Source organism: Streptomyces sp. NPDC001502 (assembly GCF_042894785.1).
Classification (GTDB): Bacteria; Actinomycetota; Actinomycetes; order Streptomycetales; family Streptomycetaceae; genus Streptomyces; species Streptomyces kutzneri.
In genome coordinates, this window is the sequence record NZ_JBIAVW010000004.1 from 1 (window position 1) to 56,522 (window position 56,522).

General features: G+C 71.3%; 52 protein-coding genes (1 of these 52 running past the window's edge). 34 read left to right on the forward strand and 18 right to left on the reverse strand.

From position 1 onward, the window contains the following. Positions 1–110: 110 nt before the first annotated feature. The 4 genes from ACFY0D_RS07220 to ACFY0D_RS07235 all read right to left on the reverse strand — a co-directional run bounded on the left by ACFY0D_RS07220 (position 111) and on the right by ACFY0D_RS07235 (position 3,824). Complete coding sequence (locus ACFY0D_RS07220; protein ID WP_301366916.1) at positions 111–704, reverse strand: malonic semialdehyde reductase; 594 nt, start codon at positions 702–704, stop codon at positions 111–113. A 120-nt stretch (positions 705–824) separates the two neighbouring features. Beyond that, positions 825–1,055, reverse strand: coding sequence for an exodeoxyribonuclease VII small subunit (locus ACFY0D_RS07225; RefSeq protein ID WP_390797423.1), 231 nt, complete (start codon positions 1,053–1,055; stop codon positions 825–827). A gap of 42 nt (positions 1,056–1,097) precedes the next feature. After that, a complete protein-coding gene (gene xseA / locus ACFY0D_RS07230) occupies positions 1,098–2,411 on the reverse strand; it encodes an exodeoxyribonuclease VII large subunit (protein WP_390797424.1) in 1,314 nt (437 codons plus the stop codon). 33 nt (positions 2,412–2,444) lie between these two features. After that, positions 2,445–3,824 (reverse strand): APC family permease, encoded by a 1,380-nt coding sequence (locus tag ACFY0D_RS07235; RefSeq protein WP_390797425.1) that lies wholly within the window; start codon positions 3,822–3,824, stop codon positions 2,445–2,447. 105 nt (positions 3,825–3,929) lie between these two features. Between ACFY0D_RS07235 and ACFY0D_RS07240 the strand changes: the two genes are divergently transcribed. Both ACFY0D_RS07240 and ppgK read left to right on the forward strand, forming a co-directional pair. Beyond that, positions 3,930–4,934: a 4-hydroxy-3-methylbut-2-enyl diphosphate reductase gene (locus ACFY0D_RS07240; RefSeq protein ID WP_030712035.1), complete on the forward strand. Its 1,005-nt coding sequence runs from the start codon at positions 3,930–3,932 to the stop codon at positions 4,932–4,934. Positions 4,935–4,955: 21 nt separating this feature from the next. Beyond that, positions 4,956–5,720 (forward strand): polyphosphate--glucose phosphotransferase, encoded by a 765-nt coding sequence (gene ppgK / locus ACFY0D_RS07245; RefSeq protein WP_390797426.1) that lies wholly within the window; start codon positions 4,956–4,958, stop codon positions 5,718–5,720. A 9-nt stretch (positions 5,721–5,729) separates the two neighbouring features. Here ppgK and ACFY0D_RS07250 read toward each other — a convergent pair whose 3' ends face one another. Further along, entirely contained in the window at positions 5,730–6,251 is a 522-nt protein-coding gene (locus ACFY0D_RS07250) for a DUF6542 domain-containing protein (protein ID WP_390797427.1), read from the reverse strand. A 135-nt stretch (positions 6,252–6,386) separates the two neighbouring features. Between ACFY0D_RS07250 and ychF the strand changes: the two genes are divergently transcribed. Next, complete coding sequence (ychF, locus tag ACFY0D_RS07255) at positions 6,387–7,475, forward strand: redox-regulated ATPase YchF (protein ID WP_390797428.1); 1,089 nt, start codon at positions 6,387–6,389, stop codon at positions 7,473–7,475. 133 nt (positions 7,476–7,608) lie between these two features. On the opposite strand, the gene ACFY0D_RS07260 is transcribed toward ychF, so the two are convergent. Both ACFY0D_RS07260 and ACFY0D_RS07265 read right to left on the reverse strand, forming a co-directional pair. Beyond that, entirely contained in the window at positions 7,609–7,872 is a 264-nt protein-coding gene (locus ACFY0D_RS07260) for a type II toxin-antitoxin system RelE/ParE family toxin (RefSeq protein WP_390797429.1), read from the reverse strand. Continuing rightward, a complete protein-coding gene (locus ACFY0D_RS07265) occupies positions 7,865–8,134 on the reverse strand; it encodes a type II toxin-antitoxin system Phd/YefM family antitoxin (protein WP_114053981.1) in 270 nt (89 codons plus the stop codon). Before ACFY0D_RS07265 ends, ACFY0D_RS07260 begins: the two co-directional genes overlap by 8 nt. Before the next feature lie 381 nt (positions 8,135–8,515). Between ACFY0D_RS07265 and ACFY0D_RS07270 the strand changes: the two genes are divergently transcribed. Together ACFY0D_RS07270 and ACFY0D_RS07275 are read left to right on the forward strand one after the other, a co-directional pair. Then, positions 8,516–8,797 (forward strand): type II toxin-antitoxin system Phd/YefM family antitoxin, encoded by a 282-nt coding sequence (locus ACFY0D_RS07270; RefSeq protein ID WP_267032894.1) that lies wholly within the window; start codon positions 8,516–8,518, stop codon positions 8,795–8,797. Beyond that, entirely contained in the window at positions 8,794–9,048 is a 255-nt protein-coding gene (locus tag ACFY0D_RS07275) for a Txe/YoeB family addiction module toxin (protein WP_382542228.1), read from the forward strand. The genes ACFY0D_RS07270 and ACFY0D_RS07275 overlap by 4 nt, the downstream gene beginning before the upstream one ends. 194 nt (positions 9,049–9,242) lie before the next feature. On the opposite strand, the gene ACFY0D_RS07280 is transcribed toward ACFY0D_RS07275, so the two are convergent. Further along, positions 9,243–9,824, reverse strand: coding sequence for a Uma2 family endonuclease (locus ACFY0D_RS07280; RefSeq protein WP_390797430.1), 582 nt, complete (start codon positions 9,822–9,824; stop codon positions 9,243–9,245). A gap of 292 nt (positions 9,825–10,116) precedes the next feature. Between ACFY0D_RS07280 and ACFY0D_RS07285 the strand changes: the two genes are divergently transcribed. Then, a complete protein-coding gene (locus ACFY0D_RS07285) occupies positions 10,117–10,821 on the forward strand; it encodes a Crp/Fnr family transcriptional regulator (RefSeq protein ID WP_390797431.1) in 705 nt (234 codons plus the stop codon). Here the strand turns inward: ACFY0D_RS07285 and ACFY0D_RS07290 are convergent. Beyond that, complete coding sequence (locus ACFY0D_RS07290) at positions 10,801–11,337, reverse strand: hypothetical protein (RefSeq protein WP_390797432.1); 537 nt, start codon at positions 11,335–11,337, stop codon at positions 10,801–10,803. The two genes, ACFY0D_RS07285 and ACFY0D_RS07290, sit on opposite strands and share 21 nt — an antisense overlap. A 391-nt stretch (positions 11,338–11,728) precedes the next feature. Here ACFY0D_RS07290 and ACFY0D_RS07295 point away from each other — a divergent pair, with 391 nt between their 5' ends. The 11 genes from ACFY0D_RS07295 to ACFY0D_RS07345 all read left to right on the forward strand — a co-directional run bounded on the left by ACFY0D_RS07295 (position 11,729) and on the right by ACFY0D_RS07345 (position 25,311). After that, positions 11,729–12,481, forward strand: a complete 753-nt coding sequence (locus tag ACFY0D_RS07295; RefSeq protein WP_390797433.1) for a hypothetical protein — start codon at positions 11,729–11,731, stop codon at positions 12,479–12,481. A 225-nt stretch (positions 12,482–12,706) separates the two neighbouring features. After that, positions 12,707–14,881 (forward strand): hypothetical protein, encoded by a 2,175-nt coding sequence (locus ACFY0D_RS07300; protein ID WP_390797434.1) that lies wholly within the window; start codon positions 12,707–12,709, stop codon positions 14,879–14,881. Beyond that, positions 14,878–16,617 carry a hypothetical protein gene (locus tag ACFY0D_RS07305; RefSeq protein WP_390797435.1) on the forward strand — a complete coding sequence of 580 codons (1,740 nt, stop codon included), beginning with the start codon at positions 14,878–14,880 and terminating at the stop codon, positions 16,615–16,617. The genes ACFY0D_RS07300 and ACFY0D_RS07305 overlap by 4 nt, the downstream gene beginning before the upstream one ends. Further along, on the forward strand, positions 16,607–17,965 hold the full coding sequence (locus tag ACFY0D_RS07310) for a DUF4407 domain-containing protein (RefSeq protein ID WP_390797436.1): 1,359 nt from the start codon (positions 16,607–16,609) through the stop codon (positions 17,963–17,965). The genes ACFY0D_RS07305 and ACFY0D_RS07310 overlap by 11 nt, the downstream gene beginning before the upstream one ends. 143 nt (positions 17,966–18,108) lie before the next feature. Next, a complete protein-coding gene (locus tag ACFY0D_RS07315; RefSeq protein WP_390797437.1) occupies positions 18,109–20,280 on the forward strand; it encodes a DEAD/DEAH box helicase in 2,172 nt (723 codons plus the stop codon). 52 nt (positions 20,281–20,332) lie between these two features. Continuing rightward, positions 20,333–20,713: a PadR family transcriptional regulator gene (locus ACFY0D_RS07320; RefSeq protein WP_390797438.1), complete on the forward strand. Its 381-nt coding sequence runs from the start codon at positions 20,333–20,335 to the stop codon at positions 20,711–20,713. Then, on the forward strand, positions 20,710–21,285 hold the full coding sequence (locus ACFY0D_RS07325; protein ID WP_390797439.1) for a hypothetical protein: 576 nt from the start codon (positions 20,710–20,712) through the stop codon (positions 21,283–21,285). Before ACFY0D_RS07320 ends, ACFY0D_RS07325 begins: the two co-directional genes overlap by 4 nt. Before the next feature lie 458 nt (positions 21,286–21,743). Next, positions 21,744–21,911 (forward strand): hypothetical protein, encoded by a 168-nt coding sequence (locus ACFY0D_RS07330; protein ID WP_390797440.1) that lies wholly within the window; start codon positions 21,744–21,746, stop codon positions 21,909–21,911. 136 nt (positions 21,912–22,047) lie between these two features. Then, positions 22,048–23,277 (forward strand): alpha/beta hydrolase-fold protein, encoded by a 1,230-nt coding sequence (locus tag ACFY0D_RS07335; RefSeq protein WP_390797441.1) that lies wholly within the window; start codon positions 22,048–22,050, stop codon positions 23,275–23,277. 232 nt (positions 23,278–23,509) lie between these two features. Next, positions 23,510–24,523: an alpha/beta hydrolase gene (locus tag ACFY0D_RS07340; protein WP_390797442.1), complete on the forward strand. Its 1,014-nt coding sequence runs from the start codon at positions 23,510–23,512 to the stop codon at positions 24,521–24,523. After that, on the forward strand, positions 24,520–25,311 hold the full coding sequence (locus ACFY0D_RS07345) for a trypsin-like serine peptidase (RefSeq protein WP_390797443.1): 792 nt from the start codon (positions 24,520–24,522) through the stop codon (positions 25,309–25,311). The genes ACFY0D_RS07340 and ACFY0D_RS07345 overlap by 4 nt, the downstream gene beginning before the upstream one ends. A 24-nt stretch (positions 25,312–25,335) precedes the next feature. Here ACFY0D_RS07345 and ACFY0D_RS07350 read toward each other — a convergent pair whose 3' ends face one another. The 3 genes from ACFY0D_RS07350 to ACFY0D_RS07360 form a co-directional block, all read right to left on the reverse strand. Continuing rightward, positions 25,336–26,280 carry an EamA family transporter gene (locus tag ACFY0D_RS07350; RefSeq protein WP_390797444.1) on the reverse strand — a complete coding sequence of 315 codons (945 nt, stop codon included), beginning with the start codon at positions 26,278–26,280 and terminating at the stop codon, positions 25,336–25,338. Between the two features lie 44 nt (positions 26,281–26,324). Beyond that, positions 26,325–27,146, reverse strand: a complete 822-nt coding sequence (locus ACFY0D_RS07355; protein ID WP_390797445.1) for an isocitrate lyase/phosphoenolpyruvate mutase family protein — start codon at positions 27,144–27,146, stop codon at positions 26,325–26,327. Between the two features lie 142 nt (positions 27,147–27,288). Next, positions 27,289–28,383, reverse strand: coding sequence for a pyridoxal-phosphate dependent enzyme (locus ACFY0D_RS07360; protein ID WP_390797446.1), 1,095 nt, complete (start codon positions 28,381–28,383; stop codon positions 27,289–27,291). Positions 28,384–28,633: 250 nt separating this feature from the next. On the opposite strand from ACFY0D_RS07360, the gene ACFY0D_RS07365 reads away from it, so the two are divergent. From ACFY0D_RS07365 to ACFY0D_RS07395, 7 genes are all read left to right on the forward strand, one after another. Further along, positions 28,634–29,809: a DUF4190 domain-containing protein gene (locus ACFY0D_RS07365; RefSeq protein WP_390797447.1), complete on the forward strand. Its 1,176-nt coding sequence runs from the start codon at positions 28,634–28,636 to the stop codon at positions 29,807–29,809. 137 nt (positions 29,810–29,946) lie between these two features. Then, on the forward strand, positions 29,947–30,699 hold the full coding sequence (locus ACFY0D_RS07370; protein WP_390797448.1) for a GntR family transcriptional regulator: 753 nt from the start codon (positions 29,947–29,949) through the stop codon (positions 30,697–30,699). 442 nt (positions 30,700–31,141) lie between these two features. Beyond that, positions 31,142–31,327 (forward strand): SPOR domain-containing protein, encoded by a 186-nt coding sequence (locus ACFY0D_RS07375; protein ID WP_030012541.1) that lies wholly within the window; start codon positions 31,142–31,144, stop codon positions 31,325–31,327. A 39-nt stretch (positions 31,328–31,366) separates the two neighbouring features. Next, complete coding sequence (locus ACFY0D_RS07380) at positions 31,367–31,777, forward strand: (deoxy)nucleoside triphosphate pyrophosphohydrolase (RefSeq protein ID WP_390797449.1); 411 nt, start codon at positions 31,367–31,369, stop codon at positions 31,775–31,777. A 153-nt stretch (positions 31,778–31,930) separates the two neighbouring features. Further along, the gene (locus ACFY0D_RS07385) at positions 31,931–32,359 is read left to right on the forward strand and encodes an ATP-binding protein (RefSeq protein WP_390797450.1); all 429 of its coding nucleotides are present in this window, start codon (positions 31,931–31,933) and stop codon (positions 32,357–32,359) included. A 209-nt stretch (positions 32,360–32,568) separates the two neighbouring features. After that, entirely contained in the window at positions 32,569–35,178 is a 2,610-nt protein-coding gene (locus ACFY0D_RS07390) for a SpoIIE family protein phosphatase (RefSeq protein WP_390797753.1), read from the forward strand. Positions 35,179–35,279: 101 nt separating this feature from the next. Continuing rightward, the gene (locus tag ACFY0D_RS07395; RefSeq protein WP_390797451.1) at positions 35,280–36,527 is read left to right on the forward strand and encodes a hypothetical protein; all 1,248 of its coding nucleotides are present in this window, start codon (positions 35,280–35,282) and stop codon (positions 36,525–36,527) included. On the opposite strand, the gene ACFY0D_RS07400 is transcribed toward ACFY0D_RS07395, so the two are convergent. Then, complete coding sequence (locus ACFY0D_RS07400; protein WP_390797452.1) at positions 36,524–37,243, reverse strand: PspA/IM30 family protein; 720 nt, start codon at positions 37,241–37,243, stop codon at positions 36,524–36,526. The two genes, ACFY0D_RS07395 and ACFY0D_RS07400, sit on opposite strands and share 4 nt — an antisense overlap. A gap of 37 nt (positions 37,244–37,280) precedes the next feature. Next, the gene (locus ACFY0D_RS07405) at positions 37,281–39,407 is read right to left on the reverse strand and encodes a TPM domain-containing protein (protein ID WP_390797453.1); all 2,127 of its coding nucleotides are present in this window, start codon (positions 39,405–39,407) and stop codon (positions 37,281–37,283) included. A gap of 84 nt (positions 39,408–39,491) precedes the next feature. On the opposite strand from ACFY0D_RS07405, the gene ACFY0D_RS07410 reads away from it, so the two are divergent. Further along, positions 39,492–39,731: a hypothetical protein gene (locus ACFY0D_RS07410; protein ID WP_390797454.1), complete on the forward strand. Its 240-nt coding sequence runs from the start codon at positions 39,492–39,494 to the stop codon at positions 39,729–39,731. A gap of 57 nt (positions 39,732–39,788) precedes the next feature. Here ACFY0D_RS07410 and ACFY0D_RS07415 read toward each other — a convergent pair whose 3' ends face one another. From ACFY0D_RS07415 to ACFY0D_RS07430, 4 genes are all read right to left on the reverse strand, one after another. Next, positions 39,789–40,559 (reverse strand): succinate dehydrogenase/fumarate reductase iron-sulfur subunit, encoded by a 771-nt coding sequence (locus ACFY0D_RS07415; protein ID WP_390797455.1) that lies wholly within the window; start codon positions 40,557–40,559, stop codon positions 39,789–39,791. Beyond that, positions 40,556–42,457 carry a fumarate reductase/succinate dehydrogenase flavoprotein subunit gene (locus ACFY0D_RS07420; RefSeq protein WP_390797456.1) on the reverse strand — a complete coding sequence of 634 codons (1,902 nt, stop codon included), beginning with the start codon at positions 42,455–42,457 and terminating at the stop codon, positions 40,556–40,558. Before ACFY0D_RS07420 ends, ACFY0D_RS07415 begins: the two co-directional genes overlap by 4 nt. Position 42,458: 1 nt before the next feature. Beyond that, positions 42,459–43,283 carry a hypothetical protein gene (locus tag ACFY0D_RS07425; RefSeq protein WP_390797457.1) on the reverse strand — a complete coding sequence of 275 codons (825 nt, stop codon included), beginning with the start codon at positions 43,281–43,283 and terminating at the stop codon, positions 42,459–42,461. A gap of 102 nt (positions 43,284–43,385) precedes the next feature. Next, positions 43,386–43,610 carry a hypothetical protein gene (locus ACFY0D_RS07430; protein ID WP_030385851.1) on the reverse strand — a complete coding sequence of 75 codons (225 nt, stop codon included), beginning with the start codon at positions 43,608–43,610 and terminating at the stop codon, positions 43,386–43,388. 346 nt (positions 43,611–43,956) lie between these two features. On the opposite strand from ACFY0D_RS07430, the gene ACFY0D_RS07435 reads away from it, so the two are divergent. From ACFY0D_RS07435 to ACFY0D_RS07475, 9 genes are all read left to right on the forward strand, one after another. Next, positions 43,957–46,278: an ABC transporter family substrate-binding protein gene (locus ACFY0D_RS07435; RefSeq protein WP_390797458.1), complete on the forward strand. Its 2,322-nt coding sequence runs from the start codon at positions 43,957–43,959 to the stop codon at positions 46,276–46,278. A gap of 335 nt (positions 46,279–46,613) precedes the next feature. Beyond that, entirely contained in the window at positions 46,614–48,518 is a 1,905-nt protein-coding gene (gene typA / locus ACFY0D_RS07440) for a translational GTPase TypA (protein ID WP_390797459.1), read from the forward strand. 471 nt (positions 48,519–48,989) lie between these two features. After that, on the forward strand, positions 48,990–50,642 hold the full coding sequence (locus tag ACFY0D_RS07445; RefSeq protein ID WP_390797460.1) for an ABC transporter substrate-binding protein: 1,653 nt from the start codon (positions 48,990–48,992) through the stop codon (positions 50,640–50,642). A 198-nt stretch (positions 50,643–50,840) separates the two neighbouring features. Then, on the forward strand, positions 50,841–51,767 hold the full coding sequence (locus tag ACFY0D_RS07450; RefSeq protein WP_390797461.1) for an ABC transporter permease: 927 nt from the start codon (positions 50,841–50,843) through the stop codon (positions 51,765–51,767). Positions 51,768–51,790: 23 nt separating this feature from the next. Continuing rightward, positions 51,791–52,714 (forward strand): ABC transporter permease, encoded by a 924-nt coding sequence (locus ACFY0D_RS07455; RefSeq protein WP_390797462.1) that lies wholly within the window; start codon positions 51,791–51,793, stop codon positions 52,712–52,714. 9 nt (positions 52,715–52,723) lie between these two features. Continuing rightward, the gene (locus ACFY0D_RS07460) at positions 52,724–53,815 is read left to right on the forward strand and encodes an ABC transporter ATP-binding protein (protein ID WP_390797463.1); all 1,092 of its coding nucleotides are present in this window, start codon (positions 52,724–52,726) and stop codon (positions 53,813–53,815) included. After that, positions 53,808–54,860 carry an ABC transporter ATP-binding protein gene (locus ACFY0D_RS07465; protein WP_382542129.1) on the forward strand — a complete coding sequence of 351 codons (1,053 nt, stop codon included), beginning with the start codon at positions 53,808–53,810 and terminating at the stop codon, positions 54,858–54,860. The genes ACFY0D_RS07460 and ACFY0D_RS07465 overlap by 8 nt, the downstream gene beginning before the upstream one ends. A 151-nt stretch (positions 54,861–55,011) precedes the next feature. Next, positions 55,012–55,938, forward strand: coding sequence for a GNAT family N-acetyltransferase (locus ACFY0D_RS07470; protein ID WP_390797464.1), 927 nt, complete (start codon positions 55,012–55,014; stop codon positions 55,936–55,938). Positions 55,939–56,045: 107 nt separating this feature from the next. Next, positions 56,046–56,522: the 5' end (the start) of an ABC transporter substrate-binding protein gene (locus tag ACFY0D_RS07475; RefSeq protein ID WP_390797465.1), read on the forward strand. The gene runs 1,152 nt beyond the window's last position; the window shows 477 of its 1,629 coding nt (coding positions 1–477); its start codon is at positions 56,046–56,048; the stop codon falls past the right edge of the window.

Below are 56,522 nucleotides of genomic sequence, written 5' to 3' on the forward strand. Positions count from 1 at the left end.
GGCCGACGGGATGTCGAGGGTCCGGACACACACGCCGAAGCGCCGGGAAGGCGCGGCGCCGCGCCCCGAACGATGGCTTCGCGGCCTGTGTGCTGCGGCTGCGGCGCCGGTCAGACGGTCGTGATGACCTCGTCGATGGACAGGCGCGGGGAGCGGTCGAACCAGGCACCCTCGGCGGCCGGCTTGCCGATGTTGATGACCATGATCGGGGTGTGGTCGGCGTCCAGGAATTCCTTCTGGATGCCGGCGAAGTCGGCACCGGTCATCGGGCCCGCGGCCAGGCCGGCGGCGCGGATGCCGATGATGAAGTACGCGGCCTGCAGCGCGGAGTTCAGCAGCGCGGACTGCTCGCGGACCGGGCGCTCGGAGAAGAACGCGTCCTTGGCCTGCGGGAAGTGCGGCAGCAGCTGCGGGAGCTCCTCGTGGAACTCGTTGTCCGCGGAGAGGATCGCGACCAGCGGGGCGGTGGCGGTCTTGGCGTCGTTGCCCTTGGCCATGTGCTGCACGAGGCGCTCGCGGGCCTCGGGGGAGCGGACCAGGGTGATGCGCAGCGGGGTCTGGTTGAAGGCGGTGGGACCGAACTTCACCAGGTCGTATATCGCCTGGACCTGCTCCTCGGTGACCGGCTCGTCGGTGAACGAGTTGGCCGTGCGGGCCTCGCGGAACAGCAGGTCCTGCGCGGCGGAGTCAAGAACGAGAGACATCGGAAAGCCTTCTTCCATACGGAGGTGAAGCGATGTCCCAGACTCTACGGCGGAGGTAGATGAATTTTCAACTAAATCCGCCTCCGGGTGACCGGGATCACTCGCCGGTCGCCCTCCCCGTCACTCCTCCTCGGCCGGCTGGCGCGCCGCCAGCGCCGAGTCCAGCCGGGCCCGGGCCCCCTCCAGCCAGTGCCGGCACACCTTCGCCAGCTCCTCGCCGCGCTCCCAGAGCGCGAGGGAGTCCTCCAGCGAGGTCCCGCCGGCCTCCAGCTTGCGGACGACCTCGATGAGTTCGTCGCGGGCCTGCTCGTACCCCAGCGCCGTTCCGGCCTCTGCCATTCCCGTATCCATCCTCTGTGTGTCGTGCGACCACGTGATTGCGGCCGTGTGTCGCTATTCCGAAGCGGCCGTTGCGGCCGTTGCGGCCGGGGCCTCCGGGGCCTCCGGGGCCTCCGGGGCCTCCGGGGAGCCGGGGGAGTGCGGGGCCTCCGGGGTCTCCAGCGAGGAGACCTCCACGGCGAACGTGCCCTCCGCCACCCGCGCGCGCAGCACATCGTGGGGAGCCACGTCCCCCGGCGAGCGCACCACATGGCCGTCCGCCCGCTGCAGCACGGCGTACCCCCGCTCCAGGGTCGCCGCCGGCGACAGCGCCACGACCCGGGCGAGGGTGTGCGCGAGTTCCGAGTCGGCCCGGTCCAGCAGGTGTCCCAGCGTGCGCCGGGCACGGGCCAGCAGGGCGTCCAGCTCGTCCTCGCGGATCTCCACCATCCGCTGGGGGTGGACGAAGACCGGCCGGGCCAGCGCGTGCGCGAGGCCCCGTTCCTCCCGGTCGAGCAGCCCGCTGACCGCGCGCAGCCCCCGTGCCTGCAGCTGGCGTACGCGCTCCAGCTCCTCGCCGACGTCCGGTACCACCTTCTTCGCCGCGTCCGTGGGCGTGGAGGCCCGTACGTCCGCGACCAGGTCCAGCAGCGGGGAGTCCGGCTCGTGGCCGATCGCCGAGACCACCGGGGTACGGGCCGCCGCGACCGTCCGCACCACCTCCTCGTCGGAGAAGGGCAGCAGGTCCTCCACGCTGCCGCCGCCGCGCGCCACGATGATCACGTCGACCTCGTCGATGGCGTCGAGCTCCTTGACCGCCTCGACGACCTGGGGCACCGCGTGCACCCCCTGGACGGCGACGTTGCGCACCTCGAAACGGACCGCCGGCCAGCGCCGCCGGGCGTTCTCCAGGACATCGCGCTCGGCCGCCGAGGCCCGCCCGACCACCAGCCCGATCAGCTGCGGCAGGAACGGCAGCGGCTTCTTGCGCTCCAGCGCGAAGAGCCCCTCGGAGGCCAGGGATCGCTTGAGGCGCTCCAGCCGGGCAAGGAGCTCCCCGATGCCGACCGGCCGTATCTCCGTGGCCCGCAGGGACAGCTGCCCGCGCGGGGCGTACCACTCGGGCTTGGCCAGCAGGACGACCCGGGCCCCCTCGGAGACCACGTCCGCGACCTCGTCGAAGACCTGGCGGAAGCAGGTCACGCTGACGGAGATGTCGTGCGAGGGGTCGCGCAGCGTCAGGAAGACCACCCCCGCTCCCGGCCGCCGCGAGAGCTGCGTGATCTGCCCCTCCACCCACACCTGGCCGAGCCGCTCGATCCAGCCCCCGATGAGCCGGGACACCTGGCCTACCGGCAGCGGCGCCTCGGCCGACGTATTCAGACCCATGCACGCAGGCTATCCGGCGCCGCCGACAGTGCGTCAGGCTCCGGTGCCGGTGTCGCCGGGCAGGTCCCGGCGGCCGCGCTGGACGAGCAGCACGACCAGGCCCAGCGCCAGCCACACGGCCCCCACCAGTTGCGCCGTCCAGGAGGCCTCGAAGATCACCGCGACGGTCACGGCCGCGCCCAGCACCGGCATCACCAGGTGCTCGAACCAGTTCGGCGGGCCCTCGCGCCGCTTGACCACGAACCAGCCCACCACCGAGGCGTGCAGCAGGGTGAAGGCCACCAGCGCCCCGACGTCCACCACCGACACCAGCTGGTCGAGCCCGTCGTCGCGCCGGGCCGCCCACACGGCCGCGACCAGCGTGATGGCGGCCGCCACCAGCAGCGCGGGCCGCGGGGTGCCGTCCGAGGTCCGGGCGAGCACCCGGGGCAGCCGTCGCTCCCGGGCCATCGCGAACACCAGCCGGCCGGCCGCCGCCTGCCCGGCCAGCGCCGCGAAGGCCGCCCCGATCGCCTTGCTGACCGCCACCAGGTCGTGCAGCCAGGAGCCGGCCGCGGACTCCACCGCGTCGTAGAAGGCCGGTCCCTGCAGCGCCGGCTCGGCCGCCAGCTCCGCCGCGGACACGGGCATGAGCAGTGCCGCCAGATAGCTCTGGGCGATGAACAGCACCCCGGCCAGCGCCAGGCAGAACAGCACCGCCCGCGCCACCCGCTCCGATCCGCCCGTCACCTCCTCGGCGAAGGAGGCGATGGCGTCGAAGCCGAGGTAGGACAGGACCGCCACCGACACCGCGCCCAGCACCGCGGCCGTACTGAAGCCGAGCGAGCCGTCGCCCGTCAGCGGGGACAGCCAGCCGCGCCGCGCCCCGCCCTGGACCAGCACGGTCACCGCGGCGACCACGAAGACCAGCAGCACCACGAGCTCCATGGCCAGCACGGCGAAACCCACGCGCGCGGCCGCCCGTACGCCCCACAGGTTCAGCAGGGTGGTGATCACCACGGCCAGGGCCGTCCACACCCACCGGGAGACCTCCGGGACCAGCGCGTTCATCGCGATCCCCGAGAAGAGGTACGCGACCGCCGGGATCAGCAGGTAGTCGAGCATCGCCATCCACCCGGCGATCAGCCCCGGGCCCTCGCCGAGACCCTTTCGGGCGTACGTGAAGACCGAGCCGGCCTGCGGGGCGACGCGCACCATCTGCGCGTAGGAGAAGGCCGTGAAGGCCATCGCCACGGTCGCGCAGAGGTAGACGAGGGCGACGGCGCCGTGCGACTTCGCGTCGAGCGTGCCGAAGACCCCGACCGGTGCCATGGGGGCGATGAACAGCAGCCCGTAGACGACCAGATCCCGGAAGCCGAGGCTGCGCCGCAGCGCCGTGGGCGCGGCCGCACTGGAATCCGTAACGGAAGCCATCCGTCCTCCGGGGTAGGGGCAGGGGTGCGCGGTATGCGCGGTATGGGCTTTCGGGCAAGTGTGTGCCGTACGGGGGACGCCCGGCCTCCTGGAGACCCCCGTACGATGGAGCACATGACTGCTCCCGCCCCCGCTCCTGCTTCCCGCCGTGTCCTGCTCGCCGCGCCCCGCGGCTACTGCGCGGGCGTGGACCGAGCCGTGATCGCCGTCGAGAAAGCCCTTGAGCAGTACGGTGCGCCGGTGTACGTCCGCCACGAGATCGTGCACAACAAGTACGTCGTCCAGACCCTGGAGAAGAAGGGAGCCATCTTCGTCGAGCGGACGGAGGAGGTGCCCGAGGGCTCCATCGTGATGTTCTCCGCGCACGGTGTGGCGCCGGTGGTGCACGAGGAGGCGGCGCGCGGCAAGCTCGCGACGATCGACGCGACCTGCCCGCTGGTCACCAAGGTGCACAAGGAAGCCATCCGGTACGCGAACGAGGACTTCGACATCCTCCTCATCGGCCACGAGGGCCACGAGGAGGTCATCGGCACCTCCGGCGAGGCCCCGGACCACATCACGATCGTCGACGGCCCGCACGACGTGGAGAAGGTCACCGTCCGTGACGAGTCCAAGGTCGTCTGGCTCTCCCAGACCACCCTCTCGGTCGACGAGACCATGGAGACGGTCGACGCGCTGAAGACCAAGTTCCCGCTGCTGGTCTCGCCGCCGAGCGATGACATCTGCTACGCCACCTCGAACCGGCAGGCGGCCGTCAAGGTGATGGGCGCCGACTCCGACCTGGTCATCGTCGTCGGCTCGAAGAACTCCTCGAACTCGATCCGGCTCGTCGAGGTCGCCCTGGACGCCGGCGCCAAGGCCGCGTACCTGGTCGACTTCGCGAGCGAGATCGACGAGGCCTGGCTGGAGGGCGTCACCACGGTCGGCCTCACCTCGGGCGCCTCGGTGCCGGAGGTCCTGGTCGAGGAGGTCCTGGAGTGGCTGACGGTGCGCGGCTACGCGGACGTGGAGATCGTCAAGACCGCCGAGGAGTCGATCGTCTTCTCGCTGCCGAAGGAACTCCGCCGCGACCTGCGCGCCGAGGCTGCCGAACTGGTCGCCGACAAGTAACTCGTTTCGTACGGTATGTCCATGCAGATCTTCGGCGTGGACATCGGCGGAACCGGGATCAAGGGCGCTCCCGTGGACCTGGAGCGGGGCGACCTGGCTCAGGAGCGCCACAAAGTACTGACACCGCATCCGGCCACCCCCGAGGGGGTGGCCGGATGCGTCGGCGAGGTGGTGCGCCACTTCGAGTGGGACGGACCGCTCGGAGTCACCTTCCCGGGCGTGGTCACGGGCGGCGTCATCCGTACGGCGGCCAACATGGACAAGTCCTGGATCGGCGTCGACGCGGCGACGCTGATCGCGCGCGAGCTGGGCGGCATGCCGGTCACCGTGCTGAACGACGCGGACGCGGCGGGCATCGCCGAGATGACGTACGGGGCCGGGCGCGGGCGGGGCGGCACCGTCCTCCTGCTCACCCTGGGAACGGGCATCGGGAGCGCCCTGTTCACGGACGGGCGGCTGGTCCCGAACTCGGAACTCGGACACCTGGAGCTGAAGGGCCACGACGCGGAGACACGGGCGTCGGTGAAGGCCAAGGAGGACCACGACCTCACGTGGGAGCGCTGGGCGCACCGCGTGGAGAGGTACCTCCAGCACGTGGAGATGCTGTTCTCGCCGGACCTCTTCATCATCGGCGGCGGGGTCAGCCGCAAGCCGGAGAAGTTCCTGCCGCTGATCGAGGGCGTGCGGGCCGAGATCGTCCCGGCGAAGCTGCAGAACAACGCCGGGATCGTGGGAGCGGCGATGGCGGCCAAGGCGGCCAAGGCGGCGAAATCGGCCAAGAAGTAGGGTCGGCGCTCACTGGGCGATGCGCCGGGGCATCCGCCGCCTGCCGATCAGCACGGCCTTGCGGACGACGGCGATCAGCGCGGCGACCAGCGTCCCGGCGTAGAGCCAGCCGGCGTGCAGGGACAGCGCGGACACCAGCCCCATCAGCTGCCCGCCGATGCCGCCGGAGCCGCCCGAGATGGGCCACACTCCGGCGGCGAAGGCGATGGGCACGCCGATGGGCGCGGTGATCAGGTCGGCGGGCCGTACCCAGAGCGCGGTGGCGGCCGCGACGGGCAGGAAGAGCAGCCCGTAGACGAAGAGCGAGGAACCGAACAGCAGCCAGCAGATCCCGCCCACCAGCACCATGGCGGCGCACGCGAACAGCCCGCCTCCGAGCCCGGTCAGCCGGGGCCGGGGCATCCGCCGCGCGAGCGCGGACCGCCGCGGACCGCCGCCGGCCTGGGCGGGCACCGCGGCGGGCCGGGGTCCCTGGCGCTGGGCCGGTGGTCGCTGCTGGTGAGGGGCCGATCGCGTCCTGTGTTGCTCCACCCCACCAAACTAGGCGGGGAGCGGGGCGGATCGGGCCCCGGACACGCGTACATCCACCGCCACTCATCGGAAAGTAAACTGTCCGGTGGCCCACTCCCGGGCCGCCGCCCCCTCCAGCTACGGGAAGTCGCCAACGTGTCGCTCACGATCGGAATCGTCGGCCTGCCGAATGTCGGCAAGTCGACCCTGTTCAACGCCCTGACCAAGAACGACGTGCTGGCGGCCAACTACCCGTTCGCCACCATCGAGCCGAACGTCGGCGTCGTCGGTGTCCCGGACCAGCGTCTGGCCGTCCTCGCGGGCATCTTCGGATCGCAGCGCGTCCTGCCGGCGACGGTCGACTTCGTCGACATCGCGGGCATCGTGCGCGGCGCCTCGGAGGGTGAGGGCCTGGGCAACAAGTTCCTGGCGAACATCCGCGAGTCGGACGCCATCTGCCAGGTCATCCGCGCCTTCAAGGACGAGAACGTCGTCCACGTCGACGGCAAGGTCTCGCCGAAGGACGACATCGAGACGATCAACACCGAGCTGATCCTCGCTGACCTCCAGTCCATCGAGAAGGCCGAACCGCGCCTGACGAAGGAGTCCCGCCTCCAGAAGGAGAAGGTCGCGGTCCTCGCGGCCGTCGTCGAGGCCAAGAAGATCCTCGAAGCGGGCGACACCCTCTTCTCCAAGGGCATCACCAAGGGCACGGAGCAGGGCGACCTCCTGCACGAGCTCCACCTGCTCACCACGAAGCCCTTCCTCTACGTCTTCAACGTGGACGAGGACGAGCTGACGGACGACGCCTTCAAGGCCGAGCAGAGCGCGCTCGTCGCCCCGGCCGAGGCGATCTTCCTCAACGCCAAGCTGGAGCAGGACCTCTCCGAGCTGGACGACGAGGAAGCCCTGGAGCTCCTCCAGTCGGTCGGCCAGGAGGAGCCGGGCCTGGCCACCCTCGGCCGCGTCGGCTTCGCCACCCTGGGCCTGCAGACCTACCTGACGGCCGGCCCGAAGGAAACCCGCGCCTGGACCATCAAGCAGGGCGCCACGGCCCCCGAGGCGGCCGGCGTGATCCACACCGACTTCCAGCGCGGCTTCATCAAGGCCGAGGTCATCTCCTTCGCGGACCTGGTCGCCTGCGGCTCGGTCGCCGAGGCCCGCGCCAAGGGCAAGGCCCGCATGGAGGGCAAGGAGTACGTCATGCAGGACGGCGACGTGGTCGAGTTCCGCTTCAACGTGTAGTCGTGCACACACCGCACGTTAGCTTCTGAGTCAAACGTGCAGGTCGGAAGGGGTCGGACTCTGTCGAGTCCGACCCCTTCGCCATCGCCGTGCTGGATGGGTGCCGGATATTCTGACGTGTAGTCAGGGGCAATCAGGTGTCGTAAACGGTGGACCGGTGTCCCACGTGAACGACCCAGACCACCAGTTCCCCGTTGTCGATTGTGTAGACGACGCGGTAGTCGCCGACTCGCAGTCGCCGGCGGTCTGGCTGGGACACGAGTGCGGTGGTGTTGAAGCCGAGGGGGTCGGCCTCCAACTCGGTCAGCTTGGCCAGGATGCGCAGCGCCATGCCGCGGGGGATCTTCCGAAGCTCCGCCTGCGCCTCGGGGCGGACGACGGTTCGGTACTCACTCACCGCGTGCCAGCGTCTCCCTCATGATGTCCTCGATGGGGATGCCGGGCGCGGGGTTGGCCATGCGCTCGTCGATGATGCGGTTGATCTCGCGCTCTTCCCACTCCTGGTACCTGCGCAGCACCTCGATGGAGACGACGGCGGCGACTTCCTTGCCCCGACGTGTGATCACTGTGGGCACGTCGTCGCGATCGGCGCGCTCCACGACCTCGGCGAGGTGGGCACGCACATCGCGGATGGACTCTATGGGCAACGGCTGCGTCATGCGCCCAAGCGTACCGAGTGACTCATGTGTACACAATGCCGCGCCGGCGCCGGCGCGGGCGACGGGCTTCGTCGCGGTCGCGCGTGCTGGATGTGCTGGATCGGTGCTGGATAAGGGCTCCGAAAGCCGCGTTTTCGCAGGTCGGAGCGCTGTGCTGAACGTTCCGCTTCAACGCCTGAGCGCGGGAATTGGCACCACGTTGCCCACCGGGCGAACCAAACCCGCAGGTCAGGCCGGCCCACCTCCTCGGAGGTGGGCCCTTGGCTTTTTCCCGTGCCGGGATGGTGCCGGCATAGCTGACGGCCGTCAGGCGCTTCTCCCTCCTGGGCGACAGCGAGAGTGGTACGTTATTAGGTACCACTTGAGGGAAGAGGTCAGGTCATGTCCATAACCGCGAGCGAAGCCCGCAAGGAACTCTTTCCGCTGATCAAGAAGGTCAACGAGAACCACGAGGCCATCGAGATCGTCTCGAAGCACGGCAACGCCGTGCTCGTCTCGGCCGAGGACTACGCGGCGCTGCGCGAGGGCTCGTACCTGCTGCGTTCTCCGGCGAACGCCCGCCGGCTGCTCAAGGCGTACGAGAACGCCCTGGCCCACATCAACGTGTCGGAGCGCGAGCTGATCGATCCCGACTCGGCGGACGCGGGTGCGGGTGCCGCGTGAGGCTTGTCTTCGAGGATCAGGGCTGGGAGGACTACACGTCCTGGCTCAAGAACGACCGCAAGATGCTCGCCCGGATCAACAAGCTCATCGAGGACGTCAGGCGTGACCCCTTCTCAGGGATCGGCAAGCCCGAACCTTTGAAGTACCACCTGCCTGGCGTGTGGTCGCGGCGGATCGATGACGAGCACCGCCTCGTCTACCTGGTGACCGACAAGGAGATCGTCATTCTCGCGGCTCGATACCACTACTGACCACCCGTGCCGGGATGGTGCTGGGAGAAGCGCGTCCGAAACGACGTTTCCGCAGGTCGCGGATCTGTGCTCGGCGTTCCGCCTCAACGTGTAGTCGTCTTGTTGCTGCACGTGAGATGGGTGCGTTGAATGTGCAGGTCAGAAGGGGTCGGACTCTGGCGAGTCCGACCCCTTCTGTATTCCGTGCCGGCTTTTCAGCTGCTTCGGGGCGGTGTGAGCTTGTGGAGGTCCAGGCTGACCTCGAAGGGCACCGGGCGCTGGAGGGTGCCCCGGAAGATCCCGGCGGGCGCGTAAGCGCCGGTGGGTTCGTCGAGCTCGTAGACGTGGACGACAGGTGCCCCGTCCTCGTCCTCGATGCACCAGTAGTGCGGGATGCCGGCCTCCGCGTACTTGCGGAGCTTTACTGTGCGATCGCGATGGGCGGACTCGGGCGAGACAGCCTCCACGACGAGCTTCACGTCCTCCGGGGCGTACCAGGTGCGGTCGGGGTCATAGGGCAGGTTCGTCAGCAAGAGGTCCGGCTCGGGGCGGTTGCGGGCGTCGAGGCGGATCGTCATCTCGCGCTCGACCTCGAAGCCGGCCGGCGCCTGCGCCATGAGCGTGGTGGTCAGGGCGGTGACGAGGCGGCCGCGCCAGGACCGCTGGGGCGACATCATGAAGACGAGGGCTCCGTCGATCAGCTCGGTGTGGCGGGGTGCCTCGGGGAGCCGGTCGAGGTCCTCCGCGAACCAGCCTTCCGCGCGCGGCGGGCGCATCCAGTCGGGCAGTGCGGTCATGGCTTCACGGTAGCGGCTATGGCCACCTCAGGTGAGGTGCTCTTGGGCGATGGATTCTCACGCTCTGCCGTCTGCCGCAGAAGCCGTTGGTGCGGGGATGGGGCTCCGGCTGGGTTCGCGTCATGGACGCTGTTGAGCAGGCAAGGCGTGAAGATGCCCCAGCGCGCGGGTGGGGGCATTCGGCTGGGGGAGGGCCTAGCCTGGGCGGGCGCGGGGTGTGGGTGCGGAGGGCAGGGTGGTGGGCGTGGGGCCGGGTGGGCAGTGGGAATGGCCGGGTCGGAGTCTGCTCGGGGTGTTGTCCGCTCCCGCGCGGGCCGAATTACTCGGTCTGGGTTCGGAGTTGACGCTCGACTCGGGTGGCGTGCTGCTCACCGAGGGCGCCACCGACCGGCATCTGTACGTGATTCTCGGCGGGTGCGCCAAGGTCACCGCGACCGTCGAGAACGGGCAGGAGTCACTGCTCGCCGTTCGGGTCGGCGGGGACAGTGTGGGCGAGATGGCCGCCCTCGACGGTGCGCCGCGGTCGGCCGGGGTGGTGGCCTGTGGGCCGTTGCGGGCGCGGGTGATCGGGCCCGGGGCCCTGCACGGGCTCATGCTGCGGCGGCCCGAGGTGGCGATGGCGCTGACCCGGATCGTGGCCGACCGGCTGCGCTGGGCCAACCGGCGGCGGCTCGAATTCCGCGGGTACCCGGTCAAGGTGCGCCTCGCGCGGCTTCTGGTCGAGCTCGCCGTGGCGTACGGGCGGCCCGAGGCGGGTGGTGGTCATGTGATCGGCTTCCAGCTCACCCAGCCCGAACTCGCCGCGCTCACCGGCGCCGCGGAGACCACCGTGCACAAGGGACTGCGTGAGCTCCGGGACGAGGGGCTGCTCGGCACCGGATACCGGACGACCACCGTGCACGACCTCGCCCGGCTCGCCCGGGTGGCCGAACTCGCCGAGCCCGTGGCACCGCCCGCCCCGCGCCGACCTCGGGGATCAGCCGAGCAGCGGCCGTAGCAGCAGGCAGAGGCCGGCGGTGGTGCCCATCACCGCGGTGCACACCACGGCGGCCGTGACGCAGCGGTACTTCCTCAGGGCCACGTCGGAGAGGAAGCCGATCACCGCGTGCAGCTGCCGCTCGTCCTCGGCGGTGACGGGCGGCGACGGGTCCGAGGCGGCGGCCGGCCGGACGAAGCTGTAGTCGTTGGGGCCGGCGGGCCGCCAGACGCGCGGCCGGAGTGCCAGCGCGAGCGAGGCCGCGCCGCCGAAGAGGCCGCAGACGAAGAGGGCCAGCAGCACCCCCGCCAGCCAGCCGAGCGCGCCGCCGCGCCGCAGGCCGTCGAGCGCCGCCTCGCTCCACGCGCCCGCCGTCCCCACGAGCCCCGCCTGCACGGCGGAAAGGATGCCGGCCTTGGCGTCGGCGTGCTGGTGCGTCGTCTGCAGGACGGTCAGCATCGTGCGCGCGGCGGAGCCGGGCGCGCCCACGGCGCATGCGGGTGCCGCCGTGGGCGCGGTGGGCGGGGTGGATGTCACGGAACCTCCAACGCGGCTCGGATGGACCTCCATTGAGCCGCCCGCCCGCCGGGCGGACCAGGCACTTCTACGGGATCGGACGACTGCGCGAGATCCCGTATTTCCACGGGGTGCGAGTGGCCGGTTCCGGTGTACGACTGGCAGGGCGACCGGCGCTCCACGGGGGTGGGCAACGGTCCGGGAGCGGCCTGCCGCAACGCTCTGAATCTCGTAACCCTTCTGATTCGCAAGCGAGTTGGAGGTGCGGCATGCTGTGCTTCCCGATGTCACGGACGAGGAGGACGGGATGTCCGTAGGTGCGATGGGTATGTTCGGCAGGCGGCTTCTGCTCGCTGTCGACGCGCGAGGCTACGGCAGCGCGGACACCGCGCGACAGCGCGATATTCAGACAGTGTTGCCCCGGCTTCTCTCCGAGTCCGCCGAGGCGGCCGGGCTCGACCGGGCCTCCTGGGTACGGCAGGCCGCCGGGGATTCCGAGTTCGCCGTGCTCCCGGCCGGTTCCGGCGAGCAGGCGCTCGTCGAGCCGTTCATGCGCCGGCTGGACGCCGGGCTGCGGGCCCACAACCGCGACCGGGTGCCCGCCGCGCGGCTCGCGCTGCGCGCCGCCGTGCACTTCGGTCCGGCGTCCGAGGCCCCCAACGGCTTCGTGGGCCCGGGCCCCGTCGAGGTCTCCCGCGTCCTGGAGAGCGACCCCCTGCGCCGGGCCCTCGCCGCGGCCCCGGACGCCGCGCTCGCCGTCGCGCTGACCGCGCCGGTCTTCACGGAGATGGTCGCCCAGGGGTACACCAACTTCCGGCCGGAGGAGTTCCGCGAGGTCGTCGTCGAGAAGAAGGAGTACCGGGGCCGGGCCTGGCTGTGGGTGTCGGGGTACGACGTCCACACGCTGGACTTCGGTGAGCCGGGCCTCGGCCCTGGCCCCGGTCCTAGCCCCGGTCCGGGTTCCGATTCCGATTCCGGTTCCGGTTCCGGTTCCAACTTCGGTTCTGGCTCCCGATCCGGCACAGGCTCCCGTCCTGGATCCGCTGCGGACTCCGGTCCGGGTTCCGGTTCTGCGGCGGCCGCCGCCGGCGGAGGGGACTCGGCCACCAACAACCTGTACGGAACCGTCATCAACGGGAACGTCGTCTTCGGCATCTCCAAGTGAGTCGAGCGGACGGGGAGACGGGGTGCACACGTGAGATCCACGGATCGGCCCACGGAGGATCACGGCAGTGGTGGGGAAGGAGACGGCGTGTCCGGCGAACCCCGGCAGTTAACCGACGAGGCGAACGGCACCGCCGATCCCCGCCCCGCCCCCGAGTCGCCCACGACTCCGACCCCGCCGCCGACCCCGAACCCGTCCACACCCGCGTCCCCATCACCCTCCCGAGTGAATTCCGGAACCAATTCCGGAGCGGATTCCGCAGCTGATTCCTCCGACGGCGACTACCGCGTCTACAACAACTTCTACGGCCCGCAGTACCACGGCCGCGCCCACTTCGGCATCGCCACCGCCGCCGAGCGGCCCGGGCGGGCCCGCGCCACCGGCCTGCTCGACGCCGACGAGATCGACGCGCTGCTGCGCTCCTACATCCGGCCCGACTGCTTCGACGAAGCGGCCCACGAGCTCTCCCGCACCGGCATCGTCGTCCTCACCGGCCCCCAGGGCACGGGCAAGCGCTCCGGCGCGGTCGCCCTGCTCCGGGAGACCGTCGGACCCTCCGCCGACTACGTGGTGCTCTCGCCCGACATCGGACTCGACCAGCTCGCGGAGCGCACCTTCGACGCGGGCGTCGGCTACGTCGTCCTCGACCGCACCGGAACCGCGGGAGCCGCCGACACGGCCGGGACCACCGCGGACGACGCCGGTCCGTCCTCCGACTTCGACTGGCGCCGCGTGCGCGACCAGCTGCGCCGCCACCGCGCCCATCTGGTGATCACCACCGTGCACGGCGTGGCCGGCCGTTCCCCCAAGGCCGTACGCCATCTGCCGTGGCGGCCCCCGCTCCTGGACAAGGTGGTACGGGCCCGGCTGGTCCAGGCCCGTATCCCGCGGGAGACCGTCGACCGGGCCGTGGCCGGCATACCGCCCCGCTGCCCCCTCGCGGTCGTCGCCGACGCGGCACAGCGGATCGCGGCGGGCGCCGACCCCGACCAGGCGTGGAAGGAGCACAGCGGCAGCGCGCCGCAGGCGGTCCAGGAGTGGTTCGGCGCCGAGGAGGAGCGGAGCCTGCGCGAGATCGCCGAGGTCACCACCCTCGCCTTCGCCCCGGGCATCGGACGGCGCGCCTTCGAATCGCTCCAGGACCTCCTCGAACGGCTCCTCGGACCGGTCTACTTCACGCCGGAGGCCGCGGCCGCAGCCGGGACCGGGGCCGGGACCCGGGCCGCCGCCGACGGGGCGTCGGCCCCCGACGCCACGGGACAGACCGCCGCCCCCGACGGCCAGGACCCGCAGCAGCGCCGCCGCGCCCGCCCGGTGGACCGGCGCCGCTCGCTCTCCCGCAATGCCCTGATCACCACCGAGATGCAGATCTACGGCGCGACCACCCGCGAGGTCATGGTCTTCGCCGATGCCGAGCTGCGCCGCTGGGTGCTGCAGGCGCTGTGGCGCGACCACCCCACCGAGTACTGGGACGCGGTCCGCCACTGGCTGGACGCGCTCGTCGACGCCGACCCCGACCCCGCCCTCCAGCTGTCCATCGCCTCCGGACTCACGCTGCTCGGGCACATCGCCTTCGACGAGGTCGTGCAGAGCTACCTCGACCCGTGGGCGCGCGGGGAGAGCGGCGAGACCGGGCAGACCCTCGCCGTGTACGTGCTCTGGTACATGTGCCTGGAGGAGACCCAGGCGGCGGCCGCGCTCACACTGGCCCGCACCTGGGCCCAGTCCACCCACCCCACCCTGCGGGGCACCGCGCTCCTCGCCTTCAGCGGCCAGCTCGGCGTCACCTTCCCCACCGACGCGGTGAAGTGGCTCTGGGCCGTGCTGCGCACCAGCGCCCTCGAAAAGCAGCAGGAACGCGAACACGGGCTGCGGGCCTGGGCACAGCTGTTCCTGACGCTCGTCGACTGCCAGGAGGACGCCGGCATCGTGCTCGACGCCCTGGCGCACCGGATCAGGAAGGAACAGCGCACCCGGTCCGCCGCCTACTCGGCGACCGGCCTGCTCGTCCTCGAAACCACCCTCTGGATCTTCACCGCCACCGAGCGGCTCTCGGGCCGCCCCGCCGTCGCACGCTACGTCACCGACCGGCCCGAAGAGGCCGACGTCGTCGCCGAGTTGTGGGCGGCGATCCTCTGCTACCGGCCGCTGCGCCGCAACGCCCTGTCCGCTCTGCTCGTCACGGTCCGTGGCCTGCACGCCGTGACCTCCGACCCCACCGCTGCGGCCGCGCGACTCGGTCACGCCCTCGCCGCCGCGCTTCCGCAGGTCGAACACCCCTTGCTGACAAGTGAGCTGGGCCGACTCGCGGACTCCCGTCCCACTCGCGCCCCAGGTCCCGACTGCGTCGCGACCCTGCTCGGCGCCTTGAACCGTGTGAAGGACACCCACCCACGATGACCACGATCCGCAGGACCTATCCCCTGGTCGAGGAGCGGGTGCTGGCTCCCGCGCCCCGCACCGGTCGCCGCTTCTGGAACCAGCCGACCCGCTCGCACGACGAACTGCCCCGCGTCTCCGCCCACCAGGTCCTCGTCTACCGCACCGGTGACCAGTACCTCACCGACCACGGCGTCCGCGGTCCCGGTGACGAGACCGTCCTGAACGCCGGCTCGGTCACGGTCGTCGACTGCCGCACCGCCGTGCCCGTCACCGTCGGCACCGACGTACCGTCCGCCGAGACCGACGGCTTCACCGTCCAGGTCGCCTTCCACTGCACGGTCACCGACCCCGTGGCCGTCGTCCGCGAGGGCGTCGTCGACGTGGAGTCCCGGCTGCTCGGGTATCTCCGGGCGCTGCCCGGACTCACCGACGTCACCCAGGAATGGCCGCTCGAAGCGGGCAAGGAGGTGTCCCGGCGGCTGACCGCGCGCCTGATCTCGTACCTGGAGATGGAGCCGCCGCGGATCGCCGGGCTTTCCGTCGGCGACCCGTACCTGACGGTGCTCACCCCGCAGGAGTTCGCCGACCAGCAGCGCGAGCGCGAGCACGACCGCGTGAAGGAGGCGGTACGCCGCGAGCGCGAGCAGATGCAGCACGAGCGCGAGCAGATGGAACACGAGCGCGAGAAGGAACGCAAGGCGATGGAAGCCGAGCGCAACTCGCTCGAAATGCGGCACCAGCAGGAACTGGAGGACCTGCGGCGGTCGTACACCCAGCGGACCGACGCCGAGGACCAGCACTACACCCACAACATCAAGCGCAAGGACTTCGAGTTCGAGCGCACCGAGGCACTCAAGGACCTTGAGGACTTCGGCACCGACCCGGCCAACACCGACGTCCTCGCCCAGCGCCGGGGCGAGATCGGGTACTCCGAGCTGGCCGAGCGGCAGCGCGAGACCGACCGGCTGCGGCGCGAGCGGCAGCGCGAGGACGAGGAGCGCCACTGGGAGAACGCCGAACGCCGGCGCCACGCCGAACGGGACGACCTCCGCTACAGCCTGGAGCGCGAGGACCGCCACCGTGACGTCGACCGCCAGGATCAGCGCGCCGCGCTCGACGCCGCCCGGGAGGAGCAGCGCGAGAAGCGGGCCGCGGACCGCGACGACCGGCTGCGGCAGCGGGCGGACCAGCGCGAGGACGTGCTGGCCGACCGGGCCGAGCGGCGGCACCGGGCCGACCGGCGCGACAACATCAACCAGGAGCTGAGCCGCCAGCTGATCAACCGCGGCCTCCTCGACAACGCGCCGCTCGACGCGCGTGCCTTCGTCGAGCGCCTCAGCACCGGGCAGAGCCTTCTCGACCAGGACCAGCCGCCGGCCGCGCAGGTGGCCGGCGCCGCCGACACCCCGCAGCTGAAGGAGGGCACCGGCGCGCCGACCGGGGACCGCTCCGACGGGCCCCGCCGGTCGTACGACGAGGAGGACCCGTACGGGAAGCAGAAGTACGGCCGGGAGTACGGACAGGAGTACGGCCGACGCGACGATCCGCACGGGAACGACCGGTACGGCGACGACCGGTACACGGACGAGCGGTACCGCGACGGGGGCGAGCGCACCGGCCGGTCCGCCCGCGACGGCGCCGGCGACCGGAACCGCGACGGCGCAGGCGACGACGACGGCGCCCGCTCCGCGCGCCGCCCCCTGATCGCCGACGACGACCTCGGTGAAGCGGGGAGGGAGGAGCGTGGCCGCTGACACCCCCGTACGCCCGCCCGAGGAGGAGTACGACGCATGGGCGGCCGAGGCCCGGCCCGCCCACCGCATCCACCGGGCCTGGGGCGGCCGCGGCCCCGCCGTGCTCCTGCGCCGTCTGATCGGCATCCGCGAGGAGATCCTCGACCGCGAGAGCGCCGAGCGCGCCCGCTACACGTGGTACGGAGCCATCGTCCTCAACACCGCGCTGCTCGGCGGCGCCTCCATGGCCATGGCCATCTGCACGATCCGCGAGGGCACACCGGTCGCGGTGGCCGTCGTCGTCGGCATGGTGTGGGCGTGGATCGTGCTGGCCCTGGACAGCTGGCTGGTCTCCAGCACCCACGGTTACACCGGCGGCCGGGCGGTCCGCATGCTGGTGCCCCGCCTGTTCCTCTCCGTGGTGCTCGGGCTCACCATCGCCGAACCGCTCCTGTTCCAGATCTTCGACCGGGAAATACGCCAGGAGATGGCGGTCGGCAGGGAGCGCGACCTCGCCGACTTCCGGGGTGACCTGACCGCCTGCAACCCCCTCGACGGCCAGGACACGACGACCCGCGACGAGTGCGGCGACTTCCATCTGACGGTGCCGGGCGCGCCGGCCTCGATCAAGGAGGACATCGCCGACAACACGGCAGCCACCGCCCGCCTCGACGAGCAGATCAAGACCTACAACGACACCCTCGGCGGGAAACTGGAGACCGAACGCCGCGAGTGCGCCAAGGACCGCTGGATCTGGCGCGGCAACGGCTGGGACACCACCGAGACCTGTGAGCGAGCCCGCGCCGACACCGGCACGTACAAGGACACGGGCAAGATCGCAGAGTACGAGGCGAAGCGCGCCGAGCTCGTCGGCAAGGGCAACGTCCTGTCCGAGGAGCTGATCAGGACCGGCACCTCCTACCGCACGGACGTCAAGGAGGCGATCGACGCCAAGGTCGCCGACCGGCAGAAGTCGCAGCAGAACGACGGACTGCTGCTGCGCGCCGACGCGCTGTCCACGGTGGCCTGGTCCGACGGATTCGCGCTCTTCATGATGTTCCTGCTGCACGCCGTGCTGCTGCTGGTCGACGCCATGCCGGTGCTCGCCAAGCTGATGAGCGGCCCGTCCGAGTACGACCGCAGGCTCGCCGAGCGGCGCGAGGCCAACAAGCGCATGCACCTGGAGGACCAGGAGGCGCAGCGCCGCGTCGACGCCATCGACCACGAGGTCCGGCAGTACGCGGCGGAGGTGTGGGCCGAGGAGGACAAGGCCCGGCTGGGGCACGACCACTACAAGGCGCGCACCGAGCACGCCCGCATGGTCCGCGAGGAGCTCGACGCCCGCACCGCCCGGCTCCTGGGCGAGTGACGTCCGACGGTGACCGGTTGCTCCGACCCTCTTGGTGGTCGCGGGCGACCGGTCACCGTCGCATCCGGCCGCTGCCGGCGCTTTCGGCGTTGGGGGACTGCGGTGGGAGGATGCGGGGACACGGAGAGAGAGGCCGGGGCCGGATGGGGCGCAGGGAGCGGGACGCGGTCGCCGGGGGAGAGCGGCTGTACGAGGCCGCGCAGGCGGTGGTCGGTGACCACCGGCAGGCCGTCGACGCCGTTCGGGAGGCCCTGAAGCCGATCCACGACGCGGCGGCGGAACAGGCCCTGGAGGCCATCCCCGTGGCCCGGCTGAAAGAGGTCACCGAGGGCCGGCTGAGGCTCGGGGAGGTCGAGCGGAGCGGGCTGCGCTCGGTCGGGCAGGTGCTCGACGCCGGGTCGTACCGGCTGCGCCAGATCCCCGGCGTGGGGCAGCGGACCGCCGATCAGGTCATCGCGGCGGCACGCCAGATCTCCGACGCCGTCCGGGAGACCATCGCCGTCCACATCGACGTGGACCGGCCGGAACCGCGGACCACCGCGCTCGTCATGGCCCTGCACGTACTGGTGGAGGCGGGCCCCGACGCGCAGCGCGCCCTCGACGCGGCGGCGGTGCTCGCGGAGCGGCTCGGCCCGCTGCTCGCCGAGGCCAGGCCGGCCGCCGGGCGGCTGCGGATGCTGCTGGCGGGGCAGGCCAAGCGGGACCGGGCGCTCGGCGCCGTCGCCGAGGTCCGCGGCCTGACCGAGGAAGCGGCGCAGGGCGCGGTGCCCGAGCTGCTCGCGCAGGCCTCGGTGGATCTGCTGCGCGGCCCCTCGACCGAGGTGGCGGCGTGGGTGGACTTCGAGCTGCGGTCCGCCGAGTACTACAGCCTGCTCGCGGAGATCTCCGGCCGCAGCCCCGACGCGGCCGCCGCCGAAGGGTTCCTGCCCGACGAGGTCGCCGAGCGGGTCCGCCGCCAGCAGCTCGACGACACGCACCGCAGGGTGTCGCTGCGCGGCTACCAGTCCTTCGGGGCGCGGTTCGCGCTGGCGCAGCGCAAGGTGATCCTCGGGGACGAGATGGGGCTCGGGAAGACCATCCAGGCCATCGCCGCCCTGTCCCACCTCGCTGCCGAAGGCCAGAGCCACTTCATGGTCGTCTGCCCTGCCAGCGTCCTGATCAACTGGACGCGTGAGATCGAGGCCCGCAGCAAGCTGCGCGTGATGTGCCTGCACGGTCCCGACCGGCAGGAGGCGTTCGCCGACTGGAAGGGCCGGGGCGGGGTCGCCGTGACCACCTTCGACGCCCTGCGCGGATTTCCCACGCCCGGAGGCGGCGAGATCGGGATGCTGGTCGTGGACGAGGCGCACTACGTGAAGAATCCGAAGACCCGGCGCGCGCAGGCCGTGACCGAGTGGTCCGGGCGCTGCGACCGCGTTCTGTTCATGACCGGGACACCCATGGAGAACCGGGTCTCCGAGTTCCGCAGTCTGGTGCACATCCTCCAGCCCGACCTGGCCGCGGCCGTCGGTGACCGGGACGGCGTGGCCGGCTCCAAGGCCTTCCGGAAGGCCGTCGCCCCGGTCTATCTGCGCCGCAACCAGCAGGACGTCCTGACCGAACTGCCCGCGCTCCAGCACACGGACGAGTGGGAGGAGCTGAGCGCCTCCGACGAGGCCGCCTACCGCGAGGCCGTGCGCTCCGGCAACTTCATGGCGATGCGCAGGGCGGCGTACGCACACCCCGAGCAGTCGGCGAAGCTGAACCGGCTGCGCGAGATCGTCGAGGACGCCGCCGAGAACGGGCTGAAGGTGGTGGTGTTCTCCAACTTCAGGGACGTCCTGGGGGTGGTGAAGGACTCCCTGGAGGCCGCGCCGGGTCCCGGCGGCGGCCGGGTGCTCGGTCCGCTCTCGGGGAACGTGCCGCCCGCCCGCCGCCAGCAGGTGGTGGACGAGTTCGCCGCCTCGCCGGGGCACGCGGTGCTGGTGGCGCAGATCGAGGCGGCGGGGGTGGGGCTCAACATGCAGGCCGCCTCCGTCGTGATCATCTGTGAGCCCCAGGTCAAGCCGACCATCGAGAACCAGGCGGTGGCGCGGGCCCACCGGATGGGTCAGGTGCGTCCGGTCCGGGTGCACCGGCTGCTCGCCCCGCGCGGCGTGGACGAGCGGATGGTGCGGATCCTGAAGAACAAGAGCCGCCTGTTCGACGCGTACGCACGGCGCAGCGCCGTCGCCGAGTCCACCCCGGACGCGGTCGACGTGTCGGACGTCGCGATGGCCCGCCGGATCGTCGAGGAGGAGCAGGCGCGGCTGGGAACGGTCCGCGGGTCTTCCTAGCACGACCTGATTGTCTTGCGGTGCAAGAGAGTCGGTGACTATCTTGTACCGCATGACAGAGAAGCCGGCCGCGACCGCCGACCAACGGCGCAGTCAGCTCCTGCGCGGAGTGCTCGACCTCTGTCTGCTGTCCCTCATCGCCGAACGGCCCCGCTACGGCTTCGAGTTCGCCGAGGCCCTCGCCGAAGGCGGGCTCGACCTCGTCAGTGACGGCAGCATCTATCCGCTGCTCGCACGGATGGAGCGGGCGGGTCTCATCTCCTCGTACCGTGCCCCGTCCCCCAGCGGCGGTGCCCCGCGCAAGTACTACCGACCGACCGAGGCCGGGCGCGCCGAGCTGACCGGGGGGCGGGCCGACTGGCAGGCCTTCGCCGGCCCCGTCGGCCGGATCCTGAGCGCCGGTACGCAACCCACGGGGGAAGACGCACCATGACGAACGAGCAGATACTCGCCGCCTGCCGCAGCAACTGGGAGTACCGCGGCGTCGGCGACGCGGCCATGCGGGAGATGCTCGACGAGCTCTCCGCACACCTGGAGGACGCGGAGGCCGCCGGGCGCACCGCGCAGGACGTCGTCGGCCCGGACGTACGGGCCTTCGCCGCGGCCTGGGCGCGCGAGCGTGCCCCGTTCGGCCGGCGAGCCCTGCGCACGCTGGCCATGGCCTGCTTCGTCCTCGGCTTCCTGCCGCTCTTCTACTTCCTGACCCGGTGGACCACCCAACTGGCGGTGACCGCCGACTACGTCGTCTTCTGGGCGGCCATCGGCGCGGTCACGGTCGTCTGGGAGCTACGGCGGGGCAGCCTGCGCCTGCACCACCGGTTGCTGCTCTCCCTCGCCGTCGGCCTGCCCGTGATGATCGTCGCCAGGCGGCTGACCGGGGACGGGGTGCTGTTCACGCTCCCGCTGTGGGTCGCGCCGCTCCTGCTGCTGCCCGCGGTGCCGTACACACTCGCCGAGTCGCGGGCCCGCCGGAAGTCCGAGACAGGTGCAACTCAGCCTTGCTGAACATCATGTGACGGTACGTCTGGTCCGCGCGCCGCAGGGTGGTGCGATCCGGTGACCACATGCCCTGCCTGCGACGCAACGAGAGTGGTCGTTGACGAAGCGGGCGGGGGCTCCGGCTCCCCCTGGCGACCTCGAACCGGGTCAGGCGGGTCCCGCTGGTGGTGTCGCAGACCGCCACGCCCGCGGTGGAGCCGGTGACCCACAGACGGCCGAGGGCGTCGACGCGCAGGCCGTTCGCCGTGCGGCGGCCGTCGGTGCCGGAAGGCAGGAACACCTCGGCCTCGGGCCGGCCGGGACGGGCCCGGTAGATGGTGCCGTCCGCGTACGAGCCGACGCGGACGGTGTGGGTACGGGGGGTCGGTCGCGATGCCCTCCGGGTAGACCTTCCCGAAGGGCAGGGCGAAGGCCGTAGATATCCGGGCGTCGCCCGCCGGGGTGCGGCCCCGGCGGGGGCCAACGTGCTGGAGACCCGGCTCACGGACGAGGGGCGCACGGTGACGGAGCGGGCGGACTCCGGCGCGGTGCAGGTGGAGCGGGCGCTCGCCGCCGCATTCACCCGCGAGGAACGGGAGTTGCTGATCCTGCTGCTCGGGCGGTGCGCGGCGGCCCTCGACGCCCGGCGCTGAGACGGCCGGGCCGGCCGAGATCCCTGGCATGATTTTGCTCTGTTTTGGAACTGTGCGGGGGTTTCGCACATCAGAACTAGGGGATGCCCAGCCGTTCTGCCCTCGGGGGCAGCCATGACCGTTCGGAGCGAAGTTCGTGCACCAGTACCCGCAGCGCCCGCGGCCTGATGAGCAGCCGTCGTACCAGGAGTATCCGCCCCAGGAGCAGTACCAGGGGCACCGGGACTTCCCCGGGTACCCGGGCCCGCCGCAGCAGCACCAGCCCCACGGCGAGCAGCCCGCCCCCGTCCGGACCCCGGAGCCGAAGCGCTCCCGGCGCCGAATATGGATCAGCGCGACGGTCGCCCTCGCGCTCCTGCTCGGCGGCGGCGGGTTCGCCGCCTGGAAGCTCGACTGGTTCTCCGGCAACGGCGAGGACGTGAGCTTCGGGAAGAAGACCCCGCCCCCGGCCACGGGCAAGGCGGACCCCACTGTCCCGGCGACCGCCGCCACGCCCTCCGGCGACCCGGACGTGCTGATGCCGGCCGGCCCCAAGTCCGGCTTCAAGCAGACCACCAAGCTCGACGACGGCACGATCATCGCCAAGACCCGCCTCGCGGGAGCGAAGTCCGGCTTCACGGGTGACGTATGGGTGTGGGCGCCCAAGGAGTACGACGACCCCAAGTACGCCAAGAGCGGCTTCCCGGTCCTCATCGCGCTCCCCGGCGGCAACGGCTACCCGGACAACTACTGGGCCGACCGCAGCCTCGGCCTCCAGAAGGCCATCAGCGACGGTGCCAAGGCCGGTACCAGCCTGCCGTTCGTCGTGATCATGCCGGTGCTCAACCCGGACGCCAAGTACTACTACGACGGCTCCGACATCCCCGGCCAGGCCAAGATGGGCACGTGGATCGCCGAGGACATCCCGGACTTCGCCAAGGCCAACTTCCGTACGTACAAGTCCCGTGACGGCTGGGCCTTCATGGGCTCCTCCTCCGGAGCCTTCGTCGGCATGAAGACCGTCCTGCAGTACCCGGACCGGTTCAAGGCCGTGATCGCCAGCGGCGGCGAGATCGTCCCGGACTCCCCGCTCTGGAAGGGCCACCAGGCCGAGATGGACGCGAACAACCCGGAGAAGCTCGCCCAGAAGCTGATCGACACCAAGGGTCCCGAGGTCTACATCAACTTCCAGATCGGCACCAAGGAGAGCGGGAAGGAGCGGATGACGAAGTTCCAGCAGCAGTACGGCAAGGGACCGGTCAAGATGACCATCCGCGACATCCAGAACGGTGAGCACAACGGCTGGCACTACGTCCGGGGCATGAAGGAAGGCTCCCTGGAGTGGGTCAGCAAGGTCCTGAAGGGGCCCAAGCCCGAAGCCGGCTGACCGGGCCGGCCGCGCGTCCCGGCCGGCCGCGTGGTGCTCGCCACGTCACCCCCGTCCCAGGCAACCCATCCCGTCGTTCATACCTCTGTAAAGGGTGTAAGGGGGACCGATCGGTCCGACCCGCGCTCCTGGTGGGCGCCGGAGAAGGAACGGGACAAAAACCGTGCAGCAAGACCAGCAAGGCGACGGCAGCCCTGTGACCGAGGGCGGCCGTCGCCCCCATCGCCTGCGCATGATCCTGATCAGCAGCGGGCTCGCGCTCACCCTCGCCGGGGGCGGAACGGCAGCGTACAAATACGGCCTCTTCTCGGACATAGGGGATCCGGTCTCCTTCGGCCAGGCCCAGGAGAAGGCCGGCGCGGCCGCCCAGCTGCCGCCCGAGGTGCAGATGCCGACCGGGCCGAAGGCCTCGTTCGTCCGTACCTCCCGGCTGCCGGACGGCACCCAGATCGGCCGCACCACCCTCACCGGCAAGAAGTCCGGCTTCACGGGTGACGTGTGGGTGTGGGTGCCCAAGGAGTACGACGACCCGAGGTACGCCAAGAGCGGCTTCCCGGTCCTGATCTCCCTGCCCGGCGGCCGCGGCTACCCCACCAACTACTGGGGTACGGGTCCCGGCCTCGGCCTCCAGAAGGCCGTGAGCGACGGAGCCAAGGCCGGCACCAGCCTGCCCTTCATCCTGATCATGCCGGTGCACAACGCCGACACCAAGCACCACTTCGACGCCTCGGACATCCCCGGCCAGCCCAGGATGGGCACCTGGATGGTCGAAGACATCCCGGATTTCACGAAGGCCAATTTCCGCACCTTCACCTCCCGCGACGGCTGGGCCTTCATGGGCTCCTCCGCGGGCGGATTCGGCGCCTTCAAGCACGTCCTCAAGCACCCCGACCGGTTCAAGGCGGCCATCGCCAGCGGCGTCGACATCGTCCCCGACTCCCCGCTCTGGCAGGGAAACAAGCAGGCCATGGACGCCGACGACCCGGAGAAACTCGCCGCGAAGCTGATCGCGGCGGGCGGTCCGGACGTCTACGTCAACTTCCAGATCGGCACCGCGGAGACCGGCCGCGACAAGGCCGAGAAGTTCATGAACGACTTCGGGAAGGGCCCCGTGCACACCTCGCTGCAGGTGATCCAGGATGGTGAGCACAACGGAAAGTCGTACGTGCGCGGCATGAGGGAGGGCTCCCTGGAGTGGATCAGCAAGGTGATGAAGGGACCGACACCCGACCCCGGCGTGCGATGAGCACGGTGGTGAAGGGGGCGTCGGCGGCCGCCGCGGCGGGGATCGCGGCGGTGTTCGCCGTCGCGTTCCTCAAAGTGCCCGGCGAGCGTCCGGTGCTCCCCTTCCCCACCGTCGGCGTACTCATGGCGGGCGGCGAGCACTGGTGCACGGCGAGCGTCGTCGACAGCCCCGAGGGCAACGTCGTCGCCACCGCCGCGCACTGCGTGGCCCCCGCGGGCGAGGACGGGCAGCGGGGCGAGGTGGCCCACGACGGGCTGGCCATCGGCGAGCTCTCCTTCGCCCCGGCCTTCTCCGGCGAGGGCGCCGGCACCCAGCCGCTGGGGGTGTGGAAGGTCAGGTCGATCCACGTGGACGACCGCTGGACGAAATGGGGCGAGGACACCGCCGACTTCGCCTTCCTCACCATCGAGCCGGACGAGGACGGGCGCAGCATCCAGGACGCGGTCGGCGGCGGCGCCGAGGCCCCGAAGCCCGAGTGGACCTCGGGATACGAGCGGGACGTGACCGTCGTCGGCTACCCGGAGTCCGAGCACAACCCGCAGAACAAGCCCGTCTCCTGCACCACCCAGACCCGCCACGACGACGACGACCCCGACATGCTCTACATGAGCTGCGCCGGGTTCTGGACGGGGACCAGTGGCAGCCCCTGGATCGCGGACCGGGGCGGGCCGGACCGGGCCGGGCACCTGATCGGGGTGCTGAGCGGCGGGGACACGGACGTGGACTCCACGGCCGCGCTCTTCGACGAGCACGCGAAAGCCCTGTACGAGCGGGCCGCCCGGGGCTGAGCGAGCGCCCCCGCGCCGCCGCTGCTACTTCCTTCGCTCGGTACTGACGATCACGCCCACCGCCGCCACGACGATCGCCCCGCCGACCAGGATCGGCCAGGTCAGGGCCTCGTCGAGGATCAGCGTGCCGAGCGCCACGGCCACGACCGGATTGACGTACGCGTACGTGGACACCAGCGACAGCGGCGCGGCCTGGAGCAGCCACACGTACGCCGTGAAACCGACGAGCGAGCCGACGATCGTCAGATAGCCGAGGGCCAGCCAGGAGGCGGTGGAGAACGCCGCCGGGTCCAGGCCGCGGTGCTCGCCGCGCAGCAGGCCCACGACCACGGCGGCGACCCCGCCCGCGACCATCTGGTAGGCGCTGCCCGTGAAGGGGTTGGCCGGAAGCCTCAGCCGCGGCGCCGAGAACGAGCCCAGCGACCACAGCACCGAAGCCGCCACGACCAGCAGCACCCCCGACAGCCGCACCTCGCCGCTGAGCCCCGGGCCGGTCAGCACCGCGAGCCCGGCGAGACCCACCAGCACCCCGGCCAGGGTGCGCAGCGGGGGCCGGTCCCCGCTGCTCGTCCGGAGCACCACCACCCACATCGGCACCGCCGCCACCAGCAGCGCGGCGAGGCCCGACGGCACCGAGGTCTCGGCGAGGACCACCAGGCCGTTCCCGCCGAGGATCAGCAGCAGCCCGACCAGGGCCGCCGAGCCGAGCTGCGCGCGGGTGGCCCGCAGCGCGGCCGGACCGTAGCGCCAGGCGACGACGGCGGACAGCAGCAGGCCGGCGGTGATGAACCGGGCTCCGGCGGAGAGGAAGGGCGGCATGGTCTCGACGACGATCCGGATGCCGAGGTAGGTCGAGCCCCAGACGACGTAGACGACGGCGAGGGCGGCCCAGACCGCGCCCGGGATCCTGCCGCGGGCGGTGGTGGCCGGCCCGGAGGCCTTGCCGTCGACCGGCGTTGAGGTGCTCATGCTCGGATCCTAAGGTCGTTGGCCCATGCACGCTTCCGGCTGTCTCAACCCTTGAGCAGGTCGTTCAGCTCGCCGTAGGGGAGGGAGTGCGCGAGCGCCCCGTAGGTGCCCTCCGAGAGCAGCTCCTCGGCGGCGCGGCGGACCACGGCGTACGCGGCTTCGGCGACCCAGGAGCCGAGGCTGACACGGGAGACGCCGAGGGCGCCGAATGCGGCGACGGTCGGGGCGTCCGGGCCGAGCAGGATGTTGAGGGGCGCGTCGATGCCCTTGGCGAGCTCGGCGACGGTGGCCGCGTCGAGGACACCGGGCACGAAGACGCCGGTGGCTCCGGCCCGCAGGTACGCGGCGGCGCGGGCGAGGGTGTCGTCCAGGCGGGTGGCGTCCTCGCCGAAGCCCCGGAGGTAGGTGTCGATGCGGGCGTTGATGTAGAGCGGGACCCCGGCGGCGTCGGCCGCGGCGCGGGCCGCGGCCAGGCGCTCGATCTGCTCGGCGGGGTCGCGGTGCCCGTCCTCGATGTTGATGCCGACCGCGCCGGCGTCGAGGACCCCGGTCACGGTCTCGCCCACGGCGGCCGGGTCGGCGCCGAAGCCGCCCTCGATGTCGGCGGTGACGGGCACGGCGGGGACGGCGGCGACCACGCGGGCGACGAGGTCGAGGGCCCGGTCCCGGGCGAGCGCGTCGCCGTCGGGGGAGCCGAGGGACCAGGCGACGCCGGCGCTGGTGGTGGCGACGGCCGGGGCGCCGGCGGCCGCGACGATGCGGGCGCTTGCCACGTCCCAGGCGTTGGCGAGGGCGAGCGGGGCGGCGGGGGTGTGCAGGGCCGCGAACGCGGCGGCCTTGGCGGCGAGATCAACATGGGTGGTCATGGGGTCAGTTCACCAGACCGGGTGCGTCCGGTCTCGCGGAATTCCGACATGGAGGTGGGACGGGGCGCGGGCGCGGCGCCGCCCGTCCGGCCGCCTCCGCGTGCTTCCGCCCACGTCCGCTCGTCGGCTGTCCGCACGTCGGCTATCCGCCCGCGCCGCACAGGGGGATCACGGCGGTGCGGCCCTGCAGGGGATCCCCGGGCGCCGACGGACCCACCGCGGCCCAGCAGGCCGCCGCCGTCGGCTCCACGGAGAGGCCGCGGTGGGCCAGGTCCCGCTGGGCCTCCTGCAGCCGGTCGTCCGGGACGGTCAGGACGGTGCCGCCGGACTTGCGGACCGCTGCCAGGATCTGGCGGGCGCGGGGCGGCGCCGGGATCGCGATCCCCTCGGCCAGGGTCGGCCGCTGTTCCACCGGGGCGGCTTCCTCGGCGCCCGCCGCGAAGGCCTGCGCCAGCGGGGACACCGCCTCCGCCTGGACCGCGATCAGCGCCGGCGGCCTGACCCCGCGCCGGGCCAGTTCCTCCACGGCCAGGGCGGCCCCGAGCAGCAGGGTGCCGTTGCCCACGGGGACCACCAGGGTCTCCGGCAGCCGGCCGCCCAGCTCCTCCCACACCTCGTACACGTACGTCTTGGTCCCGTGCAGGAAGTACGGGTTGAACACGTGGCTCGCGTAGAAGACCCCGGGCGCGTCCGCCGCGGCCCGCGCTGCCTCCGAGGCGGCCTCGCGGCCACCGGGGACCACCCGCACGTCCGCGCCGTGCGACCGCATCCGGGCCGTCTTCTTCTCCGACGTCCCCTCGGGTACGAAGATCTCGCAGGCCAGTCCGGCCCGCGCGCAGTACGCGGCCACCGCCGTCCCGGCGTTGCCGCTGCTGTCCGCCACGACCCGCTGCGGTGCGAGCCGCCGGGCGAGCTCCACGAGCATCACCGCGCCCCGGTCCTTGAAGGACCGCGTGGGCATCAGGAAGTCGAGCTTGGCGTGGATCCGCTCCGCCAGCGGGACCAGCGGGGTGTGCCCCTCGGCCAGCGACACGGAGAACGCCCCGGGCAGCGGCAGCACGGCCCCGTACCGCCACAGCGAGTTCGGCCCCGCGGCCGGTTCCAGTGCCGCGGCCGGGTCCGGTGTGAAATCGAGGTCCCAGGGCCCGCCGCAGACCGGGCACGCCCACGGCGCCGTCCGGACGTCCGCGCGGGTGCCGTCCTCGGAACAGATGTAGCCGGGGAGTGCGTGCGTCATGTGTGGAACACCTCTGCTCGGTCATGGCCGGTGTACGGCACGGATGTTACGCGCCGGTGATCGTTACCGGGGTGGGCTCACACACCACGGCGCGGGAGCCGCGGGCGCCGGCCGGGCCGGGCGCGGGGGCGGGGGCGACCGACCTGCCGGGCGCCCCGGCTGCGTACTATTTCGCGCATTCGTTCGCGCCTTCCGCGGCGCGCCCGTCGATGCCGCCCCGCGATGCCGCCCTGCGATGGAGTCCGCCCCCGTGAGCACCCCGCCGAGTCCTCCTCCCGGACCGGGCCACCCCTGGCCCCCGCCGTCCCCGCAGCAGGGCTGGGGCTGGGGTCCGCCGCCCGGTCACGGACAGCAGCCGCCGGCGCTCAACGGCTTCGCACTCGCCTCGCTGCTGTCCGGGCTGCTGTGCCTCCCGCCGCTCGGCATCGCCTTCGGCATCGCGGCCCTCGTGCAGATCGCGAAGCGGGGGGACCGGGGCAAGGCCCTGGCGATCGTGGGCCTGGTGGTGTCCGTGGTGATGACCGGCGCGCTGGTCTTCACCGCCGAGCGGGTTCTGAGCGCCGCCGACGACGGGTTCGAGTCGCTGAGCGAGTTCTCCGGCGTCGAGGGCGAGCTCACGGACCTCGACGACCTCCGGGCGGGCGACTGCTTCAACGTTCCCGGCGGGGACCTGGTCGACGAGCGGCCGGTGACGTACCGCGTCGACTGCGCGCAGGTGCACCACGGTGAGGTCACCGCGTCCAAGGCGCTGGAGGCATCGGACGACCCCGGGTCGCGTGAGGCCGGCCGCGCGTCCGAGGACGCGTGCTGGAAGGCCCAGGACGAATACGCGATGGACACGTGGGCGCTGCCCGAGTACGCGGAGATGTTCTACTACGCGCCCTCGGGCCGGTCCTGGAGCGAGGGGGACCGGACGCTGCTCTGCGTGATCGGTACCACCGACGAGGACTGGCGGGGCAGCCTGCGCAAGGACGCCGGAATGCTGAAACCCGAGCAGTCGGCCTTCCTGCGGGCCGCCAACACCGTCGAGTTCGTCATGAGCCGGCCTCCCGAGGACGACGTGGAGGACGCGCTGCCCGCGTACCAGGCATGGGCGCGCGAGGTGCACGCCGTGCTGGGTGCCGAGGCGAAGCTCCTCCAGGGGGAGGCGGCCAGGGCGGGGCTGGAGAAGGCCGTTCCGGCGCAGCTGGGGGAGATCGAGGCGGCGCGTGCACAGTGGCAGCGAGCCTCGCAGGCCAGGACGCCGGCGGAGTTCGACACGCAGTGGGACCGGGCGCTGGCCGCGATGTCCATGGAGACGGAGCAGACGCTGCGCGGTGCGTACGGGCTTTCGACGGTGATTCCGCAGTGGCTGTCGGACAGCCAGGAGGACCTGGAGGACCTGGACGACGGGACCGGCGGGGGGCCCTCGGCCGAGTCGGCGTGACGTCCTCCCGGTAACGCAGGGTAACGAGTTTGAGTGACCTGGCTTCATCACTTCGAGTGAAACTCTGGCCCTTGCTTGCGGTCTTCAACCGTCGGTTGCCAGGGTGTAGCTGTCTGTCAACCTGATGGGAGTGGCCAGTGACTTTCGGTGAGCAGCCGGCCTATCTGCGCGTGGCCGGGGATCTGCGACGGAAGATCGTCGACGGTTCTCTGCCCCCGCACGCCCGGCTCCCCTCTCAGGCACGCATCCGCGAGGAGTACGGAGTCTCCGACACCGTGGCCCTGGAGGCGCGCAAGGTCCTCATGGCGGAGGGGCTGGTCGAGGGCCGGTCCGGATCCGGCACGTACGTACGGGAACAGCCGGTCCCGCGGCGGGTCGCCCGCGCCGGCTATCGCACGGGCGGCGCCTCGACGCCGTTCCGGCAGGAGCAGGCCGATGCCGCCGCGCGCGGCACCTGGGAGTCGAGCAGCGAGCAGACGGGCGCGCCCGCGGAGATCGCGAAGAGGCTCGGCATCGATCCGGGCGAGCGCGTGATGCGGACGCGGTACGTCTTCCGCGACGCGGGGGAGGCGATGATGCTGTCGACCTCCTGGGAGCCGCTGGCCGTGACCGGCCGGACCCCGGTGATGCTGCCGGAGGAAGGGCCGCTGGGCGGCTCCGGAGTGGTCGACCGGATGGCCGCGATCGACGTCGTCGTGGACAACGTGGTCGAGGAGGTCGGCGCACGGCCCGGTCTGGCGGAGGAGAACATGCTCCTCGGCGGGGTACCGGGGCACGTGGTGCTGGTGATCGGCCGCACCTACTACGCCTCGGGCCGCGCCGTGGAGACGGCCGACGTGGTGGTCCCGGCGGACCGCTACCGCCTGGCGTACCACCTCCCGGTGAGATAGCCGCTCCCGCCGCGGCCTGAACCCCCGGGCGCCGCCCGGGGGTTCACGCGCGCCCGGCGCGACGCCCGCGACCCGGCGGGTTTCGGCGCGATGGCGGAGGCCTGCGCCGTCCCGGCCCCGGGCGCCCCCGGACCGTTCGGTCCGCATGCCGGGACCCGCGCCCCGCGCCCCGCGGCCGGGACCGTTCCGGACGCCCCGCCGTTTTCTCCGCGCCACCTGCGCGGATGGCCGCCGCACGGCGGCGCCGCGGCCCCGCCCCGGACTGCGGTGCGCCCCGTTCGGACCGGCGCGCACGGCCCACTCGTACGCATGGCCGGATGCGTACGCCTGTGAGGTACCTCTTCGTGAAAAACCGTATCCGCTCCGTAAAGGTCGGGCGTAAGCTCGGGCATATGCGCAATGCGGTTTCCCGGACAGATACGTCGGCGGAGGGTGAAACGCAATGAACGACAGCGGTGCGCTGCTTCCGTGGCTGGTCATACGCGAGGACGACAACGGCAACCGCTACCGGGTGGGCCGGTACGCCACCCGGGCCGAGGCCCAGAAGGTCGCCGACAGCCTTGAGGACCGAGGGCACAAGCAGCTCTACTGGGTCGAGCGGATCGGTCAGACCGCCACGATGAACTGAGCGTCGCAGCGCCCTGCGACGCTGACATAGGCTCCGCCCATGACGGTACGCGTGGTCGTGGGCGGAGCCCTTTGTCATGAGGGGCGCCTGCTGGCCGCCCGCCGCAGCGCACCGCCCGAACTCGCCGGACGCTGGGAGCTGCCGGGCGGGAAGACCGAACCGGGTGAGTCCGTCCCCGACGCGCTGGTGCGCGAACTGCGCGAGGAGCTCGGCGTGGAGGCCGAGCCGCTGGAGCGGATCCCGGGGGAGTGGCCGCTGAGGCCCGGGCTCGTCCTGCACGTGTGGACGGCCCGGCTGCTCTCCGGAGTGCCCGCCCCGCTGGAGGACCACGACGAACTGCGCTGGCTCGGGCCGGAGGAGCTGGAGTCGGTGGACTGGCTGGACCAGGACCGCCCGGCGGTCGCCGAGGCGGGGCGCCGGCTGCGCCGGGACGGTGGCGGGGGCGCGTGACGCTCGCGGTCTAGGCCGTCTGCGCCACAGTGCGCCGGTGGGCGGGGATCGAGTGGTACGACGCCCCAAATATCGGGTATGTCGCTATTAATCCCTATCTCGTCCTCCTTTCGTCCCCGACGAACCGGACTGGGGTCGCTGCTGGCCCGGGAAGTGATCGGCGTGATCGACACAGACGGTGAGTGCGCCGAGTGGGCCTTCCCCGCCGAGCCCGGTGCCGTCCGCACCGCCCGCCACGCCGTCCGCGGCGCCTTGCACGACTGGGGCCTGGAGGCCGTCGGCGATGTGACCGTCCTGCTGGTCAGCGAGCTCGTCACCAATTCCCTGCGGTACGCCTCCGGCCCCATCGGAGTCCGCCTGGAACGGCGCAATCCAGCCGCCGGGGGCCCCGCGGGCAGCCCCGCGCTCCTCGTGGAGGTTTCCGATCCGCTTCCGGATCCGCCCCGGGAACGCGTCGCGAACCACGACGACGAGGGGGGCCGTGGCCTGCACCTGGTCGCCGTCTCCTCGCAGCGCTGGGGGACCCGGCACGGGAAATCGGGCAAGACAGTGTGGTTCGAATTGGCTATTCCTGGTGAGTAACAAGGTGAACGGTGGCGTGTGACCTTCCGGGAACGCCTCCCGGCGACAGCCGGGGGGAGGGGCTCGGAGGGGATCGCGCGACATGGCTCGAAATCATCGAGACCGTGCTGTGATCGTGAACGCCGTGCCGTCCGGGGCCGTGGTGCTGAATACTTCGGTCATGGCCGGTCCGGTTGCGGTGAGCTGGAGGGGACGGTCGCGTGAGCGAGATACCTGCGCAGGCACATCAGACCGACGTGCCGCGAGAGACATGGCACGACGCCCTGTGGCACAGCAGTCCGCCTGGCTCGATATATGACTACATAAAGGTCGCTTCCTTCTCGATCGGGCCCGACGGGTTCATCGACCAATGGAGCCTGCGCGCCGAGGAACTGTTCGGCCTGAGCGCCTCCCAGGCCGTGGGACGCGACCCGGTCGACGCCTTCATGCCGCCCGAGCTGCGTCCCGACGCGCACCGCAAGGTCGCCGAGATCCTCGACGGCAAGGAATGGACGGGCCTGATCCCCTTCCGGATTCCGGGCGGGAACGGCGCGCACGGCGTGGCCGAGATCTATGTGATGCCGACCCAGACCGAGACCGCCGAGCGCGCCGCGCTGTGTGTCGTCGTCGACGTACGCGCGCTGCGCCGGATCGAATCCGACCTCGCGGCTTCACAAGCGATATTCGGCCAATCTCCCTTCGGCTTCCTGCTCTTCGGCACGGACCTCACCGTGCAGCGGGCCAACCGCCGGTTCGCCACCGTCTTCGGGGGCGCCGCAGAGGAGCACCGCGGCCGGACCGTGCACGACTACCTGCCGGCGCACGAGGCCGACCGGATGACCGAAGCCCTGCGCCGGGTGCTGGACACCGGGGACTCGGTCACCGATCTGCGGATCACCGGCGCCACCCCCCGCAGCCGGGAGAACCGCCACTGGTCCATCAACCTCTACCGCGTCCACGGCGGCAGCGGCCGGCCCATCGGCGTCGCCGGGATCGGCACCGACGTCACCCGCCGCCACCTCGCCGCCCGCGAGGCCGCCGGGGTCCGGCGCAACCTGGCCCTCCTCAACGAGGCCGGGCACCGCATCGGAAACTCCCTCGACCTGGAGACCACCGCCCGCGAACTCCTCGACGTCACCGTCCCCGGCTTCTGCGACCTGGCCGCCGTCGACCTCTACCAGGGCCTGCTGCTCGGCGACGACGACCGGCCCGCCCGGCCGCAGGGCCCCGGCGTGCCCAGCCTGCCCGGCCAGGGCCCGGCGCGGACGCCCTCGGCCGCCCTGCGCCGGGTGGCCTTCGCCTCCGCCGTCTCGGACGCCCCGCTGTCGGGTCCCGGCGCGCTGGTCTCCGTCGGCGACATCCACCGCTACCCGGCCGCGTCGCCGGGCGCGCTGGCCCTGCGTACGGCGCGGCCGCGGCTGATCGAGGGCGGCGGACCGGAGGACCTCGTCCAGTCCACGCTGGTCGTGCCGATGGTCGCCCACGACACGGTCGTCGGGCTCGCGCAGTTCTCCCGCACCAAGGGCAGCGAACCCTTCGGCGAACGCGACCGCGCGGTCGCCGTGGAACTGGCCGCACGGGCCGCCGTATGCATCGACAACGCCCGCCTCTACCGGCGCGAGCACGAGCGGGCGCTGATCCTGCAGCGCAGCCTGCTGCCCCCCGGCGACCCGGAGGCGGCCGGCCTCGACATCGCCTGCCGGTACCTCCCCGGCAACGCGGCCACCGAGGTCGGCGGCGACTGGTTCGACGTCATCGAGCTCCCCGGGCACCGCACCGCGCTGGTCGTCGGCGACGTCATGGGCCGCGGCCTGCGGGCCGCCGTGGCCATGGGAGAACTGCGGACCGCCGTACGGACCCTCGCGCTGCTGGACCTCGAACCGGCGGAGGTACTGACCGCGCTCGACGAGATCGCCCGCGGCCTCGGCGCCCCCGGCGGCTCCCAGCAGGCCTCCCGGGCGGCCCTGCACTCGCGGGACGCGGACCGCTCCGAGGTGTATCTGGCCACCTGCGTGTACGCGGTCTACGACCCGGTGACGCGGCGCTGCACGATCGCCAACGCGGGCCACATGCCGCCCGTGCTGGTCGAACCCCCGGACGAGGCCGGCGTCCCGCGGCCCGCCCTGCTCCTGGAGGTGCCGCCCGGGATGCCGCTGGGCGTGGGCGGCGAACCCTTCGAGGAGGTCGAGGTCGACCTGCCGGAGGGCGCGCTGCTGGCCCTCTACACGGACGGGCTCGTGGAATCCCGCGACCATCCCCTGGAAGAGGGACTGCGCGGACTGCGCGCGGCCCTCGCGGATCCGGTCCGGCCGCTGGAGGACGTCTGCGACCACGTGCTGAACACCCTCGACACCCGGCACGGCGAGGACGACATCGCCCTGCTCATGGCGCGGGTGCAGGGCCTGCCGCTGGACGCGGTCGGCGACTGGCAACTGCCGCGCGAGGCCCGCTCGGTGGGCCGGGCCCGCGAACTGGCCCGGGCCAAGCTCCCGGCCTGGGGCCTGGAGGGCCTGCTGGACACGACCGAACTGCTGGTCAGCGAACTGGTCACCAACGCCCTGCGCTACGGGGAGGGCGAGATCCGGCTGCGCCTGCTGCTGGACCGCACGCTGGTCTGCGAGGTCTGGGACGCGAACCTGGTCCAGCCCCGCCGGCGCCGCGCCCGCGACACCGACGAGGGCGGCCGCGGCCTCCAGCTGGTCGGCCTGCTGTCGGCGGGCTGGGGCACGCGCCGCACCCACCGGGGCAAGACGGTCTGGTTCGAACTCCCGCTGCCCGGCGCGGCATCGGAGGCCGTCACCGAACTGTCGGCGGAGCAGCTGCTGAGCATGTACGGGTAGGACGGCGCGGGCCGCGCGGGCCGTCCGGGCCGCGCGGGCCGTCCGGGCCGTCCGGGAAAACCGCTGGTGGCAGGGGGAGCCGTAGGGAATCGTGCCCGGGGATGACCGACGACACCCCGGCGTACGCGCCGCCCGGCTCCCTCCAGGGGCTCCTCCAGCGCGGGCGCGGCCTCGGCCACCTCCGCGCCCTCGACGACCCCGCCGCCGCGGCTCCGTACGTGTACGACTGCATCCGCCGCGAATGGCGCTGGGACAGCCAATGCGACCACCGCGCCCTCTACCACGCCCGGTTGGTCCGGGACCTCGGCCTGCCCATCGGTCCGCTCATCGACCAGATGGCCGGTGACGAGGAGGCCCTCTGGCGTGCCGCATCCGTGCTGGAACTGCTCGCGCTCGCGGGTGACACCGAGGCCGCGGAAGGACTGCGCGACTACGTCCGCACCGGCACGCACTGGGCCGGCGTTCTGGAGTCGATCGCCACCGAATGGCCCCGGCACTGGTGGGAGGAGCTCGGTGACGTGGCCCGGGAACGGATCGCCGATGAGGAAGAGCCGCCCTGGGCCCGCGAGCCGTGGGAACTGTTCGGCATCGCGCGGGACCCCCGGGCCCCGCAGGCCTCCCGGCCGGACACCGGCCGGGAGCGGCTCGGCACCGAACAGCTGCTCGCCCTGATCGCGGCGCCCGGCGCGACCGGGTCCGACCGGACGTACGCGCTGCGGACCCTGGTCCGGCGCGGCCCGCAGCCCGGACTGATCCCGCTCGTGCCGCTGCTCGGCGCCCCCGGCGGCGCACGGCCGCTGCCCCTGGTCCGGTCCGCCCTCCGGCGGCTCGGAGCCCGTGCCGTGCCCGCCGCCCGCGGCTGGGCCCAGGACGAACGGGAGTGGCTGGCCCGGCTCGGCGCGGACGTACTGGCCGACCACCCCGGCCCCGGAGCCCTTCCCCGGCTGCTGCGGGAACTCGCCGGCCACCAGGAGACGGGCCAGTGGTGCGGACCCGACGACGTCGCCCGGCGCCTGGCCCACCTCGGGCCCGTCGCCGCCGCGGCGGCCGCGCCGCTGCGGGCCCTCGTGCACCGAACGCCGCACACCTACGAGCGGGCCGACTACCTGGAGGCGATCGCCGCCGTCGACCCGGGCACCGCCCAGGACCTGTACACGGAGTGCCTCTGGGACTGCGAGGAGCGGACCCGCCTGTTCGCCGTCGCCGCCGCGCCCGCCGTCCCGGAGGTGCGCGAGCGGCTGGCAGCACTGCGCGACGACCCGATGGAGGACCCGGACGTCCGGGCGGCCGCGGCGGAGCGGGCCGAGGGGTTCCCGGCCCAGGCGGCCCAGGCGGCCCAGGTGGTCTAGGCGGCCTTGCGGGATTTGAGGGCTGCCAGGCGGGCCTCGATCTCCGAGGTCTTGCCGAGGTCGTCCAGGGCTTCGAACTGGGCGTCCAGGGAGGACGCGGCCAGCTCCTGCTTGCCGAGCGCCATCGCCTCCTCCCGGCGCACCTTCTCCTCGAAGCGGTGCAGGTCGCTCGTCGGGTCCAGCACGTCGATGTTCTTCACCGCGTCCATCATCGTGTTCTGCGCCTGTGCGGTCTTCGCCCGGGCGACCAGCTCGTCGCGCTTCGACTGGAGCTCCGTCAGTTTGTTCCGCATCGCGTCCAGGCCCGACTTGAGCTTGTCGACGACCTCCGTCTGGGCGGCGATCGTCGGCTCCGCCACCGTCGCCTCCTTCTCGGACTGGATCTGCCGGCCCAGCGCCACCTTCGCGAGGTTGTCGAACCTGTCGGCGTCCGCCGCCGCCCCCGCCGCCCGCAGCTCGTCCGCCTTCCGGCTCGCGGCCAGGGCCTTGCCGCCCCACTCGGCGGCCGTCTCCACGTCCTCCTTGTGGTCCGCCTCCAGCATCCGCAGATTGCCGATCGTCGTCGCGACCGCCTGTTCCGCCTCCGAGATGTTGTTCGTGTAGTCGCGGATCAGCTGGTCCAGCATCTTCTGCGGATCCTCCGCCTGGTCCAGCAGCGCATTGATGTTGGCCTTGGCGAGCTGGGTGACGCGGCCGAGGATGGTCTGCTTGCTCATCGTGGTCTCTCCTGGTCAGGGCCGATGTGTGTGCCGTTCAGAAGCGGCCGCCGCCGCCCATGCGGCCGCGGGTTCCGCCGCCGCCGAAGGAGCCGGGACCGCTGCCGCCCCCGCCCCCACCGCCCCCGAAACCGCCGCCCCCGCCGCCGAAGCCCCCGAAACCGCCCCCGCCGCCCCGGCCGCCCCGCAGGATCTCGCCGAGGATGATCCCGCCCAGCACGGCGCCGCCCTGGCCGCCGGACCGCCGGCCCGCGTACGGGTCCTGGTACGCCCGTACGTCCTGCTCCGCCAGCTGCTGCGCCTGCCGCGCCAGCCCGTCCGCCTGCTGGGCCTCCGCCAGCGCCCCCGCCGGGTCGGCAGCCGCCAGGGACACCGCACGCTCCAGATGCCGGCCCGCCTCCGCCAGCCGGGTGCGGGCCTGGCTGCCCACCGCGCCCCGGGTGGTGGTGATGTAGTCCGTCGCCGCGCCGATCGCGCTGCGCGCCGCCAGCATGGCCTGGTCGAGCAGGGCCACCGCCCGCTGCCGCCCCGACTCCCGTTCCCGCGCCCCGGCCAGCGCCTCGTCGAGGGCCGCGTCGGCCTCCTCGATCCGGCGCAGGGCGTCGATCGGGTCGTACCGGCCGGCCGCCTCCTCCCGCCGTACGTCGGCCAGCACGGCCTCCGCACGGCCGATCCGCCCGCGCAGGTCCGCCGTCGAGGTGCCCTCCGCCGTGCCGGTGAGCAGCCCGCGGGCGTCCGCGAGGTCGGTGTCCGTCTCGGTCAGCGCACCCGGCAGCTTCCCGGCCGCCTCCGCCAGTTCCTGCGCCCGCCGCTCGACCGCGTCCACCAGGGTCGCCGCCTGGTCCACCGCGCTCTCGGCGGCCCGTACGTGCACGGCCGCCGCGCCGTTCCCGCCCGCGTCGAGGGCCGCGTGCGCCAGGCCCAGATGGGTCGCCGCGAACAGCAGCCGGTCCTTGGCCTGTTCGGCGTTGGAGGCGACGGGCGCGGACGCCGAGTCCGCGTACCGCCCGGCCAGCGCGGTCAGCGTCGCCTCGGCGGTGGCCGCGCGCCCGGTCAGGTCCAGGTAGCCCTGCTCCACCGATGCCAGGGCCTGCGGGGCGTTCTTCTCCAGGTCCCGCAGCCGGTCGAAGTCCTCCGACTCGGCGTCCAGCCGCCGGTTCGCCTCGGTGCACCGGGCGACGATCTCGTCCAGCATCCGGCGCCGGGTCGCGTCGTCCTCCGGGTAGGCGTCGTCGAGCTGCTGGCGCAGCCGGAAGGCGTGCGTGAGCTCGTCCTTGGCGTACGCCACGGCCGCGACGAAGGGGCGGGCCGCCTCCTCGCCGAACTGGGCCGAGGCGAAACCGAGCTCCTCGGTGCTGGTGCGGACCGCGTCGTCGGTCTCCACCAGCAGGGTCTTGGCCCTGGCGTCCAGCTCCGGCAGCGGGAGCCGGTCCGGCGCCCCTTCGGGCCAGCCCGGCCCGGTCGTCGTACCGCGCCCGCCCGCGGCGGCGTCCTTGCGCTTGCGGCGGGTGTACGTGTACGCCGCCAGCGCCCCCGCCGCGCCGACGGCGACCACCGGGAGCACGAAGTCCCCGGCCCCGCTCTCGCCGCTCCCCTCGCCGCCGGGATTCGCCGGGCCGGGGGTGATGGTGGGCACGGGGACCGGCTGACCGCCGAGGACGGCGTTGTAGCCGTTGGCCGCACCGATGGCGGCGCCCGCCCAGTCGTTCTGCTTCAAGGCGGGCTCGATGGCGGTCCGCGCGACGGTGGCCAGCTGCTGCTCGGTGAAACCGGAGTCGACATCGGCCGAATAGGCGTACTGGCGGGCCCCGGTCGCCACGGCCAGCAGGACGTCGTTCTGGCCGAGGCCGTTGCGCTGCGCGGTGGCGTCGGCCCAGCTCTGGGCGGAGCGTCCGGAGAAGTCCCGTACGTAGGCGACGAAGAGCTGGATCTTCCGGTCGGCGTACAGCTTGTCGAGCGCGGCGGTGACGGCTCCCTTCCGGTCGCCCAGGGCGCCCACGCGGTCGGTGATCTGCCCCTGCTGGGACAGGGTGACGGGATCCTCGGCCCATGCGGGCGCCGCCCCGGCCGCGGCCCAGCCGCCGACCGCGAGCAGCCCGGCCGCCAGGGCGAGCCCGGCCCGTACCAACGTCCTGCGGCGCGGCCTGCTTCTCGGCGGAATCACAATTGGGAGGTTATGGGGGGTTTCGCGGCCGCGCATTCGGAGTCATCGTCCGTGACCGGCGCGCCGCCGGCTCGTTGGCAGCCCATGAAGAAGATCATCTCCGCCGCCGCGCTCGCCGTGGCCGCGCTCGCCCTCGCCACGCCCGCCCACGCCGACAACGACAGCAACTTCGGCGGCGGGGTGAACGCGGCCAACAACTGGAACTTCACCGCGGCCGCCGTCTGCCTCCAGGAGGTGGCCGTGGCCCCCGTCCTGGGCGACTGGGTGGGGGACCACGCGAACAACTGCTCCAACGGCAACGTCATCGACCACTCCGGGCGCTGACCACGCCGAACGCCTGACGCCGGCCCGGGCCCTCCCGAGGGAGCCCGGGCCCGGCGGTCAGCCCTGCCGGCGCCCGATCCTGTTCCCCAGCCACACCAACGGGTCGTACTTGCGGTCCACCGCCCGCTCCTTCAGCGGGATCAGCGCGTTGTCGGTGATCTTGATGCCCTCCGGGCAGACCTCCGTACAGCACTTGGTGATGTTGCAGTAGCCGAGCCCGTGCTCCTCCTGCGCGGTGCGTTTGCGGTCCAGGCCCGCCTCCGCCGCCGCGTCCAGCGGATGCATGTCCAGCTCCGCCACCCGCATCAGGAAGCGCGGACCGGCGAAGACGCCCTTGTTCTCCTCGTGGTCACGCACCACGTGACAGGTGTCCTGGCACAGGAAGCACTCGATGCACTTGCGGAACTCCTGCGAGCGCTCCACATCGATCTGCTGCATCCGGTACGCGCCCGGGGCCACCCCCTCCGGTGGTACGAAGGCCGGGACCTCCCGCGCCTTGGCGTAGTTGAAGGACACGTCCGTCACCAGGTCCCGGACGACGGGGAAGGCGCGCAGCGGGGTGACCGTGATCGTCTCGGACCGCTCGAAGGTCGACATGCGCGTCATGCACATCAGCCGCGGCCGGCCGTTGACCTCCGCACTGCACGAGCCGCACTTGCCCGCCTTGCAGTTCCAGCGCACCGCCAGGTCCGAGGCCTGGGTGGCCTGGAGCCGGTGGACGATGTCCAGGACCACCTCCCCGTCGTGCACCTCGACCGTGAAGTCGCGCAGCTCCCCGCCCTCCGCGTCGCCCCGCCAGATCCGGAAGCTCGCGTCGTACGTACTCATCGGTGCAGCTCCTCTTCGGCGAGGTACTTGACCAGCTCTTCCTTCTCGAAGAGCGCGAGCAGGTCGGGACGGATGGGCTCGGTGCGCGTGCGGACCAGGGCGATCCGGTCGGCTGCGGGGTCCGCCGGGGGCGGGTCCACCGGGCGGCACAGCAGGTTCACCGGACGCCAGTCGCGCTCCATCGACGGGCAGTCCTCGCGGGTGTGCCCGCCCCGGCTCTCGGTGCGCTCCAGGGCCGCGCGGGCCACGCACTCGCTGACCAGCAGCATGTTCCGCAGGTCCAGGGCGAGGTGCCAGCCGGGGTTGAACTGCCGGTGTCCCTCGACACCGGCCCGGGAGGCCCGTACGCGCAGGGTGGCGAGCTTCTCCAGGGCCTCGGCCATCTCGCCCGCGCGCCGGATGATGCCGACGAGGTCGTTCATGGTCGTCTGCAGTTCCTGGTGGAGGGTGTACGGGTTCTCCGCGCCCTCGGCCGCGTGGAACGGGGCCAGCGCCTCCGCGGCCGCCGCGTCGATCTCCGCCTGGGAGACCGCCGGGCGCTCACCGGCGGCCGTGGCGTGCTCCGCCGCGTGCAGTCCGGCCCGCCGCCCGAAGACCAGCAGGTCGGAGAGGGAGTTGCCGCCGAGCCGGTTCGAGCCGTGCATCCCGCCCGCGACCTCACCGGCCGCGAACAGCCCCGGCACCCCGACGGTGGCGGCGGACTCCGAGTCGACCGCGATCCCGCCCATCACGTAGTGGCAGGTCGGGCCCACCTCCATCGGCTCCGCGGTGATGTCCACGTCCGCCAGCTCCTTGAACTGGTGGTACATCGACGGGAGCCGCCGCTTGATCCGCTCGGCCGGCATCCGGGTGGACACGTCGAGGAAGACCCCGCCGTGCGGGGAGCCGCGGCCCGCCTTCACCTCGGAGTTGATCGCCCGCGCCACCTCGTCGCGCGGCAGCAGCTCGGGCGGGCGCCGGTTGTGGTCCGGGTCCTCGTACCAGCGGTCGCCCTCCGCCTCCGACTCCGCGTACTTCTCCTTGAAGACGTCGGGGACGTAGTCGAACATGAACCGCTTGCCCTCGGAGTTGCGCAGCACCCCGCCGTCGCCGCGCACGGACTCGGTGACGAGGATGCCCTTGACCGACGGCGGCCAGACCATGCCGGTCGGGTGGAACTGCACGAACTCCATGTTGAGCAGGGGCGCGCCCGCGAGCAGGGCCAGCGCGTGGCCGTCGCCCGTGTACTCCCAGGAGTTGGAGGTGGTCTTGAAGGACTTGCCGATCCCGCCCGTGGCGAGGACGACCGCCGGGGCCTCCAGCACGAAGAAGCGGCCGGACTCGCGTTCGTAGCAGAAGGTCCCCGAGACCCGCTGCCCGTCCTTGAGGACCCGGGTGACCGTGCATTCCTGGAAGACCTTGAGCCGGGCCTCGTAGTCCCCGTACTCCTTGAAGTCCTCTTGCTGGAGCTGGACGATCTTCTGCTGGAGCGTGCGGATCAGCTCCAGGCCGGTGCGGTCGCCGACGTGCGCGAGGCGCGGGTACTCGTGCCCGCCGAAGTTGCGCTGGGAGATCTTCCCGTCGGGCGTCCGGTCGAAGAGGGCGCCCCAGGTCTCCAGCTCCCAGACCCGGTCCGGGGCCTCCTTCGCGTGGAGTTCCGCCATCCGCCACTGGTTGAGGAACTTGCCCCCGCGCATGGTGTCGCGGAAGTGCACCTGCCAGTTGTCGCCCTCGTTGACGTTGCCCATGGAGGCGGCGATCCCGCCCTCCGCCATCACCGTATGGGCCTTGCCGAACAGGGACTTGCAGATCACGGCCGTACGGGCGCCGCGCTCGCGGGCCTCGATCGCGGCGCGCAGCCCGGCGCCGCCGGCGCCGACCACGACCACGTCCCACTGCTGCCGTTCCACTTGAGCCATGTCAGAAGAACCTCGGATCGGTGAAGGCGCCGCTCGCCAGCAGGTACACGTAGAAGTCGCACAGGGCCACGCTGATGAGGGAGGCCCACGCCAGCTGCATGTGGCGGGCGTTGAGCCGGCTGATCCAGCCCCAGAGCCGGTAGCGGACCGGGTGCTTGGAGAAGTGCTTGAGCCGGCCGCCCATGATGTGGCGACAGGAGTGGCAGGACAGCGTGTAGGCCCAGATCAGCGTGATGTTGACCAGGAACAGCAGGGTCCCGAGGCCCATGTGGCCCCAGGCGTAGTGCTCGTCGCGGAAGGTCAGCACCGTGTCGTACGTCAGGATGCCCGCGACCGGGACCGCCGCGTAGAAGAAGTACCGGTGCGCGTTCTGGAGGATCAGCGGGAAGCGGGTCTCGCCGGTGTACCTCGTGTGCGGTTCGGCGACGGCGCAGGCGGGCGGCGAGGACCAGAAGCCCCGGTAGTAGGCCTTGCGGTAGTAGTAGCAGGTCAGCCGGAAGCCGAGCGGGAAGATCAGGATCAGCAGGGCGGGGGAGAGGCCCCACCAGCTGCCGAAGATCTCCCAGTTGGGCCCGCCCTTCATCGGGACGCAGTTCTCCGCGAGACACGGGGAGTAGAAGGGGGAGACGTACGGGGCCGCGTAGTAGTCGGCGTTCGCGAAGGCCCGCCAGGTCGAGTAGACGATGAAGGCGAACAGCCCGGCCGCGGTGCCGGCGGGGGACAGCCACCACCGGTCGGTCCGCAGGTGCCGGGCCGCGATCGCGGCCCGTGAGGCGTCGTGGACGCCGCCGGGCCGCTGCTGGGGTCGTTCCGTGCCTGTGGCCAAAGAAGACTCCGGGAGGAGTGATGAAGGGTGCCCCGTCCGGCCCGGCCGCGGACGGCCGGACCGGACGGGGCGTGGGTGGATGCGTGTCCGTGACGGGGTGCCTCAGGGGGCGCGGCGGTCGCGGGCGCCCAGGCCCTCGTCGTCGGAGTCCGTCCACAGGGAGCTGTCGTACGGGGTGTCCGGGACCGTCACCATCCGGGACGGGTCCGGACCCGCCGCCGTCGTCGACGGCTTCTGCCGGGCGGCCTGCTGTTCCAGCCGCTCGACCTTGCGCGTCAGCTCGTCCAGGTTGCGCCGTACGGCACTCAGATCGTCTTGCAGGGACATGATTTGCCCTCACTTCCGCCAGGTGCGGTGGCAACGCTCATGTGCGCCTGCGAGTGTCGCGCTTCCCGTCCCCCGTTGTGAAGGGACGTGCAGCGATTGCGGGCGCGCAGGCGTGAATCGTGCGCCCCTCCCCGCCCCCCATTCTCATCCCTCTCCCGGGGGAACGCCTCCTGCCGCGCAAGCGGGATTGGTCCGCACGGGTGGGGTTCGCGGCGTGGCGAGAGGCGGCTGCGAGGGGTGCGGCGGACCGTCTATTTCAGTGGGTTCCGGCAACCGGTGTGATCAGCTCCATATACCGCCGAACGTGATCATGCTTCCCCCACGCCCCGCCCCGGAGGTACCACCCATGTCCCAGAGAAGGCGCAGGTCCTTGGCGCTCCTGACCTCGGGAGTCCTCGCACTGCCGCTGCTCACGGGCTGCGGCGCGGGTGACGAGGAGGGCGGCCAGGCCGCCGCAGGACAGGACATCGCCACGACCACCCGCGACAAGGTCGCGGACGGGGGTGTGCTGCGCTGGGCGGTGGACACGCTCCCGGACACCCTCAACACCTTCCAGGCCGATGCGGACGCCACCACCAACAGGATCGCCGGCGCCGTGCTGCCCCAGCTCTTCGTGCTGGACGCCAAGGGGCGGCCGGTGGCCAACCCGGACTACCTGGAGAAGGCCGAGGTCATCGAGCGGGAGCCGAAGCAGGTCGTCCAGTACAAGCTGAACCAGAAGGCGGTGTGGAGCGACGGGCGCGAGATCGGCGCCGCCGACTTCGTGGCGCAGTGGCGGGCCCTGAACGGCAAGGACTCGGCGTACTGGACGGCACGCAACGCCGGCTACGAGCGGATCGAGAAGATCGAGAAGGGCAAGACCGACCTGGAGGTCAGGGTCACCTTCAACAAGCCGTACGCCGACTGGCGCTCCCTCTTCACCCCGCTCTACCCCAAGCAGGTCACCGGCACCCCGGACGCCTTCAACGAGGGCGCCCGCGGCGCGCTGAAGATCACCGCCGGACCCTTCGGGCTGGGCGCGATCGACAAGAAGACCGGTACCGCCGCCCTGACCCGCAACGCGCGCTGGTGGGGCCGTCCGGCCAAGCTGGACACGCTCGTCCTGACGGCGGTCCCGCGGGCCGAGCGCCCGGCGGCGCTGGCCGCCGGGAAGCTCGATCTGGCGGAGATCGACCGGGCCGGGGCCGACCGGATCGCACTGGCCCGCCGGGACGCGGCCGCCAAGAAGGGTCCGGGCGCGGGCGGTGCCCCGGCCCACGGCCCGGGGGCCGCGCTGACCCCGGCGCAGGCCACGCTGTCGTGGGCGACCGCCTTCGGTGCGGACGAGGAGAAGGCGGCGGCGGAGACGGAGAGCCGCCAGAAGCACCTCGCCTCGGTCAAGCGGTACGCGGACGAGCAGGCGGCCCTGAAGGCCTTCACCGTGCGGAAGTCGCTGGAGCCGGCCTACACCCAGCTGGCGATGAACGGGGCCTCCGGTCCGCTGGCGGACGAGCGGGTGCGCCGGGCGGTGGCCCGGGCCCTGGACCGCAAGGCGCTGGCGGAGATCGTCCTCAAGCCGCTCGGCCTGCCCGCGAGCCCGGTCGGCAGCCACCTGGCCCTGGCCGGGCAGCGGGCGTACGCCGACAACAGCGACGCGCTCGGCGGCCAGGACACCCACGCGGCCCAGGCCCTGTTCGCGGACGCGGGCTGGCGCAAGGGCGGCAAGATCACCGAGCCCGCGGGCGCCAAGGCCGGCCCGGAGAGCGCGCCGCAGGACGACTCGAAGACCCCGTCGGGCCCGGGCACCGGCAACGACGGGCTCTACATCGTGGGCCAGGACGACGGGGCCAACGGCGAGCCGCGGTCGGCGGCCGCCGACCGCCCGAAGAGCGGCACCGCCCCGGCGGGGGCCCAGGACGGGCCGTCCCCGGTGCTCGCCCCGGCCCCCTTCGGGGCCGGGCAGCGGGCATCCCTGCTCGCCCAGGCGGCCCACGCCGCCCGGGCCGCCCGGGCGGCGGCCGCCGACGACGGCAAGGGGGTCCCGGCCCGCGAAGGCGACGCGGCCGACCCCGCCAAGGCCTCCCCGGCCCCGGCCCCCGCCAAGCAGCCCGTCCGTACCTCCGGGAACATGCTCGCCAAGGACGGCAAGGCGCTCAGCCTGCGCTTCGTCCTCCCGGCGGGCCCCGGCTCGGAGTCCCTGCGCACGGTCGGCGAGCGGATCGCCGGGATGCTCCGCAAGGTCGGCGTGAACACCGAGACGATCAAGGTGGCGGACGACAGCTTCTTCAAGGACCACATCGCCTCCGGCCAGTACGACCTGGCCCTCTACTCCTGGCCCGCGACGGCCTACCCGGCCACCGACGCCCGGCCGATCTTCGCCAAGCCGGAGCCGGCCGCGGACGGCTCGCTCCTCGTCGAACAGAACTACACACGGGTCGGCACCGACCACATCGACCAGTTGTTCGATCAGGCGGTCGGCGAGCTGGACGAGGAGCAGTCCCGTGAGCTGATGCGCAAGGCGGACGCCCGGATCTGGGCCGCCGCGGGCTCCATCCCGCTCTTCCAGCGACCCGAGCTGGTGGCGGTCAAGCCGGGTCTCGCCAACGCCGGCGCCTTCGGCCTCGGCGCCCCCCGCTACCAGGACATCGGCTGGAAGAAGGCGCCGACCGCGAAGGACAAGAAGAAGTAGCGGGGGAGAAGAAGTGATGACAAAGCGGTGCCTGTCTGGTTGACCGAAGGGTCACAAGCTCAGATGTGACTCAAGTCCCTTGCCCGCCGGATCCCCCGGCGGGCAAGGTCGTGCATACCCGTTGACCCGCGTGAATACCGGCAGGAACGGCGGTCGGGGCACCCCACGCAACCCTCGGCCGCACTCATACATCCGGCCTCTTGACAGACCCCCCGGCAGGCGGTTCCCGCCACTCGACGTACCATGGGGTAAGGCCGTGGCAGGTTTTCGCCCGGCCGAGGCGCGCGTGCCGGACCGTACGCGACGCCATCCACGATCCCGGGAGAAGCGCCGAAGTGCCCACGCGCCACGACATCCGTAACGTCGCCATCGTCGCCCACGTCGACCATGGCAAGACGACCATCGTCGATGCCATGCTCAAGCAGGCCGGTGCCTTCGCCGCCCACCAGCACCTCGACGACCGCATGATGGACTCGAACGACCTGGAGCGTGAGAAGGGCATCACGATCCTCGCCAAGAACACGGCGGTGAAGTATCACCCCAAGGACGGCGGGGCCCCGATCACGATCAACATCATCGACACCCCCGGCCACGCCGACTTCGGTGGTGAGGTCGAGCGCGGTCTGTCGATGGTGGACGCCGTCGTTCTGCTGGTGGACGCCTCCGAGGGTCCGCTGCCCCAGACCCGCTTCGTCCTGCGCAAGGCCCTGCAGGCGAAGATGCCGGTCATCCTCTGCATCAACAAGACCGACCGCCCGGACTCCCGGATCGACGCCGTCGTCAACGAGACGTACGACCTCTTCCTGGACCTGGACGCGGACGAGGACCAGATCGAGTTCCCGATCGTCTACGCCTGCGGCCGTGACGGCGTGGCCTCGCTGACCAAGCCCGAGGACGGCACCGTCCCCCCGGACAGCGACAGCCTGGAGCCGTTCTTCTCCACCATCCTGGAGCACGTCCCCGCGCCGGTGTACGACGAGGAGGCCCCCCTTCAGGCCCACGTCACCAACCTGGACGCCGACAACTTCCTCGGCCGTATCGCGCTCCTGCGCGTCGAGCAGGGCGAGCTGCGCAAGGGCCAGACCGTCACCTGGATCAAGCGTGACGGCACCCAGTCGAACGTGCGCATCACCGAGCTGATGATGACCGAGGCGCTCACCCGCAAGCCGGCCGAGGTGGCGGGCCCGGGTGACATCTGCGCGGTCGCCGGTATCCCCGACATCATGATCGGTGAGACCCTGGCCGACCCGGAGAACCCGATCGCGCTTCCGCTGATCTCGGTCGACGAGCCGGCGATCTCCATGACCATCGGTACGAACACCTCCCCGATGGTCGGCCGTGGCGGCAGCGGCAAGGGCGCGGACGCCAAGTCCGCGGTCAAGGACCGCAAGGTCACCGCGCGCCAGGTCAAGGACCGTCTGGACCGCGAGCTGATCGGTAACGTCTCGCTCCGCGTGCTGGAGACCGAGCGTCCGGACGCCTGGGAGGTCCAGGGCCGTGGTGAGCTCGCGCTCGCCATCCTGGTCGAGCAGATGCGCCGCGAGGGCTTCGAGCTGACCATCGGCAAGCCGCAGGTGGTCACGCAGGAGATCGACGGCAAGGTGCACGAGCCGGTCGAGCGCATGACGATCGACGTCCCCGAGGAGCACATGGGCGCCGTCACGCAGCTCATGGGCGTCCGCAAGGGCCGCATGGACAACATGTCGAACCACGGCTCCGGCTGGGTCCGCATGGAGTTCGTCGTCCCGTCGCGCGGTCTCATCGGCTTCCGTACCGAGTTCCTGACCGGTACGCGCGGCACGGGCATCGCCCACTCGATCCACGAGGGCCACGAGCCGTGGTTCGGCCAGCTGGTGACCCGTAACAACGGTTCGCTGGTCGCCGACCGCGCCGGCTCCGTGACGCCGTTCGCGATGATCAACCTGCAGGAGCGCGGTGTCCTGTTCACCGACCCCGGCACCGAGGTGTACGAGGGCATGATCGTCGGCGAGAACTCGCGCTCCGACGACATGGACGTGAACATCACCAAGGAGAAGAAGCTCACCAACATGCGTGCGGCTTCCGCGGACAACACCGAGAACGTGGTGCCGCCCCGCAAGCTCTCCCTGGAGCAGTCCCTGGAGTTCTGCCGCGACGACGAGTGCGTCGAGGTGACCCCGGAGGCCGTCCGCATCCGCAAGGTCGTCCTGGACCAGAAGGACCGCTCGCGCACCGCGTCGCGCGCCAAGTCCGCCAAGTAACAACAGCCGTACGGTCGTTCGCCCGGGTTTGCTCGGGCCGCGGCCACGGCGGGCGCAGTCGGCCGCAGGGCCCTGGTAGTACAGCAGCCCCTCCCCTCACGGAGTCCGTGAGGGGAGGGGCTGTTCGCTTCTGTCAAGCGGATTTTTGCGTTCAGGTGTCCGCATACCGACCGTGACGCTCCGGATGATGAGCTAACCGTCCGTTTCGCACGTGTCTGTCTCCTATCCGTTTGTCCGGATTTCGGGTTTCTGACGCGGATCGATGTTGTGAAAACGAGACCACTTAAGTGTGGTTTACGGCCTGGCAGTCCCTGAGGATGGCTCCATTGAGCTCGGGTCAATGGGTCACGCGATGTGGGGATCGCGCCGACTCACGAGCACACTATGGGCACGGAAATGCTCGCCGTCAGGGGTGTCGGCGAGGTTTTTTTGCCCCTCAAGTCGATCAGTGGACTCATGAGGAGGAAACCCATGCGCGGTGCCAAGAGCGCCAAGTGGGTCGTGGGCGCGGTTGTCGTCGCCCTGGCCGCTACCGCCTGTGGCGGCGGTGACGGTGACAGCAAGGACAAGGGCAGCGCCAACGGCGGTGTGTTCCGGCTCGGTAGCACCGAGCCCGACACCATCGACCCGGGGCGTGCCCACGAGTCCACCGGTGTCCTGCTGGCCAACGCCCTGTTCACCGGCCTGTACGGGAACACGCCGGACGGCATGGCCGAGCCCATGCTCGCCGAGTCGGCGACCTCGGACGAGGCTTGCACGTCCTGGACGTTCAAGATCAAGCCGGACACCAAGTTCTCCAACGGCGAGGTCGTCGACGCCGAGTCGTTCGCCCGTGGTTGGGCCCGTGCCGCGCACAAGGCCGCCGCGTCCGACGTGGCGTACCACTTCGCCGGCATCAAGGGTTACGAGCAGCTGCAGGACGGCTCCGCCAAGACCTTCAGCGGTGTCACCACGCCGGACCCGACCACCATCAAGGTCGACCTGTCCAAGGCGGACTGCGAGTTCGTCCTGAAGACGGCGCACAACGCCTACAGCCCGGTCCCGAAGGTCGCCAAGGTCGGCGAAGAGGACAAGGCGTTCGGCGAGGCCCCCGTCGGCAACGGTCCGTTCAAGATGGACGGCACGTGGGAGCACAACAAGGCGATCAACCTCGTCCGTAACGACGACTACTCGCTGCAGAAGGCCTCCCTCGGGAAGGTCCAGGTCACGCTCCTCAACGACAAGACCGCGCAGCAGCTCGAGTACGACGGCTTCCAGGCCGGCACCTTCGACTACGCGCACATCCCGACGCCGATGCTGAAGACGGCCGAGGCGAAGTACAAGCCGCAGAACAAGTGGTTCGCCAAGGACACCAGCGGCATGAACTACGTTCTGCCGATCGGTGACAACGGTCCGACGAACAACAAGGACGCCCGTCTGGCGATCTCCTACGCGATCGACCGGCAGGCCATCGCCAAGGGTGTCTTCCAGGGCTTCCAGACCCCGTCGACGACCATCGTGCCGCCGTCGTTCCCGAAGGCGTACCAGAAGGACCTGTGCGTCTCCTGCGTCAAGCAGGACGTCGCCAAGGCCAAGGAGCACGCCGAGAAGGGCGGCCTGAAGCCGGGCACCGAGATCAAGTTCAGCTTCAACACCGGTGCGGGCCACGAAGAGTGGGTCCAGGCCATCGCGCGTCAGCTTGAGGACGTCCTCGGCGTCAAGGTCAAGCTGGACGGCAAGGACTTCCCGGGCATGCTCAAGGAGCAGCAGGGTAACGGCGCGACCGGCATCTACCGCTTCGCGTGGGGTGCGGACTACCCGACCCCGGAGAACTTCCTGTTCCCGCTGCTGCACTCGACCTCGATGAACAAGGACGCGGACGGCAACGTGGTCGGTGACAACCGCGTCCGTTACAACAACCCCGAGTTCGACAAGCTGATCGACACGGCCCGCGCCACCAAGGACGAGGCCGCGCGACTGGCGATGTACAAGCAGGCCGAGAAGATGGCCATGGACGACATGGCCCTCATCCCGACCTTCAACCGTTCCCAGTTCCGCCTGATGGCGACCGACAAGTTCAACGGTCTGGACGACATCAACTTCAACGAGGACCCGATCCTCGAGAAGATCTCGCTCAAGAAGTAACCGGTTCGGACGGTATATCCGTCAGGAGCGAACGTGCCGCGGCCCCCGGGTGACCGGTGGGCCGCGGCCCCGCTCGGCAGGCCGTTCTTACTTCGGCACCCCTCACATCCGCGGGTAACCCCCGCAGGCCGAGAGCCGGCCCGTTCCTTGGGCCGGAGGCCGCTGCTCCCAGAAGCGGCCAGGTAGAGAGGCACAAACATGGGAAGGTACGTCGCCCGTCGCCTCGGGCAGATGGTCATAGTCCTCATCGGCGCGACCATGGTTCTGTTCGCGTGTCTGTTCGTTCTCCCCGGCGATCCCGTGGGTTCGATCGCGGGCAGCGACAAGGCACGCGACCCTGCAGTGGTCGCGGAACTCAAGGCGCGTTACGGGCTCGACAAGTCGCTGCCCGAGCAGTACGTGAACTACGTGACCAAGGTTGCGACCGGAGACCTCGGCGAGGACTTCATCCAGCGCCGCGAGGTGTCCGAGATCCTCGGTCCCAAGCTGCAGAACACCGCGAAGCTGGCCCTGCTGGCCATCGCTCTCGTCACGGTGTTCGGTATGGGCGTCGGCATGATCGCCGCGCTCTACAGATACAGCATCTTGGACATGACCACGACATTCTTTACGACCATGGCCGTCGGTTTCCCAACCTTCGTCATCGGCATGCTGCTCAAGAAGTACTTCGCGGTGGAGCTCGGTTGGTTCCCCCCGATGAGCGGTGACCAGCTCGACGGCATGATTCTTCCCGCAGTGACCCTCGCCATCACCGACATCGCCTTCGTCGCCCGCCTCACCCGCGGCACGATGCTGGAGGTGCTGCGCGCGGACTACGTGAAGACGGCCGTGGCCAAGGGACTTCCGCGCCGCCGCGTGCTCTTCAAGCACGTGCTGCGCAACTCGTCCATCCCCGTGGTCACCTACCTGGGTATCTCGTTCGGTGCACTCCTCGGTGGTGCGCTCATCACTGAGGCGATCTTCAACTGGGACGGTGTCGGTCTGGCACTGGTTCAGGCGATTCAGCAGCAGAACAACCCGATCGTGATCGGTGTCGTGACCTACAGCGTCGCGATCTTCGTCGTCCTCAGCCTCATCGTGGACCTGCTGTACGCGGCCCTCGACCCGCGTATCCGCCTCAGCTGACCGCCCCCAAGGAGGATTTCCTCATGTCTGAGCTCGCAACGAGCCCGGCGATCGGGGACGAGAACCCCGTGTCGTCCGCTTCGGCCACGGCCGAACCCCGACCCAAGCAACTGAGCCAGTGGGGCGAGATCCGTCACCGCTTCGCCCAGAACAAGCTGGCTGTCGTCGGCCTCGTCATCATCTCCGCGCTGTTCCTGACCGCCGTCTTCGGCAACTACCTCACCCCCTTCGACCCGGGGGCGCAGGACCTGGAGAACACCCTCGTGTCGCCCAACGGCACGCACTGGATGGGTACCGACGCCCTGGGCCGCGACATGTTCTCGCGCCTCATAGTCGGCACCCGCGTGGCCATGTTCGTCGGCCTCGCCTCGATCTTCTTCGCGGTGCTGATCGGTGTCGCCCTCGGCGCCATCGCCGGCTACTTCCCCGGCTTCGCCGACACCCTGGTCATGCGCGTCGCGGACGTCTTCCTCGCGTTCCCGCTGATGATCGGTGCCATCGTCATCATCCTGGTCACCGGCCGTGGCATCACGCCGGTGATCATCTCGCTCGCGATCTTCTCGTGGGCCACCGTGGCCAGGCTCCTGCGCAGCTCGATCCTGTCCGTGCGCGAGATGGACTACGTCCACGCGGCCAAGGCGCTGGGCGCCAGTGGCTGGCGGGTCGTGCGCACGCACATCCTGCCCAACTCGCTGACCGCCGTGCTGGTCTACGCGACGTTCAACGTCGGTACCACGATCGTCGGTGTGGCGGCGCTCTCCTTCCTCGGCGCCGGCGTCCCCGTCGACGTCCCCGAGTGGGGCAACATGCTCGCGGCCGGCCAGGGCTTCATCGGAGTCAATGACTACCTGTGGTACTTCCCCAGCCTCTTCGTCGTCGTCACCGTGCTCGGCTTCGCCTTCGTCGGCGACGGCCTGCGTGACGCGCTCGACCCGAAGCTCCGGTAGGGCCGCGCGATGCCCCGAGACAACATCAGCAAGCAGGACGAAGGTGGCGGCGTGACCACGTCGGAGATTCTCAGCGTTGCGGAGACGGGCGGCGGATCCGCCGTGCCGCTGCTGGAGGTGGACAACCTCCAGGTCGAGTTCAAGACCCGTGACGGGGTCGCCAAGGCCGTCAACGGCGTGAGCTACAGCGTCAGCGCCGGCGAGACCCTCGCCGTGCTCGGCGAGTCCGGCTCCGGCAAGTCCGTCACCGCTCAGGCGATCATGGGCATCCTCGACAGCCCGCCCGGACGGGTCGCCGGCGGCGAGGTGCGCTTCCACGGCAAGGACATCCTCAAGATGTCCGACGAGGAGCGCCGCAAGCTCCGCGGCGACAAGATGGCGATGATCTTCCAGGACGCGCTGTCCTCCCTGAACCCGGTCTACTCGGTGGGCGACCAGCTCGGCGAGATGTTCCGGGTCCACCGCGGCATGTCCAAGAAGGACGCCAAGGTCAAGGCCATCGAGCTCATGGACCGCGTGAAGATCCCCGCCGCCAAGGCGCGCGTGGGGGACTACCCGCACCAGTTCTCGGGCGGTATGCGCCAGCGCATCATGATCGCCATGGCGCTGGCCCTGGAGCCGGACCTGATCATCGCCGACGAGCCCACCACGGCTCTCGACGTGACGGTCCAGGCCCAGGTCATGGACCTGCTCGCGGAGCTCCAGCGCGAGATGAACATGGGCCTGATCCTGATCACCCACGACCTCGGCGTCGTCGCCGACGTCGCGGACAAGATCGCGGTCATGTACGCGGGCCGGATCGTCGAGACCGCTCCGGTCCACGAGATCTACAAGCGCCCGTCCCACCCGTACACCCGTGGCCTGCTGGACTCGATCCCGCGCCTGGACCAGAAGGGCCAGGAGCTCTACGCGATCAAGGGTCTGCCGCCCAACCTGCTCCGCATTCCCACGGGTTGCGCCTTCAGCCCCCGCTGCCCCAAGGCGCAGGACATCTGCCGCACCGAGATCCCGGTGCTGCACCCGGTCACCGAGCAGGACGGCACCGAACTGCCCGGCCGCGGCAGCGCGTGCCACTTCTGGAAGGACCAGATCCATGGCTGAGCTCACCAAGAACGCCACCGAGCGCGAGCCGATCCTCCAGGTCCGTAACCTGGTCAAGCACTTCCCGCTGACCCAGGGAATCCTGTTCAAGAAGCAGGTCGGCGCGGTCAAGGCGGTCGACGGGATCTCCTTCGACCTCTACCAGGGCGAGACCCTCGGTATCGTCGGTGAGTCCGGCTGTGGCAAGTCCACGGTCGCCAAGCTCCTGATGAACCTGGAGCGCGCGACCGCCGGCGAGGTCTTCTACAAGGGCCAGGACATCAGCAAGCTGTCCGGCCGCGCGCTGAAGGCCGTGCGCCGCAACATCCAGATGGTCTTCCAGGACCCGTACACGTCGCTGAACCCGCGCATGACGGTCGGCGACATCATCGGGGAGCCTTTCGAGATCCACCCCGAGGTGGCTCCCAAGGGCAACCGCCGGCAGAAGGTCCAGGAGCTCCTGGACGTCGTCGGTCTGAACCCGGAGTACATCAACCGGTACCCGCACCAGTTCTCCGGCGGCCAGCGCCAGCGCATCGGCATCGCCCGCGGCCTCGCCCTGCAGCCGGAGATCATCATCTGCGACGAGCCGGTCTCCGCGCTCGACGTGTCGGTGCAGGCCCAGGTCATCAACCTGATGGAGAAGCTGCAGGACGAGTTCAACCTCTCCTACCTCTTCATCGCGCACGACCTCTCGATCGTCCGGCACATCTCGGACCGCGTGGGCGTCATGTACCTGGGCAAGATGGCCGAGATCGGCTCCGACGCCGAGATCTACGAGCACCCGACCCACCCGTACACGCAGGCGCTGCTGTCCGCCGTCCCGGTCCCCGACCCGGACGCGCGCGAGGGTCGCGAGCGGATCATCCTCACCGGTGACGTCCCGTCCCCGGCCAACCCGCCGTCGGGCTGCCGCTTCCGCACCCGCTGCTGGAAGGCCCAGGACAAGTGCTCCACCGAGGAGCCGCTGCTGGCGATCCCGGAGCGCTTCAAGGGCGTGAACACCCTGGCCGCGCACGAGTCCGCGTGCCACTTCGCCGAGGAGAAGGCCATCCTGGCCGTCTGACCGACGCGTTCTTTCCGACGGCTGGTCCCCGGTGCCTCACGGCGCCGGGGACCAGCCGTTTTCGTCACCGGTGCAGGGATACGCCGCCCCCTGGGACGGGACTCCGGGAAACCGGTTGCGCCCCCGGGAGCCGGGGACGGAGAGTGACGGCATGACCCTCACCGTACGGCCCGCCGGGCCCGGGGACGCGGCCGACATCTGCGCCCTGCTCAATGCCGTCGACATGATCGAGATCGGCCGGCCGGAGACCGATCTCGGCACCGTCGAGTCCGACCTCAACGCCCCGGACGTGGACCTGGCCACGGATTCCTGGCTCGCGCACCAGGACGGCCGGCTCGTGGCCTACGCCCTCGTCTGGGCGGACTCCGGCCCCGGCCGCGTCGACGGGGACCACTATGTACTGCCCGGCCACGACGAGGCCGCCGTCCTGCTGCTGGAGCGCATGGAGGCCAGGGCCCGGGAGCTGACCGGCGGTCAGGGCGCGCTGAGAATGCAGCTCAACGTGGAGCCCACCCTCGACCTGTCCCTCCTGACCGGCCGCGGCTACCGCACCATCCGCCGCTACCAGGTCATGACCCGCTCCCTGTCCCCGGCCGCCGATCCGGCGCCGGTCCCGCCGGCCGGGCTCACCCTGCGCCACTGCGGCGACGACGAGACCGACCGCCACCGGGCCCACGCCCTGATCGAGCGGACCTTCGCCGCGCACTTCGGCCATGTGGACCGCCCGTACGAGACCTGGCTCGACCACATAGAGGGTCGCAAGCTCGACTGGTCGCTGGTGTGGATCGCGAGCCTGCCCGGCCAGGGCGACGTGGCCGTGCTGCTCACCCGGGACGACCGCACGAGCATGGCCTGGGTCAGCCACCTCGGCGTGGCGAAGGAGGTACGGGGCCTCGGCCTCGGCGGTTTCCTGCTCCGCCACTGCTTCGCCGTCTACGCGGAGCGCGGCCGGGACTCCGTAGGCCTCGGCGTGGACACCCACAACGAGACCGGCGCGCTGGCGCTGTACGAGGCGCACGGCATGGGCCTGCACTACGCGGTCGACTCATGGGAGCTTTCATTGCACCCCCAGGGGTGACAGGGGCGTGACGCGCGGGTGCAATCGGTCCAACGAGGAGTGTGCAGGGCCCCACATAGGGTGACATAGGCCCCTAAGCGAGTCTTGGGATCCCTAGGAGGCACTCCATGCGCGGAGCCACCCACGCCACGTGGGCCGCATGTGCGGTGGCCGTCGCCCTCGCGGCGACGGCCTGCGGCGGCGGTAGCGACAGCGGCGGAGGCGGCGAGGCGGGAATCGTCAGCTCCTCGTGGGGCGACCCGCAGAACCCGCTGGAGCCCGCCAACACCAACGAGGTGCAGGGCGGCAAGGTCCTCGACATGCTCTTCCGGGGTCTCAAGCGCTACGACCCGAAGACGGGCGAGGCCCTCGACATGGTCGCCCAGAAGATCGAGACGACGGACAGTCAGAACTTCACCATCACGCTGAAGGACGGCTGGAAGTTCAGCAACGACGAGCCGGTCACGGCGCAGTCCTTCGTCGATGCCTGGAACTACGGCGCGGACGTGCGCAACAAGCAGAACAACTCGCCGTTCTTCTCCGACATCGTCGGTTACGCGGACGTCCACCCCGCCTCCGGTGAGCCCAAGGCCAAGACGATGTCC

Excerpts from the sequence above, each read along its gene's own strand:
- ACFY0D_RS07220 (WP_301366916.1), bottom strand. The coding sequence starts at position 704 with ATGTCTCTCGTTCTTGACTCCGCCGCGCAGGACCTGCTGTTCCGCGAG.
- ACFY0D_RS07225 (WP_390797423.1), bottom strand. The coding sequence starts at position 1,055 with ATGGATACGGGAATGGCAGAGGCCGGAACGGCGCTGGGGTACGAGCAG.
- xseA (WP_390797424.1), bottom strand. The coding sequence starts at position 2,411 with ATGGGTCTGAATACGTCGGCCGAGGCGCCGCTGCCGGTAGGCCAGGTG.
- ACFY0D_RS07235 (WP_390797425.1), bottom strand. The coding sequence starts at position 3,824 with ATGGCTTCCGTTACGGATTCCAGTGCGGCCGCGCCCACGGCGCTGCGG.
- ACFY0D_RS07240 (WP_030712035.1), top strand. The coding sequence starts at position 3,930 with ATGGAGCACATGACTGCTCCCGCCCCCGCTCCTGCTTCCCGCCGTGTC.
- ppgK (WP_390797426.1), top strand. The coding sequence starts at position 4,956 with ATGCAGATCTTCGGCGTGGACATCGGCGGAACCGGGATCAAGGGCGCT.
- ACFY0D_RS07265 (WP_114053981.1), bottom strand. The coding sequence starts at position 8,134 with ATGACGCAGCCGTTGCCCATAGAGTCCATCCGCGATGTGCGTGCCCAC.
- ACFY0D_RS07270 (WP_267032894.1), top strand. The coding sequence starts at position 8,516 with ATGTCCATAACCGCGAGCGAAGCCCGCAAGGAACTCTTTCCGCTGATC.
- ACFY0D_RS07280 (WP_390797430.1), bottom strand. The coding sequence starts at position 9,824 with ATGACCGCACTGCCCGACTGGATGCGCCCGCCGCGCGCGGAAGGCTGG.
- ACFY0D_RS07305 (WP_390797435.1), top strand. The coding sequence starts at position 14,878 with ATGACCACGATCCGCAGGACCTATCCCCTGGTCGAGGAGCGGGTGCTG.
- ACFY0D_RS07315 (WP_390797437.1), top strand. The coding sequence starts at position 18,109 with ATGGGGCGCAGGGAGCGGGACGCGGTCGCCGGGGGAGAGCGGCTGTAC.
- ACFY0D_RS07320 (WP_390797438.1), top strand. The coding sequence starts at position 20,333 with ATGACAGAGAAGCCGGCCGCGACCGCCGACCAACGGCGCAGTCAGCTC.
- ACFY0D_RS07325 (WP_390797439.1), top strand. The coding sequence starts at position 20,710 with ATGACGAACGAGCAGATACTCGCCGCCTGCCGCAGCAACTGGGAGTAC.
- ACFY0D_RS07340 (WP_390797442.1), top strand. The coding sequence starts at position 23,510 with ATGATCCTGATCAGCAGCGGGCTCGCGCTCACCCTCGCCGGGGGCGGA.
- ACFY0D_RS07345 (WP_390797443.1), top strand. The coding sequence starts at position 24,520 with ATGAGCACGGTGGTGAAGGGGGCGTCGGCGGCCGCCGCGGCGGGGATC.
- ACFY0D_RS07350 (WP_390797444.1), bottom strand. The coding sequence starts at position 26,280 with ATGAGCACCTCAACGCCGGTCGACGGCAAGGCCTCCGGGCCGGCCACC.
- ACFY0D_RS07355 (WP_390797445.1), bottom strand. The coding sequence starts at position 27,146 with ATGACCACCCATGTTGATCTCGCCGCCAAGGCCGCCGCGTTCGCGGCC.
- ACFY0D_RS07360 (WP_390797446.1), bottom strand. The coding sequence starts at position 28,383 with ATGACGCACGCACTCCCCGGCTACATCTGTTCCGAGGACGGCACCCGC.
- ACFY0D_RS07375 (WP_030012541.1), top strand. The coding sequence starts at position 31,142 with ATGAACGACAGCGGTGCGCTGCTTCCGTGGCTGGTCATACGCGAGGAC.
- ACFY0D_RS07380 (WP_390797449.1), top strand. The coding sequence starts at position 31,367 with ATGACGGTACGCGTGGTCGTGGGCGGAGCCCTTTGTCATGAGGGGCGC.
- ACFY0D_RS07395 (WP_390797451.1), top strand. The coding sequence starts at position 35,280 with ATGACCGACGACACCCCGGCGTACGCGCCGCCCGGCTCCCTCCAGGGG.
- ACFY0D_RS07400 (WP_390797452.1), bottom strand. The coding sequence starts at position 37,243 with ATGAGCAAGCAGACCATCCTCGGCCGCGTCACCCAGCTCGCCAAGGCC.
- ACFY0D_RS07410 (WP_390797454.1), top strand. The coding sequence starts at position 39,492 with ATGAAGAAGATCATCTCCGCCGCCGCGCTCGCCGTGGCCGCGCTCGCC.
- ACFY0D_RS07415 (WP_390797455.1), bottom strand. The coding sequence starts at position 40,559 with ATGAGTACGTACGACGCGAGCTTCCGGATCTGGCGGGGCGACGCGGAG.
- ACFY0D_RS07420 (WP_390797456.1), bottom strand. The coding sequence starts at position 42,457 with ATGGCTCAAGTGGAACGGCAGCAGTGGGACGTGGTCGTGGTCGGCGCC.
- ACFY0D_RS07430 (WP_030385851.1), bottom strand. The coding sequence starts at position 43,610 with ATGTCCCTGCAAGACGATCTGAGTGCCGTACGGCGCAACCTGGACGAG.
- ACFY0D_RS07435 (WP_390797458.1), top strand. The coding sequence starts at position 43,957 with ATGTCCCAGAGAAGGCGCAGGTCCTTGGCGCTCCTGACCTCGGGAGTC.
- ACFY0D_RS07445 (WP_390797460.1), top strand. The coding sequence starts at position 48,990 with ATGCGCGGTGCCAAGAGCGCCAAGTGGGTCGTGGGCGCGGTTGTCGTC.
- ACFY0D_RS07450 (WP_390797461.1), top strand. The coding sequence starts at position 50,841 with ATGGGAAGGTACGTCGCCCGTCGCCTCGGGCAGATGGTCATAGTCCTC.
- ACFY0D_RS07455 (WP_390797462.1), top strand. The coding sequence starts at position 51,791 with ATGTCTGAGCTCGCAACGAGCCCGGCGATCGGGGACGAGAACCCCGTG.
- ACFY0D_RS07460 (WP_390797463.1), top strand. The coding sequence starts at position 52,724 with ATGCCCCGAGACAACATCAGCAAGCAGGACGAAGGTGGCGGCGTGACC.
- ACFY0D_RS07465 (WP_382542129.1), top strand. The coding sequence starts at position 53,808 with ATGGCTGAGCTCACCAAGAACGCCACCGAGCGCGAGCCGATCCTCCAG.
- ACFY0D_RS07470 (WP_390797464.1), top strand. The coding sequence starts at position 55,012 with ATGACCCTCACCGTACGGCCCGCCGGGCCCGGGGACGCGGCCGACATC.